The 57,671-nt window shown below is 54.8% G+C and carries 47 protein-coding genes, 1 riboswitch and 1 other annotated feature (1 of these 49 running past the window's edge); of the genes, 35 read left to right on the forward strand and 12 right to left on the reverse strand.

Going from position 1 to position 57,671, the window contains the following annotated elements:
• The 12 genes from holB to FD19_RS07630 form a co-directional block, all read left to right on the forward strand.
• On the forward strand, nt 1-329 hold the 3' end of the coding sequence (gene holB, locus FD19_RS07575; protein ID WP_056969581.1) for a DNA polymerase III subunit delta'. It extends 649 nt beyond the left edge of the window; 329 of the gene's 978 nt are visible here — the last part of the coding sequence; its start codon lies off the left edge, out of view; its stop codon occupies nt 327-329.
• Nucleotides 330-336: 7 nt separating this feature from the next.
• Entirely contained in the window at nt 337-702 is a 366-nt protein-coding gene (locus FD19_RS07580; protein ID WP_054750554.1) for a DNA replication initiation control protein YabA, read from the forward strand.
• 81 nt (nt 703-783) lie between these two features.
• Complete coding sequence (gene rsmI, locus FD19_RS07585) at nt 784-1,647, forward strand: 16S rRNA (cytidine(1402)-2'-O)-methyltransferase (RefSeq protein ID WP_056969583.1); 864 nt, start codon at nt 784-786, stop codon at nt 1,645-1,647.
• Nucleotides 1,648-1,667: 20 nt separating this feature from the next.
• Nucleotides 1,668-2,408 carry an acyl-[acyl-carrier-protein] thioesterase gene (locus tag FD19_RS07590; RefSeq protein WP_054750553.1) on the forward strand — a complete coding sequence of 247 codons (741 nt, stop codon included), beginning with the start codon at nt 1,668-1,670 and terminating at the stop codon, nt 2,406-2,408.
• A gap of 47 nt (nt 2,409-2,455) precedes the next feature.
• Nucleotides 2,456-2,561: riboswitch (THF riboswitch) on the forward strand.
• Nucleotides 2,562-2,689: 128 nt separating this feature from the next.
• Entirely contained in the window at nt 2,690-3,211 is a 522-nt protein-coding gene (locus FD19_RS07595) for a folate family ECF transporter S component (RefSeq protein ID WP_054750552.1), read from the forward strand.
• Between the two features lie 239 nt (nt 3,212-3,450).
• On the forward strand, nt 3,451-4,170 hold the full coding sequence (gene tsaB, locus FD19_RS07600) for a tRNA (adenosine(37)-N6)-threonylcarbamoyltransferase complex dimerization subunit type 1 TsaB (RefSeq protein WP_056969587.1): 720 nt from the start codon (nt 3,451-3,453) through the stop codon (nt 4,168-4,170).
• Nucleotides 4,154-4,723 carry a ribosomal protein S18-alanine N-acetyltransferase gene (gene rimI, locus FD19_RS07605; protein WP_054750551.1) on the forward strand — a complete coding sequence of 190 codons (570 nt, stop codon included), beginning with the start codon at nt 4,154-4,156 and terminating at the stop codon, nt 4,721-4,723. Before tsaB ends, rimI begins: the two co-directional genes overlap by 17 nt.
• Nucleotides 4,720-5,754: a tRNA (adenosine(37)-N6)-threonylcarbamoyltransferase complex transferase subunit TsaD gene (tsaD, locus tag FD19_RS07610; protein ID WP_054750550.1), complete on the forward strand. Its 1,035-nt coding sequence runs from the start codon at nt 4,720-4,722 to the stop codon at nt 5,752-5,754. Before rimI ends, tsaD begins: the two co-directional genes overlap by 4 nt.
• 300 nt (nt 5,755-6,054) lie before the next feature.
• Nucleotides 6,055-7,395: a dihydrolipoyl dehydrogenase family protein gene (locus FD19_RS07615; RefSeq protein WP_056969589.1), complete on the forward strand. Its 1,341-nt coding sequence runs from the start codon at nt 6,055-6,057 to the stop codon at nt 7,393-7,395.
• Nucleotides 7,396-7,673: 278 nt separating this feature from the next.
• Nucleotides 7,674-8,534 carry a helix-turn-helix domain-containing protein gene (locus FD19_RS07620; protein WP_054750549.1) on the forward strand — a complete coding sequence of 287 codons (861 nt, stop codon included), beginning with the start codon at nt 7,674-7,676 and terminating at the stop codon, nt 8,532-8,534.
• Between the two features lie 65 nt (nt 8,535-8,599).
• A complete protein-coding gene (locus tag FD19_RS07625; RefSeq protein WP_056969593.1) occupies nt 8,600-9,427 on the forward strand; it encodes a Cof-type HAD-IIB family hydrolase in 828 nt (275 codons plus the stop codon).
• Nucleotides 9,414-10,211: a Cof-type HAD-IIB family hydrolase gene (locus FD19_RS07630; protein ID WP_054750547.1), complete on the forward strand. Its 798-nt coding sequence runs from the start codon at nt 9,414-9,416 to the stop codon at nt 10,209-10,211. Before FD19_RS07625 ends, FD19_RS07630 begins: the two co-directional genes overlap by 14 nt.
• Before the next feature lie 123 nt (nt 10,212-10,334).
• Here FD19_RS07630 and FD19_RS07635 read toward each other — a convergent pair whose 3' ends face one another.
• Entirely contained in the window at nt 10,335-12,293 is a 1,959-nt protein-coding gene (locus FD19_RS07635; protein WP_056969595.1) for an ABC-F family ATP-binding cassette domain-containing protein, read from the reverse strand.
• Between the two features lie 396 nt (nt 12,294-12,689).
• Between FD19_RS07635 and FD19_RS07640 the strand changes: the two genes are divergently transcribed.
• The 5 genes from FD19_RS07640 to FD19_RS07660 all read left to right on the forward strand — a co-directional run bounded on the left by FD19_RS07640 (nt 12,690) and on the right by FD19_RS07660 (nt 18,348).
• Entirely contained in the window at nt 12,690-13,331 is a 642-nt protein-coding gene (locus tag FD19_RS07640) for a redox-sensing transcriptional repressor Rex (protein WP_054750546.1), read from the forward strand.
• Between the two features lie 181 nt (nt 13,332-13,512).
• On the forward strand, nt 13,513-13,800 hold the full coding sequence (gene groES, locus FD19_RS07645; protein WP_054651334.1) for a co-chaperone GroES: 288 nt from the start codon (nt 13,513-13,515) through the stop codon (nt 13,798-13,800).
• 36 nt (nt 13,801-13,836) lie between these two features.
• Nucleotides 13,837-15,474, forward strand: a complete 1,638-nt coding sequence (gene groL / locus FD19_RS07650; RefSeq protein ID WP_056969597.1) for a chaperonin GroEL — start codon at nt 13,837-13,839, stop codon at nt 15,472-15,474.
• A 271-nt stretch (nt 15,475-15,745) separates the two neighbouring features.
• Nucleotides 15,746-16,315 (forward strand): LOG family protein, encoded by a 570-nt coding sequence (locus FD19_RS07655; protein ID WP_054750545.1) that lies wholly within the window; start codon nt 15,746-15,748, stop codon nt 16,313-16,315.
• Nucleotides 16,316-16,509: 194 nt separating this feature from the next.
• Complete coding sequence (locus FD19_RS07660) at nt 16,510-18,348, forward strand: APC family permease (protein ID WP_054750544.1); 1,839 nt, start codon at nt 16,510-16,512, stop codon at nt 18,346-18,348.
• Nucleotides 18,349-18,835: 487 nt separating this feature from the next.
• Here the strand turns inward: FD19_RS07660 and FD19_RS07665 are convergent, their stop codons facing one another.
• Genes FD19_RS07665 through FD19_RS07675 form a run of 3 tightly spaced genes read right to left on the reverse strand, consistent with a single transcriptional unit; the run spans nt 18,836 to nt 21,949 of the window.
• Entirely contained in the window at nt 18,836-19,564 is a 729-nt protein-coding gene (locus FD19_RS07665) for an ABC transporter ATP-binding protein (RefSeq protein ID WP_056969599.1), read from the reverse strand.
• Nucleotides 19,557-20,381: an ABC transporter permease subunit gene (locus FD19_RS07670; protein WP_056969638.1), complete on the reverse strand. Its 825-nt coding sequence runs from the start codon at nt 20,379-20,381 to the stop codon at nt 19,557-19,559. The genes FD19_RS07665 and FD19_RS07670 overlap by 8 nt, the downstream gene beginning before the upstream one ends.
• A 32-nt stretch (nt 20,382-20,413) precedes the next feature.
• Nucleotides 20,414-21,949, reverse strand: a complete 1,536-nt coding sequence (locus FD19_RS07675) for an AMP-binding protein (RefSeq protein ID WP_056969601.1) — start codon at nt 21,947-21,949, stop codon at nt 20,414-20,416.
• Nucleotides 21,950-22,222: 273 nt separating this feature from the next.
• On the opposite strand from FD19_RS07675, the gene mutS reads away from it, so the two are divergent.
• From mutS to FD19_RS07710, 7 genes are all read left to right on the forward strand, one after another.
• Nucleotides 22,223-24,958: a DNA mismatch repair protein MutS gene (gene mutS, locus FD19_RS07680; protein WP_056969603.1), complete on the forward strand. Its 2,736-nt coding sequence runs from the start codon at nt 22,223-22,225 to the stop codon at nt 24,956-24,958.
• An 81-nt stretch (nt 24,959-25,039) separates the two neighbouring features.
• Nucleotides 25,040-27,040, forward strand: a complete 2,001-nt coding sequence (mutL, locus tag FD19_RS07685; protein WP_056969605.1) for a DNA mismatch repair endonuclease MutL — start codon at nt 25,040-25,042, stop codon at nt 27,038-27,040.
• 320 nt (nt 27,041-27,360) lie between these two features.
• Entirely contained in the window at nt 27,361-27,957 is a 597-nt protein-coding gene (gene ruvA / locus FD19_RS07690; RefSeq protein WP_056969607.1) for a Holliday junction branch migration protein RuvA, read from the forward strand.
• Nucleotides 27,958-27,978: 21 nt separating this feature from the next.
• Nucleotides 27,979-28,995 carry a Holliday junction branch migration DNA helicase RuvB gene (gene ruvB, locus FD19_RS07695; RefSeq protein WP_054750542.1) on the forward strand — a complete coding sequence of 339 codons (1,017 nt, stop codon included), beginning with the start codon at nt 27,979-27,981 and terminating at the stop codon, nt 28,993-28,995.
• Between the two features lie 90 nt (nt 28,996-29,085).
• Nucleotides 29,086-29,496, forward strand: a complete 411-nt coding sequence (yajC, locus tag FD19_RS07700; protein WP_225353515.1) for a preprotein translocase subunit YajC — start codon at nt 29,086-29,088, stop codon at nt 29,494-29,496.
• Between the two features lie 212 nt (nt 29,497-29,708).
• Nucleotides 29,709-31,076, forward strand: coding sequence for an NAD-dependent succinate-semialdehyde dehydrogenase (locus tag FD19_RS07705; RefSeq protein WP_054750541.1), 1,368 nt, complete (start codon nt 29,709-29,711; stop codon nt 31,074-31,076).
• 330 nt (nt 31,077-31,406) lie between these two features.
• On the forward strand, nt 31,407-32,660 hold the full coding sequence (locus tag FD19_RS07710) for a serine hydroxymethyltransferase (protein WP_054750540.1): 1,254 nt from the start codon (nt 31,407-31,409) through the stop codon (nt 32,658-32,660).
• A 333-nt stretch (nt 32,661-32,993) separates the two neighbouring features.
• On the opposite strand, the gene FD19_RS07715 is transcribed toward FD19_RS07710, so the two are convergent.
• Nucleotides 32,994-33,497, reverse strand: a complete 504-nt coding sequence (locus tag FD19_RS07715; RefSeq protein ID WP_054750539.1) for a ComE operon protein 2 — start codon at nt 33,495-33,497, stop codon at nt 32,994-32,996.
• Between the two features lie 183 nt (nt 33,498-33,680).
• Between FD19_RS07715 and folD the strand changes: the two genes are divergently transcribed.
• Nucleotides 33,681-34,565, forward strand: coding sequence for a bifunctional methylenetetrahydrofolate dehydrogenase/methenyltetrahydrofolate cyclohydrolase FolD (gene folD / locus FD19_RS07720; protein ID WP_054750538.1), 885 nt, complete (start codon nt 33,681-33,683; stop codon nt 34,563-34,565).
• A gap of 99 nt (nt 34,566-34,664) precedes the next feature.
• Here the strand turns inward: folD and FD19_RS07725 are convergent, their stop codons facing one another.
• Nucleotides 34,665-35,951 carry an O-acetylhomoserine aminocarboxypropyltransferase/cysteine synthase family protein gene (locus tag FD19_RS07725; RefSeq protein WP_056969608.1) on the reverse strand — a complete coding sequence of 429 codons (1,287 nt, stop codon included), beginning with the start codon at nt 35,949-35,951 and terminating at the stop codon, nt 34,665-34,667.
• Nucleotides 35,952-36,402: 451 nt separating this feature from the next.
• The gene (locus FD19_RS07730; protein WP_054750537.1) at nt 36,403-37,518 is read right to left on the reverse strand and encodes a vitamin B12 independent methionine synthase; all 1,116 of its coding nucleotides are present in this window, start codon (nt 37,516-37,518) and stop codon (nt 36,403-36,405) included.
• A 78-nt stretch (nt 37,519-37,596) separates the two neighbouring features.
• Nucleotides 37,597-37,850 (reverse strand) — a binding site (T-box leader).
• Between the two features lie 359 nt (nt 37,851-38,209).
• Here FD19_RS07730 and FD19_RS07735 point away from each other — a divergent pair.
• From FD19_RS07735 to FD19_RS07750, 4 genes are all read left to right on the forward strand, one after another.
• Nucleotides 38,210-38,878: a metal-dependent transcriptional regulator gene (locus FD19_RS07735; protein WP_054750536.1), complete on the forward strand. Its 669-nt coding sequence runs from the start codon at nt 38,210-38,212 to the stop codon at nt 38,876-38,878.
• 24 nt (nt 38,879-38,902) lie between these two features.
• Nucleotides 38,903-40,381 (forward strand): glucose-6-phosphate dehydrogenase, encoded by a 1,479-nt coding sequence (zwf, locus tag FD19_RS07740; protein WP_054750535.1) that lies wholly within the window; start codon nt 38,903-38,905, stop codon nt 40,379-40,381.
• Between the two features lie 171 nt (nt 40,382-40,552).
• Nucleotides 40,553-41,251, forward strand: coding sequence for a type 1 glutamine amidotransferase domain-containing protein (locus FD19_RS07745; RefSeq protein WP_056969611.1), 699 nt, complete (start codon nt 40,553-40,555; stop codon nt 41,249-41,251).
• Entirely contained in the window at nt 41,244-42,332 is a 1,089-nt protein-coding gene (locus FD19_RS07750; RefSeq protein WP_054750534.1) for an NADH-dependent flavin oxidoreductase, read from the forward strand. Before FD19_RS07745 ends, FD19_RS07750 begins: the two co-directional genes overlap by 8 nt.
• A gap of 68 nt (nt 42,333-42,400) precedes the next feature.
• On the opposite strand, the gene FD19_RS07755 is transcribed toward FD19_RS07750, so the two are convergent.
• The 5 genes from FD19_RS07755 to argF form a co-directional block, all read right to left on the reverse strand.
• The gene (locus FD19_RS07755; protein ID WP_056969613.1) at nt 42,401-43,114 is read right to left on the reverse strand and encodes a GntR family transcriptional regulator; all 714 of its coding nucleotides are present in this window, start codon (nt 43,112-43,114) and stop codon (nt 42,401-42,403) included.
• A gap of 204 nt (nt 43,115-43,318) precedes the next feature.
• Nucleotides 43,319-44,035 carry a deoxyribose-phosphate aldolase gene (gene deoC, locus FD19_RS07760; protein WP_054750533.1) on the reverse strand — a complete coding sequence of 239 codons (717 nt, stop codon included), beginning with the start codon at nt 44,033-44,035 and terminating at the stop codon, nt 43,319-43,321.
• 136 nt (nt 44,036-44,171) lie between these two features.
• Entirely contained in the window at nt 44,172-47,300 is a 3,129-nt protein-coding gene (gene carB / locus FD19_RS07765; RefSeq protein WP_056969615.1) for a carbamoyl-phosphate synthase large subunit, read from the reverse strand.
• Entirely contained in the window at nt 47,284-48,375 is a 1,092-nt protein-coding gene (locus tag FD19_RS07770; protein ID WP_054750532.1) for a carbamoyl phosphate synthase small subunit, read from the reverse strand. The genes carB and FD19_RS07770 overlap by 17 nt, the downstream gene beginning before the upstream one ends.
• A gap of 12 nt (nt 48,376-48,387) precedes the next feature.
• Entirely contained in the window at nt 48,388-49,413 is a 1,026-nt protein-coding gene (argF, locus tag FD19_RS07775) for an ornithine carbamoyltransferase (protein ID WP_054750531.1), read from the reverse strand.
• A 286-nt stretch (nt 49,414-49,699) separates the two neighbouring features.
• On the opposite strand from argF, the gene FD19_RS07780 reads away from it, so the two are divergent.
• The 6 genes from FD19_RS07780 to FD19_RS07805 all read left to right on the forward strand — a co-directional run bounded on the left by FD19_RS07780 (nt 49,700) and on the right by FD19_RS07805 (nt 57,616).
• Entirely contained in the window at nt 49,700-50,914 is a 1,215-nt protein-coding gene (locus FD19_RS07780; protein ID WP_054750530.1) for an argininosuccinate synthase, read from the forward strand.
• Between the two features lie 46 nt (nt 50,915-50,960).
• The gene (gene argH / locus FD19_RS07785) at nt 50,961-52,367 is read left to right on the forward strand and encodes an argininosuccinate lyase (protein ID WP_054750529.1); all 1,407 of its coding nucleotides are present in this window, start codon (nt 50,961-50,963) and stop codon (nt 52,365-52,367) included.
• Nucleotides 52,345-53,829 (forward strand): ABC transporter substrate-binding protein/permease, encoded by a 1,485-nt coding sequence (locus FD19_RS07790; RefSeq protein ID WP_056969617.1) that lies wholly within the window; start codon nt 52,345-52,347, stop codon nt 53,827-53,829. Before argH ends, FD19_RS07790 begins: the two co-directional genes overlap by 23 nt.
• A 213-nt stretch (nt 53,830-54,042) precedes the next feature.
• Complete coding sequence (gene dinB / locus FD19_RS07795; RefSeq protein WP_054750528.1) at nt 54,043-55,155, forward strand: DNA polymerase IV; 1,113 nt, start codon at nt 54,043-54,045, stop codon at nt 55,153-55,155.
• A 127-nt stretch (nt 55,156-55,282) separates the two neighbouring features.
• Nucleotides 55,283-56,254 carry a DHH family phosphoesterase gene (locus FD19_RS07800; RefSeq protein WP_054750527.1) on the forward strand — a complete coding sequence of 324 codons (972 nt, stop codon included), beginning with the start codon at nt 55,283-55,285 and terminating at the stop codon, nt 56,252-56,254.
• A 3-nt stretch (nt 56,255-56,257) separates the two neighbouring features.
• Nucleotides 56,258-57,616, forward strand: coding sequence for a DEAD/DEAH box helicase (locus FD19_RS07805; protein ID WP_056969619.1), 1,359 nt, complete (start codon nt 56,258-56,260; stop codon nt 57,614-57,616).
• Nucleotides 57,617-57,671 lie beyond the last annotated feature (55 nt).

Below are 57,671 nucleotides of genomic sequence, written 5' to 3' on the forward strand. Positions count from 1 at the left end.
TGCAACTGGTGGCACGGTTAGCTGCACACGACGAATTGGCCTTCCCGTTTATACAAACGGATGTGGTTAAAGCGTGCCCGGACCGCGATAGCCAACGCCAGTTTGTGCGCTTGTTGGCTTTAGCCTACTCGGAAGCCATTAATCGTTGTTACGGTGCAGAGGCGGCGGTGTTCAAACAAGATGCCGGTGTTGCCAAGCTTGCTACATTGCCGGGGGCCACAGTCGCCGCTGGCATGCAAATCGTACTGAACGCGGCGGCCCAGATTGAGAGTAACGTTAATTTTCAGGCAAATATGGAACAAATGGTATTACTAATTTTACGGGGGTAAGTCAGCAATGGCGGATCGGGATGTGTTTGAAGAATTTCAGCAAGCGGCGAATACCGCCGCAACGTTGACGCAAAGGCTGGCAGACCTGCGCGAAGACTTTACTGCGGTGATGGAACAAAACGCCGAATTAAAGATTGAAAATGAGCACCTCCGCGACCGACTCCAAGAGCTGACCGAACCGGACGGGACCCCCAAGCAGCCTGCCACAAAGGGTGGCTTATCGAAGTCCAAGCAAAACCTGGAGAAAATCTATAATGAGGGCTATCACGTGTGTTCGTTCCAGTACGGTTCACGGCGGTTGAACGGTGAACCGTGTGCATTTTGCTCCGCGGTAATTTATGCGGACGCTGATAATGAGCGTAGCAATAAGTGATGGCATTAGGCTGTGGGTACGGGCGGTGCGCCGTGACGGTGTGTTTGGGTCCAAGCCCATTTTTGTTAGAAGGAGTCAGTTATGCAGGTGCAAAAAAGCTTTGCGCAACACGATACGGGGACGCTGTTCCTAGTACCTACGCCGATTGGTAACCTCGACGATATGACGGTGCGCGCCATTGATACGTTGCGGTCGGTAGATCTGATTGCGGCCGAAGATACGCGCCATACCGGCCAGTTGTTGAGCCACTTTGACATCGAGACCCGGCAGATCAGTTTTCATGAGCACAATACGCAGCAGCGTATTCCCGAGCTTCTGGAAAAGTTGCGTGCGGGCACCAACATTGCGCAGGTCAGTGATGCGGGCATGCCGTCCATTAGCGACCCGGGGACGGAGCTGGTGGCCGCGGCCACCCAGGCGGGAATTCCCGTGGTGCCGCTCCCCGGGCCGAATGCCGGGTTAACGGCGCTAATTGCTTCGGGATTGGCCCCCCAGCCGTTCACGTTTTACGGCTTTTTACCGCGTAAAGTCACTGAACAGGCTGCCACGTTGACTAATTGGGTACACCACCCAACCACGCTCATTTTTTACGAGGCACCGCACCGGTTGGGCAAAACGCTAACCACAATGGCGCAGGTGTTCGGTGATGAGCGGCAAGCGGTCGTGGCGCGGGAATTAACCAAAAAATTTGAGGAGTTTAACCGGGGCACGCTGGGTGAATTGCAAGCGGTGGCGGCTAATCCGCGCGGTGAGTACGTGATTCTCATCGCTCCTGGTGATGGGCAGCTACCTGTTAGTGCTCCGCAAGCGACCGGCACGGTCACGGAGCAAGTACAAGCCGCGATTGACGGTGGGTTAGCTCCAAACGCCGCCATCAAGCAAGTGGCTAAGCGCCTGGGGCGGACCCGGCAGTCCGTTTATAATGAATTTCATGATATTCACTAGGTAATCAAGGAGGGTATTGTTTGCGTTATTCAGAGGATTATCAGGTACCGTTCTTCATGGGCACTGCCAACGGGGACATTAGCGTTGCCGACGCCGTTAACATTATGATGCTGGTGTCTGAACACCAACTTGACCAATTAGGGGTCGGGGTGGCCGGCTTAGCTAAATATGGTGCGGGCTGGGTGATTACCCAAAATCAGATGACAATTGAGCGGCTGCCCCGCGTGGACGAGCAGTTGCACGTCTGGACGGAGGCCACGTCTTACAACCGGCTATTGTGCTACCGTACTTATGGGCTCGACGATCAGGATGGGCATACGCTAGCCGAAATTCACAGCACCTGGGTAATGTTTGACCTAACCAAGCGTAAGATGATGCCGATCATTGAAGCGGTGGCCGCGCCTACGGGGGCAGTCAAGAGTGCCAAAGTTGAGCGGTTACCGCGGGTAGCTAAATTCGATGCGGCGGATGGTAGTCGGGACTACCGCGTCCGCTACTTTGACATCGATTTTAACGGGCACGTCAATAACGTCCACTACTTTGACTGGATGTGCGACAGCCTGGGTACCGACTGGTTGCGCCATTACCGGCCGACTAGCGTCAACATTAAGTACGAACAGGAAGTGGGGCCAGACGACGTGACGACGGCGGCTTTCCGGCACGTGGTGGATGCCGCGACGCCAACGACGTTGCACCGTATTTCTACCGGCGACCAGGTCAACGCGATTGCGGAAATTACTTGGGCACCCTTGCCAGCTTAGTGGGGACCATGTTACGCTTAGGCAGTAAGTACTCAACTTACAAAAAATAAGGAGTAGGTACATACGCGTTAAGTGCTGGTGGAACGGAATGTGAACACCGGACGAAGCCGCTACCGTGGGGTAGAGCGCGATGTATGCACCGCATTCGTCTTAGATTGGGCTACGTCACACCCATTCCGTACCGTGTCGGTGTGCGGCGAGTTGTATTAGCGTCGCGTGTTGGCCTATTGGTCAATGCAGCGTGGTCTGCCCTTAGGCGTCTCCACAAGGAGATGGCTACAATGCAAATATTTAGTTTTCGTTCGCCACGTTTGAATACGCGGTCGATGGTGTTCTTGGCGCTACTGATGGCGCTGGAATTGGTGCTCGCCCGGTTCTCGATTGGGACCGAGTTTTTGAAAGTCAGCCCGGCGTTCATTGCGACGGCCTTAATGGGCTACTACTTTGGTCCCTGGTGGGCAGCGGGGGCAGCAATCATCCTGGATCAGGTTGGTTTTGTCCTGTTCGGTAGTGGCGCTGACTTTTTAGGTTACACGTTATCGGCAGCGGTGGCTGCCGCAATTTACGGAATCTTGTTTCACGACCATAGTGCCAGCATTTGGCGCGTGGTGGTGGCCACGGTTTTGGTCATTGTGTTAGTCAATGTGGTGATGGGGACTTGGTGGCTGGTGCTGATGGGGTTTGACCTCAAAGTGATCCTGTGGCCCCGGGTCATCAAGAACTTAATTGAGCTACCGATTCAGGCAGTGTTGATTTACGGGGTGCTCAAAGGGGTGACCGCGGTGCGGCCGTCACTCGCATAAAGTTGATTTGTTATTGAGTAAGGAAAGTCTTGTTGGACTTTCCTTTTTTGATGGCGGCCGCGGTGCGTGCGGCTATTGTAGGTACAGTAGTGATCACAGTGGACTGGCCCACCAAGTCTCAGCAGTTTGGCACTAACCGCGCTACTTTGCGTATGTGCCAGCAGGGTTGCCTGCCGCAAGGAAGAGTGGTTGTGTTAAACTAAGTGCAAATATCTTTGTGCAAAGGGGGGAGAAGTAAAATGAAAATTTTAGCGATCGATACGTCGAATAAAGCCATGAGCGTCGCGGTGACTGCTAACAATGAGGTACTTGCCGAGACCACATTGAATCATGCCCGCTCACATAGCGGGCAATTGTTACCCACAATTGAGCAGCTTATGCAGCAGAGTGGCTTGCAGCCCAGTGATCTGGATCGGGTCGTTGTTGCTGCCGGACCTGGCAGTTATACCGGCCTGCGAATTGGGGTAACGACGGCAAAGACCCTGGCGTACACGGAGGATATTCAGCTCGTCGGCGTGTCAAGTCTGGCTGTTTTGGCGGCCAACGTGCATGACACGGAAGCCCTGATTGTGCCCATGATGGACGCGCGGCGCAACAACGTGTTTGCTGGTGGCTACCAGTGGGTTGACGGCCGCTTGCGCAACGTCATTCAGGACCGGCACATTGCGGTGCCCACACTCATTGCTGAGGTGCAAGCACTGCGGCAGCCGGCCATCTTTATTGGCGCGACGCCAACCATGCGGGAAGAAATCCTCGCCCAGCTGGGACATGGCGCCCGTTTTGCAGACGACATTGCGGCGTTGCCACGCGGAAGTCGGTTGGCCCAACTGGGAACGTTATTGCCGCCAGTTGATGTGGACAGCTTTGTACCGCGCTATTTGCGGGTCACCGAAGCCGAACGTAATTGGCTAAAAACGCATGATAATCAAGGATCTGAGCATTATGTGGAAAAGGTTTAAGGTGTGGTTTGACCAGTTGAATACATCAGCACTAGCCTTTAGCGCCCGCACGATCACCGTGAGCGACGTGGAAATTATTTTGCGCCAAATGACGGCGGCCGACATTGGTGCAGCTTTGGATATTGAGCGGGACGTTTACGGGGATACCCCCTGGGATCGGTTTGTCTTTCTGTCTGAACTGCAGAAAGTCCATTCGCGGCTGTACGTGGTGGCCGTAAACATGGCAGGGCGTGTCGTGGCCTTTATCGGTGCGTCATTTCATGGTGCGGATTCGCACATCACAAATCTGGCAGTAGCGTCCGATTGCCAGCGGCACGGCTTGGGCAAAGCCATGTTGCAGGCGATGATGGCCGTGGCGGAGAAGCGTCATGCGGCGCGGATGACCCTGGAGGTACGCACGGATAATGCCAATGCCCAGCAACTGTATCGCAGTCTGGGCTTTCGTGACGGCCGGATCAAACGCAATTACTATGCGTCCACGCACCAAGACGCGTTGGATATGCAACTGGACTTATCACCGGCCTGTGCGGAGATGGAGCAAGGAAAAGTATGAGTAAACACGAACTAATTTTGTCGTTTGAATCTAGCTGTGACGAGACGTCAGTAGCTGTCATTCAAGATGGCAACAAGATATTAAGCAACATTATTGCAACGCAGATCAACAGCCACAAACGCTTTGGCGGGGTCGTACCGGAGGTGGCTAGTCGCCACCACGTAGAGCAAATTACCATGATCATCGATGATGCGTTACGCACCGCGCGGGTCGGTTATGACGACCTTGACGCGGTGGCGGTGACGTATGGTCCCGGACTGGTGGGTTCGCTCTTAGTCGGGGTGACGGCTGCGAAGACAATTGCTTACGCGCACCACTTACCGTTGATCCCGGTCAACCACATGGCCGGACATATCTACGCCGCTGCGTTTGTCACTACTTTGCAGTACCCATTCCTGGCCTTGATGGTGTCGGGTGGCCACACGGAAATCGTCTACGTGGACGCGCCCGGTTCGTTTCACGTGATCGGTGAAACCCGGGACGACGCTGCGGGTGAAGCGTACGACAAAGTCGGCCGCATCCTGGGCATTAACTATCCGGCGGGCAAGGAAATGGATGCGTTGGCCCACAAGGGTCACGATACGTTCAACTTCCCGCGGGCCATGATGCATGAGGACAACTTGGACTTTAGCTTTAGTGGGCTTAAGTCGGCGTTTATCAACACGGTGCACCACGTGGACCAAGTTGGTGACCAGTTGGACCGGGCGGACTTAGCGGCTAGTTTCCAGGCGGCCGTGGTGGACGTACTGGTTGATAAGACGTTGCGTGCGCTGACCACTCACCCCGTGAAGCAGCTGATCGTCGCTGGTGGGGTGGCGGCTAACCAGGGTCTCCGTGAGGCGTTGAACAGCGTGATGGCGGTGCGGTTTCCCGACACCGAGATGGTCTTTCCACCGTTGCGCCTGTGTGGCGATAACGGGGCGATGGTCGGCGCGGCGGCTCACATTGAGTGGGCTAAGGGTGTTACGGCGGGTCCCGATTTGAACGCGGTACCGAACTTAGACTTTGAGCGAGTGGCGCCCCGCGGTTAGAAGGAGATAGCGTCAAGCAACCAACCAGCCAACCCGCTGTGGGCCGGAAAGTTGACCGTAATAGGGTGCAGCGCGTTGCACCATACCCAATCAATGACAATTAAACGTACCAAATAAATAGCGGTATCCCCTAATGCGTACCTGGGCTCATGCTCAGTACCTGCGCAGGTGATGCCGCTTTTTGTGTACAATAATGTTTCATTACCATGGTGGCGCTTGCAATCTGTTAGGTAAGCACTAATAATTAAATAGTAAGTGGCAAGATTGCCACGCGACTTTGCGTTGAAATGGAGGTTGACTATGACCAAGTATGATTATGACGTCGTGATTATCGGTGCCGGTCCTGGTGGCTTGGCGGCCGCATACGGTTTGGCGGCGCAACAGCACGTCCTGGTGGTGGAAAACAATTTGTGGGGCGGAACTTGCCCTAACTTTGGTTGTGATCCGAAGAAGATGCTTTACGGCGTGGTGGAGGCGCAACGTCAGGTGCGGCGTTACCAGGGTAGCGGCCTGGACGGGCAGCCGCGGGTCAACTGGGCACAGATGATGGCCTTCAAGCGTAGCTACACCGACGGCGTGCCGGTTGGGACTGAGCAGGGACTGACGCAGGCCGGAATCGACCATCTGCACGGGACCGCCACTTTCCGTGATGCACATACCCTGGTGGTGGGCGACCGGACGGTTACGACGGACAAAGTCGTGGTGGCAACCGGCGCCCACGCGAACATTACTGACATCCCGGGGCACGAATTGTTGGCGACTAGCACCGATTTTTTGGCGCTCGCTGACCGGCCACAGAGCATCGGTTTCATTGGTGCCGGGTATGTGGCCGTTGAGCTGGCCAATATTGCTGCGGAAGCAGGCGTGACCGTGCACATTTTCCAACACAACCGGCGCCTTTTACGTGCCTTTCCAGAGGAGTACGCTGCGCGCGTAGCTAACCAGCTCCAGGACAAAGGCGTCCAGTGGCACTGGGATACCAGTATCACGAGTGTGCGTGCCGGTGCTGACCAGGGCGTGATTGCCACTACTGACCACGGTGACGATGTGACGTTGGATCTACTGGTTGCGGCAGCTGGCCGGGATGCGAATATTGGCAGTTTGAACTTAGAGGCTGCTGGTATTGAGTACAGCCGCCACGGTGTTAAGATCAACGATCACTTGCAAAGTACCGTAGCAAACGTCTTTGCCATTGGGGACGCCGCCGATAAACAGGTGCCGAAATTAACGCCGACCGCGAGTTTTGAAGGGCGCTACGTCGCGGATTTGATTAACGGTGCCACGGCGCCGATTCAGTACCCACCGGTTCCCCACACCGTTTTTGCGGGTCCGGAGTTAGCTCAAGTTGGTTTGTCACTTTCCGCGGCACAGGCAGATTCCGACCGGTACGCCGTGCTGACTCAGGATGTCGGTAGTTGGTACACGTACCACCGTATTCGCGACGACGATGCCCGCGTCACGACGATTACCAATCGTCAGACGGGTTTGTTGGTCGGTGCGGTGGCCTTGGCGACCAACGCGGAGGAACTCATTAATTACTGCACGAGCATAATTACACGGGGCTTGCCGGCCAGTGCATTAAAGCAGTGGATTCCGGTTTACCCGAGTGTTGCGAGTGACTTGGGTTACTTTTACAGCTGATTAAGCGATGATTTATTCTGTTTGTCCCCCTTACCCAGCGCGGTAAGGGGATTTTTTATCATGCCACGGGCGACCCCAGCGTGTGACTGGTGGCCAACTTCGGTGTCGGCAACGACATTCGGCATTGTGCGGGCTATGGAGCAGGTCCGACGTCGCTGCGTATGATTAAAAGTGCACAAATTTTGTACAGAAGCGGAATTTACCGGGTTGAATGCGCTTGCGTACCCGGCACCGCTTTGGTAACGTTTTGGTGTAGATTGTTGATGGAGGACGCAATTATGAAGATTGTTCACGAGATTGTGCAGACGAACGCAAATTTACCCTTTATGTATTATTTGCACAATGAAGATAGCCGCATTGATGTTGTCCCACATTGGCATCAAGGTATTGAGGTGAACATGTTGGTTGAAGGGATGCCGCTGAAGTTTGTCACGGACGGGGTAACACACCAGTACGTCCCCGGTGATGTGTGGGCGGTCAATTCGCGGGCGGTGCACAGCGCCAGTGGCATCGATCATGGGGGCTGGCGGGAATTCGGCTTTATTATCGATGCGGACTTTATGGCACGGAATTATCCCGACCTTGCTAATTTGGAACTGCAGCTACAGGGATTCGTGGCGGGTACTCCATACCGGGAACTGGTGCACCACATGCAGGAAATGATGGAGTTAACCGATGGCACCAGCGACCCAGCCACCCGCTTTGTGGTGCTGGGGCATTTTTATGCGGTGCTCGGCATCCTCTTTGGGCATTTTGCCCACGCCAAAGTGGCACCCAAGGTCAGTAACAATGCTGGCCTCGTTGACCGCATGATGGGTGCCATTATGCAGCGTTACGCCGAACCCATCACCGGCCGTAGTTTGGCGGCGGAGTTTCATACGTCCTTGACTACCGTAAACTCGCAGTTTAATGACGCCATTCAAATGCCGGTCAGCCGGTACATTCGGCTGGTCCGATTACTCAACGCGCGTAAATTACTGTTATCGACCAACCAGCCGGTGACATTGATTGCCACCGCCTGTGGCTTTAGTAGTGAGAAGACCCTCATGCGTAACTTTAAGCAGTGGAAGGGGGTCACCCCGTCGGTTTATCGGGACCGCTACGCCCGCTACCACCAAAACGAGACCCAACACTTTTAAAAATGTCCCCCAATGTTAACGGTTGCATGGTAAATTGGGTATACAGCCATTACGGAGGGACAAAGATGATTAAACTAATTGCGATTGATGTTGATGATACGCTTCTTGATCCCACATCGAAGTTAAGCGCAGGTAATGCTCAAGCGTTACGGTGGGCCGTACAACAGGGAGTGAAAATTGTTTTGTGCACCGGCCGCCCACTGGTGGGCGTGCAAGACTTTCTGGACGCGATCGGTATTCAGGGCGACGACCAGTACGTGGTGACGTATAACGGTGCGGTGGTCCAAAGTGTGACGGGGCAAATTGTGGTCAGCAATACCCTGACGCGCACCGACTACCTGGACCTGGCCGCGTTTGCTGATGAGCACCGGACCCACTACAATGCGCTCGATCTTGGTGGGCGGATATTTACCGGCAATACGGATGTGGGCGCCGTGACCGTGTTACAGGCCTGGGAAAATCATGCCGGCTTGTCAGTGGTGAACCCACAGGAAGTTGCCGAGGATACCGTCATCCCCAAGTTTCTCTTCGTCGGTCAGGCCGCACACCTGGATCAGATCGTGACACCGTTCAAGGAGCGTTTTGGTGACCGCTTTGCCACCGTGCGGTCGACCCCGATCTTTTTTGAGGCGTTACAACCAGGTGTGGATAAAGGGACCGCGTTAGCAGCACTTTGTGCACACCTTGGCTTCCAACCCAGTGAGGTGATGGGCATTGGGGATGAGTTTAACGACCTGCCAATGTTCGACTTTGTGGGGACGGCTGTCGCCATGGGTAATGGCCGGGCACAAGTGCGGGCCGCAGCCGATTGGGTCACAGCTGATAACGCGCATGATGGTGTGGCCGTGGCGGTGAACAAGTATCTCGGGGGCGCAACGAATGACGGCAATTAAATTAGTGGCAGTGGATATGGATGGGACGTTTCTCAATGACGCCAAGGACTACGACCGGGCCCACTTTGCCCGCATCCACCACGAGTTAGACAAACAGGGTATCCGCTTCGTGGTGGCTAGTGGCAACCAGTATTACCAACTACGGTCATTCTTCCCGGATTACCCAGACACCGTGTATGTGGCCGAGAACGGTGCGTACATCCGCGATGACCACACGGAGTACGCTGTGAACAGTTATTCTCCGGCTGTGGCGGCCACCATTCTGGCACGGTTAGCCACAATTCCAGACATCCACGTGGAAGTTAGTGGAGCTCGTAGTGCGTACGCATTGGTTGATGATGATCCTGACTGGATCGCGCAGATGCGCTTTTACTGTCCGCGTATGCAACTGGTGCCCAGCTTTGACGAATTGCAGGACCAGTTGCTCAAAATCAGCGTGACCTGCGTGCCCGACCAAACGCAGGCGCTGGTTGACCGGTTGCGGCACTTGCTCGCCGGGTTGGCGGTACCGACATCGAGCGGGCACGGCGACATCGACATCATTCAGCCCGGGGTGCATAAAGCGGCGGGGTTACGGCGGCTTGGCCAGGTGCTGGGCATTGACCTGGCACAGATGTGTGCGTTTGGCGACGGCGGCAACGACGTCGAAATGATTGCTGAAGTTGGCCTGGGCGTCGCGATGGCGAACGCAACCGCACCGGTGCAGCGGGTGGCCGCGGCTACGATCAGTGATGATAATAACGCTCAGGGAGTATTAACCTTTCTGGATGGGTTGTTGCAGTGAGTTGTAGCGGAGATCCAGATAAATCACGACCAAAAAGGCAGGTCATGGCGACCTGCCTTTTTGGTGCTAATGTAGTGAAAGTGAATGGAACATTTTACGGCGGGGCTCTTGGTCATTAGCACCTTATTGCTCACTGTCCTCCAGCGCAATGCCGGCTGCTTCCCATTCCGCCTCGGCGTCGGTTAACTTGGCGTCGATCGCATCGACATCCTTTTGCATGTCCTGCAGTTTGACCGCGGCCGTAGCGTTTTCCGGGAGGGCCATTTCGTCGAGAATCGCTTGTTTTTGGGCCTCCAGGTCTTCAATCGTTTTCTCGGCAGCATCGACGCGTCGCTGCAATTTGCGCTGCGCCTTCTGGTCGGCTTTAGCTGCGGCGTAGTCCGCCGCCCCCTGGCTATTGGTGGTTTGCTTCTGCGTGGTCGTGGTACCAAAGACACCTGTGTTGTTGGCTTGCTCGGGGTTGGTGGCCTCCTGTTGCTTTTCCTGGTAGTAATCCCAGTTACCTAACACGATTTCACTGCCGGCCGGACTGAGTACCACTAGGCGGTCCGCCAGGCTGTTGATAAAGTAGCGGTCATGGCTGACGAAGAGTACCGTCCCGTTAAAATCTTCCAGGGCTTGTTCCAGGACCTCTTTGCTGTTGATATCCAAGTGATTGGTCGGTTCGTCCAAGATGAGGAAGTTATCGTGATCCATGGCGAGCTTAGTCATCAACAGGCGCGCTTTTTGCCCCCCTGATAGTGAGGCAACCGTCTTCTCCACGTCGCCGGCGCCCAACAAGAACGCCGCGAGCGCCGAGCGAATATCTTTTTCTGGCGTGGTGGGGTGTTCCTGCCACACTTCTTCCAGGACCGTGTTTTTCGGGTTCAACGAGGCTTGGTCTTGATCGTAGTAACCTGGTTGCACGTTGGCACCGAGTACGGCGTCGCCCTGCAGGAAGGGGATGCGGCCCAGAATACTCTTGAGTAATGTGGATTTGCCCACCCCGTTGGGCCCGACAATGCCGATACGCTCCCCCTTGTTGACGGTAAAGTCGATGGGGCCGGCCATGGGCTCATCGGGTGCGTAGCCAATGGTGGCGTTACGCACCTTGAGGACCTCATTACCGCTACTTTTAGCAGCAGTAAAGTGGAAGTGCGCGGACTGCTCGCCACTTGGCCGCTTCAAACGGTCCATTTTTTCGAGCTGCTTGCGCCGACTTTGCGCCTGCTTAGTGGAGCTGGCGCGCACGATGTTTTTGTCGACGAATTCCTGGAGTTTAGCAATTTCTTCTTGCTGTTTGTTGTAAGCCTTCCACGCTTGGTCCAGGTTGGCGGCCCGCTGCTGCCGATACTGGGAGTAGTTGCCGGTGTAGTGCGTGGCACCCCGCGGACTGAGCTCGTAGACTTCGTTGATTGTGTGGTCGAGGAAGTACTGGTCATGGCTGACAATCAAAATGGCGCCCTTATAGCCGCGCAGGTATCCTTCCAACCATCCCAGCGTGTCGATGTCCAAATGGTTGGTAGGTTCATCCAGGATGATTAGGTCGTGGCGTGACAGCAGCATTTTTGCCAACGCTAGACGGCTACGTTCACCGCCGGAGAGGGTGCTGATTTGGTCGTGGTAGCGTTCGGGGGCAAAGTTGAACCCCGCTAAAACGTTCCGAATTTCGGCTTCGTAGCCGTAACCATTTTGCTCACGGAAGTCGTTGCTGAGTTGGTCATACTGCTTGAGGGTGGCTGCGTAGGTCGCGTCATCCTTGGCCGTGGCCGGGTCGGCAATCTTGGCTTCTAGCGCGTGCATTTGTTGTTCCATGGCGCGCAGTTCCTTGAAACCATCCAGCATTTCGGCATAAATTTCCTTGCTGGAATCGAGTCCGGAATTTTGGGCCAGGTAACCAATGCTGAGGTTCTTGCGCGTGGTGACCGCTCCGTAGTCCGGTGTGGCAATGCCGGCAATAATTTCGAGTAGCGTGGTCTTGCCGATCCCGTTAGGACCAACCAGGCCGACGCGGCTGTTGTCCTGAATTTGAAGGTTGACGTTTGTAAAGAGGTCGATGCCGTCGAAACTGCGGCCAACTCCCTGTGCCTGCAATAAAATCATGTTTATCTCCTTGCGTGGTGTCGTGGGTGCTGGCACCAGTGTCTCCGTAAAAATAGTTACTTCCAATATAGCATAATCTAGCGGGCTGTTGTCTGGTCACCGTGCCACCAGTGGGCATGGTGCGCTGGGCCAACGTTGCGCTGATAGTGAGCGCAGTGGTTCGTATTGGCCTGGTGATTAACGTGATAAGTTAAACAAAGTGGCTGTAAACTTTCGTTTGGCGATTCGTACAACTGTGAATAGATAAAGGCGGTCGCGGGGCTAATGGTGGTGACGGGTGGGCTAGCAGCAGTATGAATAACCAACAAAAGTCAGGTAATGTTCATGAAAACGCTTGTATTTAGTTGTTAAAGCAGTTAACATGAGCATAGGAAATTACGTATGGGGGGTTAAGGCATGGCTACAGGCAAGATTCCACACGCAACCGCGAAACGGTTGCCGATTTACTATCGTTATCTGAATATCTTGGCGGATGAAGGCGTTGAGCGGATATCGTCACGCGACTTTGCGGAGCGAATCAATATTGATGCCACCACCATTCGCCGGGACTTTGCGTACTTTGGTCAGCTGGGGACGCGTGGCTTTGGTTATAACGTGCAAAGTTTACTGCGGTTCTTCCGGAAGGCTCTGTATCAAGATCACTTGACGCACGTTGCCCTGATTGGGGTCGGTAACCTCGGCCGTGCCTTATTGAAGTACAACTTTCAGCAGACCAACAACATTCGTATTAGTGCGGCGTTTGATACCGACCCGGCCATTACTGGTACCATCCAGAACGGGGTGCCAGTGTATTCCATGACGGACCTGGAGCAACAGATCAAGGACCAACAAATTAAAATCGCCATTTTGGCCACCCCCGTCAGTGCTGCGCAGGAAATTACGGACGCGCTCGTGGAGGCCGGTGTTGAGGGCCTGATGAACTTTTCCGCTACCCGCGTCAACGTGCCCGACACGGTGGACGTTAAGTACATCGACCTGGCCAACGAATTGCAGTCGCTCATCTTCTTTGTCGCGAACCGCGAAGAGCGCACTAACTAAATATTTGTCAATGAGTGCCCCACCAGCAAAACGGTTGCTGGTGGGGTTTTGTGGCCACACTACAGAAAAAGTTAGCACTCCCTGTTGCATTTTGCTAACAACATGGTATAGTAAGAATTGTGTTAGCACTTAGTGTAAACGAGTGCTAAAAATCAATCAAAAAATTCTTGGAGGGATTATCTTGCTGAAACCATTAGGAGATCGTGTTGTCGTTCAGGTCGAGGAAGAAAAGGAACAAACCGTTGGTGGGATTGTTCTTGCTAACAACGCGAAGGAAAAGCCAACGACTGGTAAGGTAATTGCTGTCGGTGCCGGCGCGACGACACCAGAAGGTAAGCGGCTACCAATGTCCGTTAAGGAAGGCGACGTGATCATGTATGACAAGTACGCCGGCTCCCAAGTGAAGTTTGATGGCGAGGATTACCTGATTCTGCACGACAAAGATATCATGGCAATCGTTGAAGATTAATTCGTGACCAACTAATTACTGAGGTGAATAACAAACATGGCTAAAGACATTAAATTCTCTGAAGATGCACGGGCAGCAATGCTTCGTGGTGTAGATAAGTTAGCAAATACCGTTAAGACCACCATTGGGCCTAAGGGTCGTAACGTGGTTTTGGATAAGGAATATGGTGCACCCGAAATTACTAATGACGGTGTCACGATTGCCAAGTCTATTGACCTGGAAGACCGTTACGAAAACATGGGTGCCAAGTTGGTGGCCGAAGTTGCTTCCAAGACTAACGACATCGCCGGTGATGGTACGACTACTGCTACGGTTTTGGCACAGGCCATCATCCGTGAAGGCATGAAGAACGTCACTGCTGGTGCCAACCCTGTTGGTATCCGCAAAGGTATCGAAGAAGCCACTGACGCTGCTGTTGATGCCCTGCACAAAAACTCCCACAAGGTTTCCAACAAGGACGAAGTTGCGCAAGTTGGTGCCGTTTCTTCCGCGAGTGAAGAAGTTGGTAAGTTGATCGCCGACGCAATGGAAAAGGTTGGTCACGACGGTGTCATCACCATCGAAGAAGGTAAGGGGATCAAGACCGAGCTGTCCGTTGTTGAAGGGATGCAGTTCGACCGTGGCTACCTATCCCAGTACATGGTTACTGACAACGACAAGATGGAAGCCGACTTGGACAACCCGTACATCCTGATTACTGACAAGAAGATCAGTAACATCCAGGACATCCTGCCACTACTGCAGCAAATCGTTCAGCAAGGTAAGTCCCTCCTCATTATTGCCGATGATGTTGACGGCGAAGCACTGCCAACACTGGTACTGAACAAGATTCGTGGTACCTTCAACGTGGTTGCCGTTAAGGCCCCTGGTTTTGGTGACCGGCGTAAGGCCCAGCTGCAGGATATTGCCGTACTGACTGGTGCCCAGGTCATTAGTTCTGACATTGGTATGGAACTGAAGGACACGACCCTGGAACAGTTAGGTCAGGCTGGCAAGGTGACGGTAACTAAGGATGATACGACGATTGTTGAAGGCGCTGGTACTAAGGACGCCATCGACGAGCGGGTTGCTACCATCAAGTCTCAGATTGCGGACACGACCAGCGACTTTGACCGTGAGAAGTTGCAGGAACGTCTGGCTAAGTTAGCTGGTGGTGTGGCTGTCATCAATGTTGGTGCCGCTACTGAAACCGAATTGAAGGAACGTAAGTACCGGATCGAAGACGCTTTGAACGCGACCCGTGCCGCCGTTGAGGAAGGTTACGTGGCCGGTGGTGGTACTGCTTTGGCTAACGCCATCCCGGCAGTTGCTGCCTTGAAGGAAAGCGGCGACGTCCAGACTGGTATCAACATTGTGCAGCGGGCCCTGGAAGAACCAGTGCGTCAGATTGCCGAGAACGCTGGCCTTGACGGTTCCGTCATTGTTGAGCACCTGAAGAGCCAGAAGGTCGGTGTTGGTTTCAACGCTGCTACTGGTGCTTGGGAAGACTTGGCTAAGAGCGGGATCATCGACCCAACTAAGGTTACCCGTTCCGCACTTCAGAACGCCGCTTCCGTTGCCGCATTGATGTTAACGACTGAAGCCGTTGTGGCTGATATTCCGGACAAGAACGCTAATAACAACGCCGCAGCTGGTGCCGGTGCAGCCGGTGCCGGCATGGGCGGTATGATGTAATCCATTTCCAACACGATTGACGAAGGGCGGCCACCGCGTGGCCGCCCTTTTGTTGTGTAGCCGCGGTCTGCGGCTCGGGTGTCCTGCCAATAGCTGGGGTGGGACCGTAGTCATCGCAACCTGCACCACCACTAGATTGGTTACGGAAATGGGTGTTGGTGTTGCACCCACACTAAGTATACGTTGACATATCGTGCGAAATTGAATTGCGGGGCTAAACCCGCTATAATTGAAGCTCACGGTATGAGTTTATTGAACGGAGATGATGGTTGTGAAGTTATCAGTCTTTTGCGGCTCGCGCTACGGCGTTAAAAAGAGTTATGAACAGGTGGCCCACGCATTGGGGTGGTATCTAGGCAGCCACCACATTGAGTTGGTATACGGCGGATCCGTATCTGGCATCATGGGTACCATTAGTGGTGCCACCCTAGCAGCGGGCGGCGACGTCACGGGTATCTATCCCGATGGCCTCTTTGATTCCGAGCTGCCCCGCCGTAACACCACCCACGCGATTCGGACCAGCACCATCGATGAGCGCAAAAAGCTGTTGATTGAGGAGCCCGACGCGTTCTTAGTCTTTCCTGGCGGCTTTGGCACGCTGGAAGAAATTTCGCAGGCCATCTCCTGGATGACCATCGGCCTGGTGGAAATCAAACCGATTGGGATCTTCAACATGGATAAGTTCTATGATCCGTTAGTGGCCCAACTCCAGGTATTTGTGGATCAGGGCTTTGCCACTGACATCATGTCCCACATTCACGTTTCCGATAATTTTGAAGAACTTGTTCAATCGCTGGACGCCGACCGGCAGGCGTTGGATGCGGCGGTTGCAGTCAAATAATTTTTACCAAAGAGGTGGCATTTGCCGCCTCTTTTGCGTATTGTAAGGATAGAGACACCAAATTTTGGTGCCAATGCGGTTTGTTAGTGGTATATTAATGCTTATGTCGTGCCCGGTAGGCCGGGTACAGTTGGGGGGCAGGCGACCAGATACGTTGCCGTGCCCTGCATTTCTGAATAGGAGTACATAAAGCGATGCATTCACTGAAACGGTTCTTCATCGGACGACCACTGAAGTCGTCCGAAGAAGGCGGGCAGAAGCTGGGTAAGTTAAAAGCACTGGCAATGCTGAGTTCTGATGCGCTGTCGTCAGTGGCGTATGGTACCGAGCAAATTGTGCTGGTGCTGACCACTTTGTCGGCGGCGGCGATTTGGTATTCGTTACCAATTGCGGCGTTCGTCCTGGTGCTATTACTCAGTTTGACCCTGTCGTATCGTCAAATTATTCACGCTTATCCCGGTGGGGGTGGCGCCTACGTGGTGTCCAGCCAAAACCTGGGCCGTAACGCGGGGCTGCTCGCCGGCGGGTCACTGTTGATTGACTACATGTTGACGGTGGCGGTTTCGGTCTCGTCAGGGGCTGAAGCCATTACGTCAGCGATCCCGGCTTTGTATGGTCATGAAGTCACCATCTCACTGGTCATCATCTTCATATTAATGGTAATGAACCTGCGCGGGATGAGCGAGTCGGCGTCCTTCCTGATGGTACCGGTCTACTTATTCGTGGTGTCCATTGTCATCATGATTCTCTGGGGCTTGTACCGCATTGTCAACGGCTCGATTCCGTACGCCGCGCACGCAGCGGTGGGTTCCGTCGTACCAGGTATTACGGCGGCATTAATATTTCGGGCGTTTAGTAGTGGTTCTAGTTCCTTAACTGGGGTGGAAGCCATCAGTAACGCGGTACCGTTCTTCAAGAAACCCCGGGCTAAAAACGCGGCCGGAACGTTAGCCATCATGGCAACGATTCTGGGGTTCTTCTTTGCTGGTATTACGTTTCTCAACTACTGGTACGGCATTGTGCCGGAAGCCAAAGTGACGGTGCTGTCACAGGTGGCCGGCCACACCTTTGGTAACGGTAGCATTATGTACTACGTGATTCAGTTTGCAACGGCCCTGATTTTGGCGGTGGCCGCTAACACTGGTTTTTCGGCCTTCCCCGTCTTGGCCTTTAACCTGGCCAAGGACAAGTACATGCCGCACATGTACATGGACCGTGGGGACCGGCTCGGCTTTTCCAACGGGATCATTACCCTGGCGGTGGGGTCGGCCATCCTGATTGCGATTTTCCATGGTAGCACTGAGCGGCTGATTCCCTTGTACGCGGTTGGCGTGTTCATTCCGTTTACGTTGAGCCAAAGTGGCATGATTCGTCACTGGCTCAAGCGCCGGGGCACGGAAAAGGGCTTGTTTGGTAAAACCCTGGCTAACTTCTCGGGGGCGTTGATTTCCTTTGCTATTCTGGTCATTCTGTTTGTTTACCGTTTGCCAGATATTTGGCCATTTTTCATCATCATGCCGGCGTTGTTGTTCTTGTTTTACAAGATCAAGCACCACTATACAAACGTGGCGGAGCAATTGCGGCTGGAGCGTGACAACGCCAAGCTCCACGAATACAGTGGGAGCACGGTTATCGTGCTGGTTGGTAACGTGACTCGTGTGACGCGGGGGGCGCTCAATTATGCCCAGACGATTGGCGATTACGTAATTGCGATGCACGTGTCGATGGATGAAAACCCGACGAAGGAACACGAGACGCAGACGGAATTCCGGGCAGACTTCCCGGACGTACGCTTTGTGGACGTGCACTCGAGTTATCGGTCAGTACAGGGGCCGGTGATTCGGTTCGTGGATACGATTGCGCGCAACGCCGCCAAGCGTAACTTTACGACGACGGTCCTGATTCCGCAGTTTGTGCCGCGGAAGGGATGGCAGAATATTCTGCACAACCAGACGAACGTCCGGCTCCGGGCGGCGTTCGCGCGGCGTGAGAATATTATCATGGCGACTTACAGTTACCATTTAAAGAAATAATGCGCGCATTAAAAGTGGTAGTATCAGGTACGCCCGCTGAAAGGACCGGTTATGGCCCTTTTGGTGGGCGTACCTTATGCGTTAGTCAGCCCGCGTTTACACATTTGGGCGCCGTCAAGCTGGACGTCAACACTTTTATTGTGGGCGTGGTAACCAATTTAGCCGCTGTACGGGTACAAAAATTTGTTAGCAACAGTTGTGCGTAAGCGCGCCCCGTTGGTTGCCTGGCCTATGACGGTTGGGTCTGGCCACCAGGGAAAAAAAGCTAATTTTAAACAAGATGTATTGGCTATTTTACCGGGATTAGTGCTGAGGGTGCTAACTTGGTATGTAGGTACGTTGCTGTACAAGTAGGGTAGTTCCAGTCTCGGTTCGTGCTACACGGTTCGGAATTACTCGTCAAAAAAGCGCCCCAGTAGTGACACGATGACAATCGTGTGTCACTGTTGGGGCGCTTTGTATTGGTATTCAAAGGGGCTACCGTGCCTTACTGGTCCACGTGCCCGTCAAGAATTACGTTCATGATCTCACTGGCCATGGGTGCAATGGCATCGTCAGTACGCGGATAGGCCACGTTGTTGGTACCAGACCAAGCGATTTCGTGGTTCTTGACCACGTAAATCTTGGTGGCCATGCGCACCGCTTCGTTGACGTCATGGGTGACCAAAATAGTGGTCATCTGCCGTTCCTGCCACAATTTGAGGATGAGTTCCTGCATCTTGCGTCGGGTGAGCGCATCGAGGGCGCCAAGCGGTTCGTCCAGCAGCAAGAGTTGTGGATTGGCCATCAGCGCCCGGGCCAGGGCGACACGTTGGCGTTGCCCACCAGATAGCGAGGCGGGATAGGCGTCTGTAAATTCGTCGAGTTCGACCTCGTGCAATAAACGCTGAGCTTCGGCTCGGCGTTGCTTGTTGTTGGTGCGACCAAAGGTGAGGTTGTCCTGCACGGACATCCATGGAAGTAGCCGGTCGTCCTGAAACATGACGCGGCTGTTACCATTGAGACCATCAATGGTGTGCCCCGCCTGGGCAATCACGCCGTCACTGGCTGCTTCTAGGCCCGCAATTAACCGGAGCAGGGTGCTTTTACCACCACCACTCTGGCCAACTAGGGCGACAAACTCGCCAGCCCGAATATCGAGATTGATGTCCCGCAGAACGTGAGCATCACCGTAATACTTGTTGACGTGTTGAATTGTTAATAGGTTATCAGCCATTGTGTGCGGCCCCCCCGGCTTGCTGCCATTGCAGCATTGAATTTTCAAGTGACTTGGCGGTCAGGTCGGATGCCTTGCCCAACAGTGCGTAAATGACGATACACATCAAGATGGTCGACATGTCCATAAAGTTTTGCGCGTTGGTCGACATGTAGCCAATACCGGAGCTGGCAGCCAACGTTTCGGCCACAATCAGTGTCGTCCACATGACCCCGAGAGCGTAGCGGACGCCCATTAGGATGGTAGGTAGGGCTCCTGGGAGCAAGATCTTGAAGAACAGTTGCGTCTTACTGAGTTGGTAGGACCGGCCCATCTCGATGAGTTTGGGGTCCACGCTGCGCAGACCGTGGTACGTATTAATGTAAATGGGAAACAATACCCCGATGGCTACTAGGAAAATTTTGGATGATTCGCCCACGCCGAACCACAGGATGACGAGCGGGATCAAGGCCAAGTGGGGGATGTTGCGTAGCATTTGCACCGAAGAATCCAACAGCAAGTTCATGGTCTTGGATAAGCCGGTGCAGAGTGCCAGGATGAAACCGATGATACCACCGATAATAAAGCCGGTTAGGGCCCGGTATAAACTAATCGCTAGGTTTTTCTCCAGGGTGCCAGCTTGCAGGCTTTTCACCGTAGTTTGGACGACACCCCAGGGACTGGGTAAGATTTTGGCGTCAATCCAGCCGACACTCGAGCCCAACTGCCAAAGTAGGATAAGCAGTACCGGGATGGTCCAGGGTAATAGTCGCTGGCGGAGGCCTTTACCCCACCCGGTATGGGTATTGGTTGTCCGGTTCACGCTGATATTTTGCATTTCCATAAATTAAACACTCCTTACCGTGCGCGTTAGTGTGCAGTTGCCGCCATGAGGGCGCGCTTGACGCGGGTATGCTGAATCTTCCCGGTGGGTCCGGCGGCTAGTGAGTCCACGTACACGAAGCGGCTAGGCACCTTGAATTTTGATAGCCGGCTAGTGGCAAAGGTGCGCAATTGTTCGGTCGATGTATCCTCGCCAGTAAAGCCAGGATTGAGTACCACGGCGGCGGTGACCGCTTCACCGTAAATGTCGTCGGGCAAGCCGACAACTGCGACCTGGTTAACGGCTGGGTGTTGAGTGAGCACGTTCTCGATTTCTGCGGGGCTGATCTTATTGCCACCGTGGTTAATGAGTTCCTTTTTGCGGCCCACGATGAACAGATAACCTTCATCGTTGAGATAACCCACATCGCCCGTGTGGAACCAGCCGTGCCGGAAGTCCGCCTGGTACTTGGGGTCAAGGTAACTGGTAATAACATGGTCGCCATGGAGGGCAATCTCGCCGGTGACCCCGGCTGGCTGCGGCGCATCGTTGTCGTCCAGAATCACCAAATCAGTGTCCGTGGGGCGCCCCACCGAGCCCACTTGCGGGTGAGCCAGCGGGTTGACCGTAATCTGGCTGGCCGCCTCCGTCATCCCGTAACCCTGAATAATTGGGACGTGGAAGTAATCCTCAAAGTCCTGCTGGATGTGCGGCAATAATGGCGCACTGGCCGACCGGATGAACCGGAGAGTCGGTACGGCTGGCTGTTGTGCCGGTCGTGTTTTGAGAAGGATGGCGATGATTGCCGGGGCGCCTGATAACCACGTAATGCGTTCATCTTGCACCCAACGCCAGAAGCGGTGGGCACTAAACTTTTGCGCGACGACCAGCTTACCGCCGGAAATCGTCGTCGCCAACACGGAGATGACCTGAGCGTTGATGTGAAATAGTGGTAACACCACGAGTGTGCGGTCCAGCGCTGTCAGTTGCTGGGAGGTGGCGACGTCCTGAGCGGCGGCAAAGAGCTGGCCGTGTGTTAATACGACCGCTTTGGGATCGCCCGTCGTGCCACTGGTATACATGAGCACACCCACGGGGCTCGGATTATGTTGAGCAAAGTCGTGCAGCAGGGTGTTAGTAGGCACCGGTTGGTGACTGATGGCCAATACCGGCGTTGCGGCGGTGCTGTCATCGATGCTAGTACTGAGTTGCACGTGCGCACGCGTCGCTAACTCGGCGCTATTTTCAGCGTGATCTGGTCCCAGGATGAGCGCGCCATAGTGGTGGCGTCCGATTAAAGTGGCGAGTTCCGGGAGTGGCATGGTCGGGTTGACCGTGTAGGCCACTGCGTGTAGCGCTAGGGTTGCATATAGCGCGATGATGTTGTTGGCACCATTGGGCAAACTGATGAGGACGATGTCACCCGCATGGACGCCGGCGTGTTGAAGTGCTGCCACGAGGGCGTCACGTTGGCTGCGCACGTCGGTCCCGGTTAGCCAAGTGTTGGTGGCCAGATCCTTGATCATATGGTTGTGGGCGTGGTTGGTTAGTTGTTGTTCGATAGTTTTAGTGAGTTGGGTCATAGAGACCTCCCCGTTTGAAAATGATTAATCTTTACTGCTACATTTTTCATTATATGGTTAAAATGGCTTCAATACAGATATTATGCTGGTGAAATGTGTCAAAAGTATGAAACTCACGCAAAAAACTTATGCGGACCGGCAGTGATGTCTTGAATGAAGACGGTAGGCCCACTTGCTAAACAGCCCCCATGACGACGGGCTACGTAGCTTTGTTTTCAGCTAGTGGTCTGCTAAAATTGGGGTGATTGGAAGTTGGAACGGAGAGTCAAAATTATGTCGAAAACAACCACTACTACCCCGATGATGCAGCAATACCTCGCAATTAAGGCGCAGTATCCTGACGCCTTTTTGTTTTACCGCATCGGGGATTTTTATGAAATGTTCTATGATGATGCCATCAAGGGCTCGCAGATTTTGGAACTGACCCTGACGGCTCGTAATAAGAGTGCCGATAACCCTATTCCTATGTGTGGGGTGCCCCACCACGCGGTGGAAAATTACCTCAACGTGATGATTGACCACGGGTACAAAGTTGCCATTTGTGAGCAAATGGAGGACCCGAAAAAAGCCGTGGGCATGGTCAAGCGTGAAGTAATCCAGTTGGTGACGCCCGGCACAACCATGAACGTGACACCCGGCGCAGCGAAGCAAAATAACTATCTGACCGCCGTCTTACCGGTGGACGATGGATTTGGCTTTGCGTATACCGACCTGTCAACTGGTGAGATGAAGGTGACGCACCTAAATAGTTTGGCGGACGTCACCAACGAGTTGGACGCGTTGAGTAGCCTCGAAGTTGTCGTGCCCGGGCAACTCGATGATGACGTGGCGGACAAGCTCAAGGTGAATGACCGCATTTTGTCGCAGCAAGCCATCAGTGACCAGCCGAGTGCGGAGGTCAGCTTTGTGATCCAGGACCTGCAGGATCAAACTGAAGCCCGCGTCGTCAGCATGTTAATGCAGTACCTGCTCAACACGCAAAAGCGCAGTCTGGCCCACATTCAGCGTGCAGTCCCGTACACACCCTCGGCCTTCCTGGAGATGGATAGTGATGCTCGGCGCAACCTGGACATTCTCAGTAACAGCCGGACCGGCAAAAAGGCGGATAGTTTGCTTTGGCTACTGGATAAAACCAAGACGGCCATGGGTGGACGGATGTTGCGGAACTGGTTAGAGCGGCCGTTGCTTGATTACCGTGCCATTACGCACCGGCAGCAACAGGTGCAAGCCTTCCTGGACCACTTCTTTGAGCGCACCGAACTGGCTGACAACCTCAACCAGGTGTACGACCTCGAGCGACTAGCCGGGCGCGTGGCGTTCGGCAACGTGAACGGGCGCGACTTGCAGCAATTGGCCACTAGTCTGGACCAGCTCCCCGCCATTTTGGATACCTTGGACCGCATCGGTGATGACAGCTTGGACGACTACCGGCATCTCGATACGGTGGGGGATGTGGCCGACTTGATCCACGCTAGTATCGTGGATGAGCCACCGATTTCCGTGAAGGACGGGGGCATCATCAAGGATGGTTACAACGCCCAGCTGGATGCCTACCGGGCGACGCTGAAAAACAGCAAGCAGTGGCTAGCTGAGTACGAGACCCAGGAACGCGCAGCGACGGGGATCCACAACCTCAAGGTCCGGTACACGACCGTCTTTGGCTACTTCATTGAGGTGACCAAGTCGAACTTAGACAAAGTGCCAACGGACCGTTACGACCGGAAACAGACGCTGACGAACGCGGAACGTTTCACCACGCCCGAACTGAAGGCCAAGGAGGATACCATCCTTGAGGCGGAAAGCAATTCCACCTCACTGGAGTACGATGTCTTCACGCAGATTCGCGAACAAATTAAGGACAACATCACGCGGCTTCAGGCGCTGGCTGCCAAAGTTGCTGGTCTGGACGTGTTGCAAAGTTACGCTCAGGTGGCCGAGGACCAACACTTTGTGCGTCCGACGATGACCGCTCTGGGCCATGACATCGATATCGTGAACGGCCGGCACCCAGTGGTAGAAAAGGTGATGGGCGCCACGGAGTACATTCCCAACAACGTCAACATGGATGCCAACACGGACATGCTGCTGATTACCGGGCCGAACATGTCGGGGAAGAGTACCTACATGCGGCAACTGGCCCTGATTGTGATCATGGCGCAAGCCGGGGGCTTCGTGCCGGCCGACCGTGCCACTTTGCCGGTCTTTGACAAAATCTTCACCCGCATCGGGGCTGCAGATGACTTGGCCAACGGTCAAAGTACCTTCATGGTCGAAATGTTGGAGGCTAACGCGGCGTTGAGCCACGCGACGAGTCGCAGCCTGATTCTCTTTGATGAAATTGGGCGTGGTACCGCCACCTATGATGGGATGGCATTGGCACAGGCGATTATCGAGTATCTGCACGACCACGTGCACGCCAAGACGCTGTTCTCTACGCACTATCATGAACTCACGGCGTTGGCGGATCACCTGGACCGGTTGCGCAACGTACACGTTGGGGCCACGTTGGACCACGGGAACCTAGTGTTCCTGCACAAAATGATGGCGGGTCCGGCTGACAAGTCTTACGGAATCCACGTTGCCAAGCTGGCTGGTTTGCCAGATGAGTTGTTACGGCGCGCTGACCAGGTGTTGCGGCACTTGGAAGAACAGGGTGGCACGCTTGATGTGTCGGACGCGCCTAGTCGGACCGCCGTGGCCGCGAACAGTTCGTCGGCCGGCACACCGGTGGCAGCAGCCCCGGCTAGTGCGGCGGAATCAGCCCCCGCTACGGCGGAGACTGCTGCGGACAAACCGCATGCTGACAGCGATGACGGTACCTCGACCGATACCGGCGCGCAGCCAGCCGATGAGCAGCTGGAACTGTTTGCGCCCACGACGGCCGTCCCGGAATTAAGTACCGTGGACCACAAAGTATTGCAGCAACTCAAGCAGTTTGATTTGTTGCAAGCTACGCCCATGGCCGCGATGAATTTGTTGTATCAACTTAAACAAGAACTCAAGCATTAGTTAACATTGCTTGCGTTGTTAGTGCCGTAACGTCCTAGTGCGTTGGCACATATCGTCTTTGTCAGTATGGGGGTGACCACGATGAGTCAAATTCATGAATTACCAGAGGCACTGGCCAACCAGATTGCCGCCGGGGAAGTGGTCGAACGTCCCGCTTCGGTCATTAAGGAATTAGTGGAAAACAGCATTGATGCTGGTGCTAGCCAAATCGACATTCGGGTGGCCGATGCCGGATTGCGGCTCATGGAGGTTGCGGACAACGGGGCCGGCATCGAGCCTGACGATGTACCCGCCGCGTTCAAGCGTCACGCTACCAGTAAGATTGCGACCACGCGGGACCTGTTTGCGATTCATTCGCTGGGTTTTCGCGGTGAGGCTTTAGCCAGTATCGCTGCGGTTGCGGACGTGACCATCGAAACGGCGACGAGTGAGGGCGTCGGCACCACCGCTCACCTCACTGGTGGCCAAATTGTGGATGCCCACCAGCAGGCCTTCCGGCAGGGTACGACCATCGCGGTGCACAACCTCTTTTACAACACTCCGGCCCGCCTGAAGTACGTAAAATCCCAGGCAACCGAGTTGAGTCACATTACCGATATTGTGAACCGGTTAGCGCTCGGGCACCCCGATATTGCCATGACGTTGCGCAGTGGCGATAAGCTTTTATTGCGCACGGCTGGTAATGGTGATTTGCAACAGACCATCGCGGGTATTTATGGGGTGGCGACTGCCAAGGCGATGCTGGCGTTCAGCGGTGAAGACCTGGACTTTAAGGTGTCCGGCTACGTGAGTTTACCGGACACGACCCGGGCCACGCGGACGCACATGACGTTACTATTAAACGGTCGCTACTTTAAGAACTTTAATTTAGCCAAGGCTGTAATTGCCGGGTATGGCTCCAAGCTAATGGTGGGCCGGTATCCGTTGGCAGTGGTGAACATTACCATTGATCCGCAGTTGGTAGACGTGAACGTGCACCCCACCAAGCAGGAACTGCGCATTAGTAAGGAGCCGGCGCTAGCCAAGTTGATCGAACAAACGATTTATGCGCGGATGGCCGACCAAAACCTGATTCCGGATGCGTTGCACAACTTACCACACCGGCGGGGATCCCAAGGGGAGCAACAAGCGCTCAACTTTGAAGGTGCGCCGCGTGTGCACGAGACGGTCACTCCGATTGAAGCGACTGACCGGTCTGTGCGCCAAGCAATGCAGGCAGGAACCTCATCGGCTGCGGCACCGGACCCGGCAGCAGCGCCAACACCAGACGCGGCCAGTGCCAATGATTACGGGTTGGACATTGAGGAGCTTCCTCAGGACAGCATCATGAAGCATCCCGAACGACTGGCGGCGTGGGATCAACGGTACGCCCACATTGCGCCTGACGAGATGGCGGCGGTTGATCAGGAAGATGCGTTGGCGGTAGCGGGCACCGCCGCCCCGGCTGCGGCTGCGGATCAACCACAGGAGCGGTTTCCCCACTTGCATTACCTGGCGCAGATGCACGGCACGTTTATTTTGGCCGAGACGCCGGACGGTTTTTACCTGGTGGACCAGCACGCCGCCCAGGAACGGGTCAACTACGAGAAGTACCGCGTGGAAATTGGCCAGGTGGATCAGGGACAGCAGAATTTGTTGGTACCCATCGTGCTGGACTATCCAGCTAGCGATGCCGCGTTGATTCGTGACCGGATGGACGTCCTGCACAGTGTTGGCGTTAATCTGGAGGACTTTGGTCAAAACAGCTTTGTGGTGCACAGTCACCCGACGTGGTTTGCGGCTGGTCAGGAAGAGGACACGCTACGTGAAATGATCGATTGGGTGCTGCGCGACGGTCACCTGACTGTCGCCAAATTCCGCGAGGCGGCGGCCATCATGATGAGTTGCAAGCGTGCCATTAAGGCCAACCACCATTTGGACGCCCAGCAGGGGCAGGCGTTGCTCGACAAACTGGAACAGGCGGAAAACCCGTTTAATTGTCCGCACGGCCGGCCAGTGGTGGTCGAGTTCTCGAACAAAGACCTAAACCGGATGTTCAAGCGAATTCAGGACAGCCACGAAAGTAATCCGGTTGATTTATAACGCAGAGGCCCGGGCAAACCGCCCGGGCCTTGCTTATACAGCTGGTGGTTTGGTCACGGTCAGTTGAGAGTGCACATCCGTGGGCTGCAAAGCGCGCAACCACGGGGAAAGGTACGTAGCACTGGTTATGTGGGTTCCCATCTGCAGGAGCTAGACCGTCCATGCAAACCAGCCTGGCAAGCAATGGTGTTGGCAACACCCTGCACCAACCAAGTCGACCGGTAACTAAACGGCTCAGGGCGGGAGACCAAGCGGGGTGGATATGCTATAATCGAAGCCGAACACTTGTGCGTACGGCACAACTAAAGGAGTAGTCCGATATGTATGAATTTTTGCGCGGCACCATTGTGGCCGTGACCCCGGCGTACATCGTGGTTGATGTCGGTGGCGTGGGTTACCACGTCCTGATGGGGAACCCATTCACATTTAATGAAGGACAAACGGCCACCGTTTACGTGCAACAGATCATTCGCGATAACGACCAAACGCTGTATGGCTTTGCTAGTCAGCGGGACAAGCAACTGTTCAACCAGTTGTTGTCCGTCACCGGTATTGGGCCCAAGAGTGCCCTGGCCATTCAAGCCAATGCGCATGGGGATGCCCTGGCCAGCGCCATCGCTAATAATGATGTGGCGTTCCTGACTAAGTTTCCGGGGGTCGGCAAGAAGACCGCGTCCCAAATTGTCTTGGATCTGCAAGGCAAAGTGGCCGCCCCGGTTAATGGTGGCCAGCCTGCACTGGACTTGACTGCCAGTGCTGATGACGATTTGAGCCCGGCACTGCGCGATGCTCTGGCTGCTTTAACCGCGTTGGGTTATACGGATGCTCAGGTTAAGAAGGTGCGTCGTGTACTAGTTGACATGCCCGATAGTTCGACGCAAGCGTACTTACAAGCAGGATTAAAAGCCTTACTATAATCACGTCAAGGAGGTGTGTTCATGCCAGATGAAAGTGATCGGTTACTTGACCAGGATGCTACCGCGGAGGACGCGGACAGCGAATTGTCGCTGCGTCCCCAGACCTTAGCCCAATACATTGGGCAACGGCAAGTCAAGCAACAGCTAGAAGTTTACATTCAGGCTGCCAAAATGCGTGAAGAGTCCTTGGACCACGTGCTGTTGTATGGGCCGCCTGGGTTAGGTAAAACTACCCTGGCCCTCGTAATTGCCAACGAGTTGGGGGTGCATGTGCGGACCACCAGCGGACCGGCGATTGAAAAGCCTGGTGATTTAGCCGCCCTCCTGAACGAGTTGGAAGCGGGGGACGTGCTTTTTATCGACGAAATTCACCGCCTGCCCAAAGTGGTGGAGGAAATGTTGTACTCCGCCATGGAGGATTTCTTCATTGATATCGTGGTGGGCCAAGGCGCCGATGTGCACCCGATTCACTTCCCATTGCCACCATTCACGCTGATTGGAGCGACGACGCGGGCCGGGGCACTCTCGGCCCCGCTGCGGGACCGCTTCGGTATCACCGCACACATGGCCTATTACAATACGGACGAATTGAGCCAAATCGTCCGGCGGTCTGCGCAAATCTTCCAGCTACGAATTGCCGCAGATGGGGTTCACGAAATTGCCTTGCGGTCGCGGGGCACCCCCCGGATCGCGAACCGCTTGCTGAAGCGTATCCGCGACTTTGCTGACGTCGCCGGCGTGCAGGAGGTGGGCGCAGACTTGGTCGATGAGGCCCTGACGGCGCTACAGGTTGATCGGAAAGGGCTGGATGCTACCGACCGGAAAATCTTGCGGTTAATGGTCGAGCAGTATCACGGTGGCCCGGTGGGGTTGAATACCATTGCGGCCAATATCGGTGAGGAAAGTACGACCATCGAGGAAGTATACGAACCATACCTATTGCAGGTCGGATTTATTCAGCGCACACCTAAGGGGCGGACGGTCACGCGTGCTGGGTATGCGCACCTGGGGGTTCCGTATCCCAATAATCAAGGATGACACGGGCCGCGGTTTGTAGTACGCTCGGTTTCAAAAGTGGACGTGATTTGGTATAGTGGTATTAACAAATAAAAATGAGGTGTATGGCCAGTGATTTTTGGTGCAAGTACGGGCATGGGTCCCGTAACGATTATTTTAATTATCCTGATGGTAGTGCTGATGTACTTTTCCATGGTACGTGGGCCCAAGAAGCAGCAGCAACAGCGTCAGCAGATGTTCAACGGCCTGAAGAAGGGCGACAGCGTTGTGACGGTTGGTGGTCTGTACGGTGTGATTGATTCTATGGACCAAGAACACGGCCAGATCGTGCTGGATTGCAACGGCGTATACTTGACCTTTGCTACTCAGGCCATTTCGCGGGTCGAGAAGCACGCGGATGCAGCTAAAGCAACTACGCCAGCTGGTGCTGACAGTGCAGCTGCGGACACCGCTGATGCAGCGGTTAGCGACGCGGCCGACAGCAGTGCCGCCGCTAGCGAAACGAACGACGAAGCTAAATAAAGTAGATTAATATATACTATTTAAACAGGGGTGCCGGTTGTTAAGCCGGCACCCCTGTTTTGCTCCAGACACAATGTTTAGGGTTAGTGTGCATCCATAATTAAAACAATATGAGCGGATGCACGTTGATTGAAATTTTTTGTGCATGCGCTTGCAGTTGGGTTACAATGACAATGTGCACTAACAAAAAATTAGCAAAGGGGATTTAATTTATGGCCTATCAAACAATTAATCCGTACACGAACAAGTTGGTTCGCACCTATCCGAATGCCAGTGACGCTGATTTGGAAGCAGCACTGACGGCGGGTTACGCCCGGTACCAACAATTTCGGAATGAAGCTCCGGCCACACGGTCGGCCGCTTTGCACCAGGTTGCGACCCTGATGCGTCAAGAAAAGCACGAGTTAGCCAAAGTGTTGACGATCGATATGGGTAAGTTGATTGGTGAGGCGGAAGCTGAAGTAGCCCTTTGCGCTGACATTGCCGATTACTTTGCTGATCATGGTGCGGACATGCTGGCAGATACACCGCTGACTACGAATGCAGGCGCGGCCTACTACGCCAAGCAAGCCGTAGGGGTACTGGTCATGGTGGAGCCATGGAACTTCCCGTACTACCAGTTGATGCGTGTCTTTGCCCCGAACTTCATGGTCGGTAACACCATGATTTTGAAGCACTCTTCCATCACGCCCGGAAGTGCGGAGGCGTTTGTCGACGTTCTCAAGCGTGCTGGCGTGCCCGATGGTAGCTTCACCAACCTGTTTATTAACTACGATCAGGTTGGCAAAGCCATTGCCGATCCACGGGTTGCTGGTGTGGCGCTGACAGGTTCTGAGCGTGGCGGTGCGAGCGTGGCGCAGGAAGCGGGTGCTCACCTGAAAAAGTCGACCCTGGAACTGGGCGGTAATGATGCCTTCATCATTTTACCTGACGCTGACTGGGATGTGGTCAAGCAAGCCGCACCGCAGGCCCGCCTGATGAATGCCGGCCAGATTTGCACGGCGTCCAAGCGGTTCATCGTGGTGGGTGACCGTTATGATGACTTTGTGGACTTCATGACGCAAGCATTTGCCAAGGTGCAGCCGGGCGATCCGTTGGACCCTGCTACCACGTTAGCACCGCTGTCTTCTGCTAAGGCCAAGGCTAAGTTGCAGGAGCAAGTGGACAGCGCCGTTGCTGGTGGTGCGCACGTAGCGTACGGCAACACGCCAATCGACAGCGAGGGTGCTTTCTTCCAGCCTACGGTCTTGACGGACATTGATCACGACAACCCAACGTTCAACCAGGAACTGTTCGGGCCAGTGGCTTCAATCTACCACGTGGACACTGAAGAAGAAGCCATCGCGTTGGCTAACGACTCCAGCTATGGTCTGGGGAGTTCGGTCTTCAGTCAGGACGCTGAGCGGGCTGACCGGGTCGCACGGCAGCTCGAAGCCGGGATGACCTTCATCAACCGGGCATGGTTGTCACTGCCGGAACTGCCATTTGGTGGTGTGAAGAACTCCGGTTACGGTCGTGAACTGTACCAGCTGGGCCTCAACGCCTTTGTCAACGAGCACCTGGTTTTGGCACAGCAGTAGTAACCGTTTGGTCAAGAAATCTGATTTTGTGAGCCAGTCAATTGACGTGATGACGTTCAGCGCTAGTTGCGTGTGTTGAAACGGGCGCCTGACGTCAAAATAGGGACCAGTAACGATTTCCGTTATGGAATTGTTACTGGTCCTTGTTTGTCTCTCAAGGAGGTAGCCATTACGATATAAGTCCAGCACATTTTTTGCACGTGGTACCTGCAAGTGGGTGTGCCTGACGGTGCCGATCAATGTACGTAGTTTTTTCGTGGTGCGCATGCTATGATAATGGCACCGATAGTTTGTTGTCATAACGTCGTCGAGATGAGGAGGACACCGCTCATGACTCACAGTTACGAACAGGCCGACCCAGCGGTTTGGCAAGCAATTCATCAGGAAGAGGCTCGGCAGCAGCACAACATCGAGCTGATTGCGTCAGAAAACATCGTTAGTCCAGGCGTGCGTGCAGCGCAAGGTAGCGTGCTGACCAATAAGTATTCGGAGGGCTATCCGGGGCACCGTTACTACGGTGGTAACGAGTATATCGACGTGACGGAGCAGCTGGCCATTGACCGGGCCAAAGCTTTATTTGGCGCCGAGGCAGCCAACGTGCAACCGCACTCGGGTTCGCAAGCCAACATGGCAGCGTACCGGGCGCTACTGAAAGATGGCGACACGGTGCTGGCCATGGACTTGGCCGCCGGTGGGCACCTGTCTCATGGTGCGCCCATCAGTTTTTCGGGGCAGGAGTACCACTTCGAACACTATGGCGTGGATGCGCACGGCTGGTTGGATTACGACGCTATCAGTGCCGAGGCTCAAGCAGTGCGGCCACGCCTGATTGTGGCTGGTGCCTCTGCGTACAGCCGCATCATCGACTTTGCCCGTTTCCGCGCGATTGCTGACAGCGTCGGGGCGTTACTGATGGTGGATATGGCGCACATTGCGGGTCTCGTCGCTGGTGGGGTGCACCCGAATCCGGTACCGTACGCTGACGTGGTGACCACAACGACGCACAAGACCTTGCGGGGCCCACGTGGTGGCCTCATTTTGTGCAAACAGCAGTACCTCAAGGCCATCAACAAAGCGTTGTTTCCTGGTATTCAGGGTGGGCCACTGGACCACGTAATCGCGGCCAAAGCCGTGGCGTTGGGTGAAGCCCAGCAGCCCGCCTTCAAGGAGTACGCCCAGCAGGTAGTGCGTAACATGCAGGCCATGAATCGGGGCCTAGTGGCGGGTGATTCCCAACTGCAACTAGTCTCGGGTGGTAGTGACAATCACCTGGTACTGGTAGACGTCCGCCCGTACGGGCTGACCGGACGTGAGGTCCAGAACTTGCTCGACGGGGCCATGATCACGACCAACAGTAACCAGTTGCCTGACGAAACCAACGGGCCGTTTAAGACCAGCGGGATTCGTTTGGGTACGGCGGCTATCACCACGCGCGGTTTTACTGAGGACGAGTGTTACCAGGTGGGGCAACTAATCGTGCAGGCAATCGCTGGTCGCGATGACCCGCGGGTACTCGCTACGGTCAAGCGGACGGTGCGCGCGTTAACGGATGCCCACCCGGTGGATAGTACGATCGTAGAGTAATTTGACGGTAATTAATGGCGTACTTACTGGTAGTAGGTGCGCCATTTGCATGGGTGTGGTGATGGTACCAAAAATCCCCCGGTTGGCGTGGCCAATCCGAGGGGGTAGGTAACTTGCGGAAAAATCAGTGTGGTTGTAATTGTTCGGCTAGTGCCATCAGGGTGACGCTAGTTGCCGCCCGCAATCATAACTTGGGCACGGTAGAACGTCATTAAGGCTCAGTCCGCACCAACTTCGCTAGTAGTACACGTCTCTGCGAGTGCGTACCAACTGCCAGACACCGCTGATGATAAGTACCCCACCGCTTAATACGGTGCACATTTTGGCCGTAGCTTAAGCAGTTGCGTTTCCAGAATCTGTGGTACCAATGTATTCGGCAAAATTGGCCCGCTCCAAGTCTTCGGGACTCAGTTTGACCTGACGGACGATGGTGTGCATGCGTTTGAGTAGTTGCATAGCGTACTCGTCGTTGTGGTAATTGCGTTCGTAGACAATTTCCTTGATGCCGGCCTGTAACAGCATCTTGGTGCACTGCAGGCACGGGAAATCGGTGACGTAGACCGTGGCGCCGTCAGTGGACACGCCGAATTTGGCACACTGCAAAATGGCGTTCATTTCGGCATGAATGGTGCGAACGCAGTGACCATCAACTAGGTAGCAACCTTTGTCCGTACAGTGATCATCGCCGGCCACGGAGCCGTTGTAGCCGCCAGCAATGATACGCTTGTCGCGCACCAACGTGGCCCCCACCGACAGACGGTTACAGGTACTCCGTGACGCGAGTAACACTGCCTGAATCATAAAGTAGTGGTCCCAATCGAGTCGTTCTTTAGCCATGGTTGCCTCCCAGTGTGATTGTGAATTTTATCTTGGCTCTATGGTATCACCAAACAATGTGGGTGATACGTGCAAATTTGGGCCGGCGAAGTAATAATGCGATTAAAGTACTGGCGGCTGGCTAGCGGGTGGTTCTGGCCATACGGTATACTAATAGAAGCAATTAATTAAGGGGTGTCGATCATGACGAAAATATTAGCAGCTAAACCGGTGACCGCAGCGTTGGTGACGGAGATGCAGACGCAGGCAGCCAGTTTGACTAACCAATTAGGGCGCAAGCCCAAGTTGGTGGTCGTGGCCGCGGGTGATGATCCCGCCAGTGCCATCTACATTCGCAATAAGCAGCGCCGGGCCAACACGGTCGGCATTGACGCCGTGACGGAACACCTCCCAGTGACGGCTCGGACCGCGGACGTGCTCGCGGTAGTGCGGCGGTTGAACGCGGACCCCACGGTTGACGGTATGATCGTCCAGTTGCCGTTACCGTCCGGTGTGGATACAGAAGCCATTCGTAACGCGGTTGACCCCGAGAAAGATGTGGACGGGTTTACCGACGTTAACTTGGGGCGCTTGTGGAGCACGCCTAAGGACCGGCCCATCACCACTTTACGTCCGTGCACGCCACGGGGCATCATGAAGTTACTGGCCTTCTACAACGTGTCGGTGGCGGGCAAACGCGCCGTCATTTTAGGGCGTAGCAACATCGTGGGTAAGCCCATGGCGGCGCTGTTATTGCACGCCAACGCGACGGTGACGATTGCCCATTCGCGGACGACCAACGTGCAGGCAATTTTGGGTGATGCGGACATCATCGTGGCCGCAACCGGTTCAGCCGGACTGGTCACGGATGCCGACGTCAAACCAGGGGCCGTGATTATTGATGTGGGGATGAACCGCGTGGCAACTAGTGACGGACAAACCAAACTGGTTGGGGATGTCGACTTTGATAGTGTGCAGCACCTTGCCAGCGCAATCACCCCGGTACCGGGTGGGGTGGGGCCCATGACGGTCAACATGTTGATTTACCAAACGCTAGAAGCCGCGCAACGCCGGGCAGACCGTCAGTAATATAATTATCATCGGCAAAACAACGCGCCACCATCCGTACCTCAAGGTACGAGTGGTGGCGCGTTGTTTCATGGCTGATGTTTTTGGGTTGGTGTAATTCTAGTCCACGGCGTCGAGGGCTTGGCTCAAATCGGCGATGAGGTCGTCGACGTTTTCAATCCCGACGGAGATCCGAATCAGGTCCGGCGTAATGCCGGCGGTGGCCAACTGTTCGTCGTTTAGCTGGGCGTGCGTGGTGGACTTGGGGTGGATAATCAGTGATTTAGCGTCACCAACGTTAGCCAGCAGGCTGAACAACTCAACGTGGTTGATCAACTGGACGGCACCCTGCTCACCGGCTTTGAGGCCAAAAGTGAAGATGGAACCCGTCCCACGGGGGAAGTACTTCGTTGCCAAGGCCTTGTAGGGTGAATCATCGGTTTCTGGATATGAGACCCACGCCACCTTGGGGTGTTGCTGCAAGAACGCGACTACTTTGCGGGCGTTGGCGACGTGCCGTTCGATGCGCAGGGATAACGTTTCTAGCCCCTGGAGTAAGTACCAAGCAGATTGCGGTGCCAGGGTGGCCCCGGTGTCCCGTAGGTGTTCAGCCCGAATCTTGGTCGTGAACGCACTGCCTTTGAGATCGGCCCAAACCAGGCCGTCGTAAGCTGCGGCTGGGGTGGTAAACCCAGGATACCGGCCGGAAGCCGCGTAGTCGAAGTCGCCCTTTTCCACGACCAGACCACCCAAGGTTGCCCCGTGGCCCCCGATAAACTTGGTGGCGGAGTGCACAACCACGTCCACACCGTAGTCAAACGGGCGGATCAGGTATGGGGTGGCAAAGGTGGAGTCGACGATGGTCAGAATACCGTGCTCGTGAGCAATCTTAACGACGGCTGCGAAGTCAACGATGTTAATGGCTGGATTGCCAAGGGATTCAAAGAAGATGACTTTGGTGTTGTCCTGAATGGCATCGGCAAAGTTCTGGGGGTCATCCGGATCCACAAAGGTGGTCTCAATGCCCAGATGTTTTAGGGTACCGCTAAAGAGCTCGTAGGTACCGCCATAGATGGTGCTGGCACTGACGATGTGGTCCCCGGCCCCCGCCACGTTCAAGACGGCAGCGGTGATAGCCGCCGCGCCAGAAGCCAGGGAGATGGCGCTCGTGCCGCTCTCGAGTGCTGCAATGCGCGCTTCTAGTGCCGCGTTGGTGGGGTTAGTGAGGCGGCCGTAAATGTTGCCGGGTTCACGGAGGCCAAAGCGGTCTGCCGCCTCTTTAGCGTCTTTGAATACAAAGGCCGCCGTTTGGTAAATGGGCGTCACGCGGGCTCCGGTAGCCGGATCAGGTTCTTCCTGACCGGCGTGTAGTTGTAACGTTTCAAAGTGGTAGTTATGGTTGGTCATAGCGCAACTTCCTTTCAAGGGTACTTGTTGGTATGCAGAACGGCGCGAATTACTGCAGTTAATCCGCACCCAGATGTCTGGTTTAGTGGTTGCCGCATGGTCAGCCTACGTTTGTGGCCGTAACTGAACACGGGGTGGGGCCCAGACGTCAAAAAAGTCGCCCCGGGATACGGACAACCATCATGGTTGTCGGCATCCCGGGACGACTTTAATCGTGTTACCACCCGTTTTCTGATTAGTATCACTACTAACCACTCATCCGGTACGCGGCGCAAAGCCGCAGACCGTGACGCGATAACGGGCGTTCCCGGGTCGGGCTGGCCATAGCTCACCCAACATTGTTACGGTAGACCATCTTCGGTACCTTGACGTGACCGGCTCGCAGCTACCCCGGCTCTCTGTGCACGACAATGGCACTTACTCATCTACTTCAACATCAATATGCGTATTGTTATTTACCCCAAACATCCTCGGCGATGCTGTGAATCAGCTTCAGCTTGGCCCATTCATCGTCGGGGGTCAGCACGTTACCTTCCTCGGTGGAAGAGAAACCACACTGGGTGGACAGCGCCAGGTTTGCTAGTGGCACGAGTTGCGCCGCCTGGTTAATGCGGCGCTTCACGTCTTCTGGGTTCTCCAGTTTAGGAAACTTGCTGGTGACCAGACCCAGAACGATTTCGACATTGCGCCGTCCGTTCCAGATTTGGGCAAGTGGCGCAAAGTCGCCGTCGCGTTCGCTGTCGTATTCAAGGAAGAAAGCATCATACGGTAACTGGGCCAGGTAGGGTGCGACCGGGGCGTAGCTACCTTCAAACAGGTAGGTGGACTTGAAGTTGCCCCGGCAAATATGGGTGGACACCTTCAGGTCGTCAGGCAGGTCATCCAGCAACTTCGTGATGACGTACACTGCGTCTTCGGCTAACTGCGCGTAGTGGGTGAACTCAGTGGGGTCGTCCTGGGCCGCGTTCAGGCGGGCAATCAGGAAGGCCCAGGTGGTGTCATCGAGCTGGATGTACCGGGCACCCCGTTGGTAGAATTGTAGTAAAGTTTCGTGGTAAGCCTTAGCGAGGTCGTCGAGGAACTGGCCCCAGGTCGCGTAAAACTTGTGCCAGTTATCACTGCGGTTGTCGCGGAACCACATCGTTGGTGACGGAATGGTTACTTTGGGTTCGACACCGGCTGGGAGGGTGGACTTGAGGAAGTCAAAGTCCGCGTAGAACGGGTGGTTCGGGTTAGCAGCAATGGGCCCGGCAAGGCGTACGTTGTCGGTACGCGTCTTACTGCCCTTAAATTTATAGGATTCGTTGTAGTCGTACTTTTCGGCACCGTTGAGGTTCCAGAGGAAGTCCAGGTGCCACCATGAGCGGTTGAATTCACCATCGGTAATGCCGTGCAGGCCTGCGGCAACTTCGTGCTTAACGAGGTCCTCAATGGCATCGTGTTTGATGTCAGTGAGCTGTTGTTCCGAAATTTTGCCCGCCGCAAAGTCGGCGTGGGCCTGCTTAAGGGTCGCTGGACGCAAGTAACTGCCAACCTGATCGAACTTATAGTGTAATTTTGTACTCATGGTGAAATTCCTCCCTGGTATTATGATTAACGGTCAATAGTGGGGGTAAACAAAAAGGTCGCCCCAGAATCCATTGGATTCCGGGACGACCTGGTCGTGTTACCACCCGTGTTCTGAGTCGTGTCACCACGGCCCACTTAGTAAGTACGGTATCCGCCATAGGAATACGATACTCGCGTGCGTTAACGGGCACGAAACCGGGGCTGGTTTGTATATGCTCGCCAGCCGGCAGACTCCAGGACCATCTTCACCGGCGTACCGCGACCAACTCGCACCAACCATTGGCTCTCTGCACGCGACGTACCGGTTACTCATCCCTTCAACGTCTATCAATTGGCATTATCATACGGCCGGTTTTGGCGAATGTCAAGAATGATTTGAAAATTGATGGGTGAGGGTGCGAAAGTGCTGCGGTGTGGTCGTCTCCGCAGTCCTACACGCTCGTCAGACGGATTTTGCCCACAACACTCCGCAGCTGCGGCGTCATTACTAATGCCAACGTGCTTGCCTGTCAGCGCTGATTTCTACATTGCCCTTAACAAATCAGCGTATCAACCAGACAAATCATTGTTGGTATGGAAGCTAAGGTACTTGCTACAGCACACGGTGTGAAAAAATACTGACTAGCCGTGTTTTTTTCTTACAATTCGTGCATAATAAAAATATGGACAAAAATGGAGATAGACGGGGCATGACGCCGAACAAAGAAGATTATTTGAAGATCATCCTGGAACTAGGTGGCGATCAGCACAAAGTGGCCAACAAGCAGGTCGGCGCCGCTATTGGCGTTGCGGCTGCTTCCGTGACGGAGATGGTGGATAAACTTGAAGCTGACCACTTAGTGACCCATACGCCGTATCATGGCATTCAATTGACTGCCAGTGGTACACTAGCAGCGGCCAAATTGGTGCGCAATCACCGCCTGTGGGAAGTTTTCCTGATGACCCAGTTATTGTATCCTTATGACGCGCTCCATGGTGAAGCAGAGCTATTGGAACACGCCACCACTGATGACATGGCTAACCGGCTGGACTACTTTTTGAAGCGTCCCAAGACCTGTCCTCACGGCGGGGTAATTCCCGATGCGAACGGGCATTTCCGGCACCAGAGCACCACGCCGCTGGCATCCTTACAACCAGGTGGCAAAGCGACAATTGAGCGGGTGATGGATGAAGCCAAGTTGCTCGATTTTCTCAGCGTGATTGATATTAAGCTGGGCGACGAAGTGCTCGCGGTGGATAATAGTAATGGTGCCATTACCATGTGGGTATCCCGTACCGGTAAGGTCGTCATGGTGAAGGCTGAGTTTGCCCAGGGCATCTTTATTACTAGCCCAGAGATTATTGCAGCTAACAGGTAATTCGATTAGAGAAAGGCATGCATAATGACTCAAGAACAAGCAAGTGTTATTACAATTTTTGGTGGCTCAGGGGATTTGGCGCGGCGCAAGTTGTATCCGGCACTGTTCCAGCTGTACCGTCACGGAATTTTGCGTGACCACTTTGCCGTCATTGGCACTGCGCGGCGGCCGTGGAGTAATGAATATTACCGCGACATCATTGCGACCAGCCTCGAGGGTGAGGCCGGAGCGGTCTCGGATGCGGTGCACGCCTTTGCTAGTCATTTCTACTACCAGAGTCACGATGTTACCGACGCCGACCACTACGTCACGCTACGTAAACTGTCGTCCGAGTTGGACGACCGGTATCAAGTTGGGGGTAACCGCCTATTTTACATGGCCATGGCACCGCGGTTCTTTGGTATTATTGCCAGTCACATTCGCTCCGAGCACCTGTTGTCCGCTAACGGGTATAACCGGCTGGTGATCGAGAAACCGTTTGGTCGCGATTTTGCCAGCGCCAAGGAATTGAACGATTCAATCAACGCGGCGTTTGATGAAGACCAAATTTACCGCATTGACCACTACTTAGGCAAAGAAATGGTGCAATCGCTCATGGCGGTGCGCTTTGCGAACCCGATGTTCAAAGCCGTTTGGAACCACGACTACATCGACAACGTGCAAATTACGTTGGCGGAAGCTGTCGGGGTCGAAGAACGCGCTGGGTACTACGAAACAGCCGGGGCGTTGCGTGACATGGTGCAAAACCACATCATGCAGCTCATTGCCTACGTGGCAATGCCGGAACCAGAGTCGTTGACGCCGAACGCGGTTCACCAAGCTAAGCGCAGTATTTTGGAATCGCTCAAACCCTTGACCCCAGAGGATGCGGCGGAGAACTTTGTTCGTGGGCAGTACGTAGGTGATACTCCAGACCAGCCTGATTACGTTCAGGAAGAAGGTGTGGCAGCCGATTCCAAAACCGAAACGTTTGTGGCGGGGCGGATCGAGTTGACTGACTCGGCGTGGACCGGGGTGCCGTTCTACGTCCGTACTGGCAAGCACATGACCCGCAAGTCCACGCAGATTACGGTGAACTTCAAGCCCACTAAGCAGAACATTTTTGCGCCCGTGGGCTGTAATGAGCTGGCGGCCAACTCCTTGACCATCTTTGTGGAACCCGAGGAGGGCTACCGTTTGGTAATCAACGGCAAGCAATTGGGCCAGGACTTTCACATTGGCCAGTTTCCACTAAACTTCCGGCACGATGCGAACGCCATTGCCAATGCGCCCGAAGCCTATGAGCACCTGTTGCAGGATGCGCTGGCGGGTAACCAGACTAACTTCACCCGGTGGCACGAACTGAAGGCGACCTGGCAGTACGTTGATAAGATTCGGCAGGCATGGGATGCCAGTGATGTCATGCCTACGTACAAGTCGGGTTCGATGGGTCCGGATGCCGCGGCTGCCCTGCTGGCCAAGTATGGTGACCACTGGAGTTGGGACGGTTCGGCCAACGACTAGCTAATATTGAGTAGAATGAGTCAAGGTGTACCGGCAGTTGTCGGTGCACCTTTTTGCATACTGGCAGTGCGCGACAGCCAGCCGGTAGCGTGTTATTCACTTGACATACTTTTAGTAAGTATGCATACTGAAATATGTATTAACAATTAGTATAAGAAGGGGACCTGAATAATGACTAAGGCGTTAATTGTGGTGACCAATACCGCACGCTTTGCTGGTATGAACCGTGCTACGGGTGTGTGGCTTAGTGAAGCGACGCATTTTCATGAGGTGATGGCTAATCATGGCATCGCGGTGGATTACGTTAGCCCAACCGGTGGATATGTGCCGTTGGATCCGGGATCATTAGCGCCCGATGCTATGGATGCCACCAACTGGCGGTTCTATGGCGATGCTCAGTACCGTGAGCGGCGGTTGGCGCACTCATTGCGTCCCGATCAGGTTAATGCCGATGATTACGACATTATCTACTATGCCGGTGGCCACGGGGTGATGTGGGATTTTCCTGACAGCACGGCGGTAGCGGCAATTGCGCAATCAATCTATCAACGGGGTGGCTTGGTCACTGCCGTTTGTCACGGAGTGGTTGGCTTACTGGCCATGCAGGATGCCGAGGGGCAACCATTCATCGCCGGTCGCCACGTTACCGGCTTTACGAACGAAGAGGAAAAAATCAACCAGTTAACTGACGCCGTACCGTTTTTAGCTGAGGACGCCCTGAAGAGGGCCGGTGCCAACTACAGCAAGGCGGCTGCATATACGGAGAACGTGGTGGTTGATGGGCGCCTGATCACGGGCCAAAATCCGCAGTCCGCTCGTGGTGTGGGTAAAGCAACAATTCAGGTGTTACAGGAGGCAAACAATGACTAAGTTTGACGAGCAACTAAAGTTTAAGTCTGGGGTGACCCTGCGCAACCGTATCGTAATGTCACCGATGACCACGCAACAGAGTTTTTATAACGGGACCGTCACGCGTGACGAGATTCAATATTACGCTAACCGTGCTAGTGGCCTGGGCGCGGTTATTACTGGTGCAGCCAACGTCCAGGATGGCGGCAAGGGCTGGCCGGGGGAGTTGTCAATTGCCCATGATGACATGATTCCAGAATTGGGTGCCCTGGCGCGGGCCATTCAGGCCAAAGGTGCGAAGGCCTTCGTCCAGATCTTCCACGCCGGGCGGATGACCAACCGGGCGACCTTGTCCGGGGAACAGACCGTGTCCGCTAGCGCCGTCGCGGCGCCACGTCCCGGGGCGGAGACGCCACGGGCAATGACTGTTGACGAAATTCACGCCACCGTTGTTGCCTTCGGTGAGGCCACCCGGCGAGCCATCCAGGCCGGCTTTGATGGGGTTGAACTACACGGTGCGAATACGTACTTGATCCAGCAATTCTTCTCCCAGCACTCTAACCGACGGACGGACGATTACGGTGGTGATCGACAGCGGCGATACCGGTTCATTCGTGAGTTGCTCGACAGTGTCTTTGCGGCGGTCGATAAGTACGCTGACCGGCCGTTCCTGGTCGGCTACCGGGTATCGCCAGAAGAATTTGAAACTCCCGGTATCCGCTTTGACGATACGTTGTGGCTATTGGCCCAGCTCCGTGAGACCCGGCTTGATTATATCCACCTGTCACAAAACGACTATAATCGGGTCGCGCGGGCAGATGACTACCAAGATCAGTCAATTTTGGCATACGTCCACGAAGCATTGCAGGGCAAACTCCCACTCATTGGGGTTGGTGGTGTCCGCACACGACAGGACGTGACGAACGTGCTCCAGAATGCGGAAGTTGTCGCGGTGGGTCAGCAGTTGCTTTTTGACCCAACATGGGCGGTTAAATTGGCTCAGGATGCGGACGACGCAATGCTGTCAGTACCATTCAAAGAAGCGGTGAAATTCGTACCGCTAAATAAACCACTGCACGACTTTGTAGCGGCACGTTACTAACAAGCAATGTGGATGCACGTATAATAAAAAAGGGCCGCTTCCTTCGTGGAAGCGGCCTTTTTGGGTCTTCAGGAACGATTAATGTTAAAGGTAAAGTAGTTGTTGTCCCCACGGTACTGTGCGATGGAATATTCTAATGTGTGGCCGTCGCTAACCTGACCCCGGGTGTGGAAATAAAACGTCGGGGCACCGGGTGCCACCTGTAACAGGGCGGCAGTTTCGTTATCGGCGGCTACCACCTCCAGTTTACGGTTAACGCTAGTAATGGCTAGGTGGCGGCGCTCTAGCTCAGCGTATAGGGATTGGTGGGCAAAGTCGACCTGATCTAGTCCGGGCAATGGTGCTACGGGCAGGTAGGTCGTCACTAGGACGACGGGTTCATCATCGGCAAAGCGTAGCCGCACCAGTTGGTAAACCGTGGTGCCGGCATCCAGGTGGAGAGCTTGCTGAATCTCTTCCGTGGCAGGTTCCTGACAAAATGAGAGCACGTCGGTCCGGCCACAACGGCCGTTAGCGGCGATTTCTTGATTGTAACTTTGGATGACGTGGGTAAATTGTTGTGCAATTTTGCTTTGCCGTACCAGCGTACCCCGGCGTTGCCTGCGCTCCAGCAGACCTTGGTTGACGAGCAACTGGATGGCTTGGCGCATGGTGGGGCGACTAACGCCGAAACTGGCAGCGAGGTCAACTTCCTTGGGGATAATTGTCCCCTCCGGGTAGGTACCTTCCTCGATGCGGGTGCGCAGGGTTTGAGCAATTAATTGGTATTTTGGCTGTGTCATCAACGCACCTCCTCGGTCATCAGTGTAGCACAGTGGCTAGTGGGCGATGAGGAAGTGATGTGCATTTGGGGGCTAGTCCGTGCCTGTGGCTTATGTGAACTATGGCGCAGCCATCTCCTTCTGCCGGAGCCCCACCGCCTGCGCAAATCAGGGTGATCAGCAGAAAGTTGCTACATCAACCAACGCACACCAGCACGAATCCGTTTAGCGGTTGATGGCAATGCTGTCCACGTGGTCGTCCGCCATCCGCCGCCGTAAAGCCTCGATGATCTTGACGCCGGAACTTGTGCCGATGCGGTCCGCTCCCGCCTCAATCATGGCCAGAAAGTCGTCGGAGTTGCGGATACCACCCGCTGCCTTCACGTGGACAGCGTCGCCAACCGTCTGCTTCATCAACCGGACATCAGCCACGGTTGCGCCACCGGTACCAAAGCCAGTCGACGTCTTGATGAAGTCTGGCCGGACCCGCTTGGCGATGGTCGCTGCCCGCACAATTTCTTCCTTAGTCAAGTAGCAGTTTTCAAAGATGACTTTGCACGGCACGTTCCGTTCGTGGCAAGCAGCAACCATTTGGGTCATTTCGTCCTCAATGTAATCGTCGTTGCCGTCCTTGAGTTCGGTGATGTTGAGGACGTAGTCAATTTCGTTGGCGCCGTGATCCATGGCGTCTTTGGCTTCAAAAACCTTCGCGGCGATGCTGGTCTGGCCCAGTGGGAAGGCAATGGCCGCGCCCGTGTCAATGTCAGTGCCCTGTAACTGCTCGGCGCACAGAGCGGACTGTACCTGGTTGATGGCTACCATCTTGAAGTGGTATTTCTTCGCCTCGTTGCACAACTTGATCATGTCAGCGCGGGTGGCGTCGGCGTGCAGGTTAGTATGGTCAATTAAACGGGCAAAGTCGTCAAGTGAATATGCTGTCATAATAAAATGCTCCTTTAAAATATGTCATTACATATTATAGAATAGAGCGCTTCCACCGCCATGTCAACCGTGTTGATGCAACGGAAACGGGCACCATCATTTTCCGCCCAGGAAGGATGATGGTGCCCGTTAGTGATTATACCTGGACTGGGACTTGGGTTTGGATCCAGGCGTGGAGCGTATCTAGTGCGGTCAGCAGGGGCCGCTGTTGCGTCAGGGTGGTCGCCCGAAGTTGCACCGCTGTTTGGTCGGTGACTGGGGCGGTGCTGACCACCAGCACCGTACCGGGTGGCAGAGCTACGTCCGGACGCACCACGGCTCGGGCCGTGATGTCATGACGGGCGAGGACGGTGGCAGTCCGCAGATCGGCAGCTAATTGGTAGTGTAGTTGGGCCAACTCTTGAGCAAGGGGGATCAGCTCTGCATCTTGCCGGGGGTCACCATTCAAAACAATGGTGCCGTGGTCGGGCACCACGACTTTGGCTCCGGCAAAGGCGCGGGCGATGGCCGCCGGCAGGGTAGTGGCGCTGCCCATGACCTCACCGGTGGACTTCATTTCCGGACCCACCAGGGGATCGACCCCTGGCAACTTGGTGAACGAGAAGACGGGTGCTTTGACGTGAATACCGGTAGTCGGTGTGACCAGGCCAGTACTGTAACCCAGTGCTGGTAGGTGGTCGCCCAACATTGCGTGGGTCGCCAATTGCGTCATTGGTACGTGCGTAACTTTGGAAATAAACGGCACGGTCCGCGACGCCCGCGGGTTGACCTCGATCACGTACGGTACGTTGTCATGAATGACGAACTGCACGTTCATGATGCCGACAGTACTCAGTGCATGCGCCAACGCGACGGCGTCATGCACCATCGCGGCTTGAACGGTGGGGCTGAGTGACTGTGGCGGGTAGACGGCCATCGAGTCGCCCGAATGTACCCCCGCGCGCTCAATGTGTTGCATAATACCCGGAATGACAACGGTCGTCCCGTCACTGATGAGGTCCAGTTCTGCTTCTTGCCCTTGCAGGTAGGAATCGATCAGCACGGGGTGGTGGTTAGAAATTTTCACGGCGCGATCGATGTAGTCGCGCAACTCTGGTTCGGAGTACACCACCTCCATACCCCGACCACCGAGGACGTATGACGGCCGAATGAGTACGGGGTAGCCCAAGCTGTTGGCGGCCGCAATGGCGTCCGTAGTGGTGAGTGCGGTCTTGCCGGCCGGCTGGGGTAACCCGAGTGTTTGAATCACCTGGTTGAACTCCTCGCGGTCCTCGGCCCGGTTCAGGTCCGTCAAGGTCGTACCGAGAATGTGCACGCCCGCATCGTGGAGCGCTTGGGCCAGATTGATGGCGGTTTGGCCACCAAACTGCACCACGACCCCAATGGGGTGCTCCAGGTCGATCACGTTCATTACGTCCTCAAAGGTGAGGGGTTCAAAGTAGAGTTTATCCGAGACGGAAAAGTCAGTCGACACCGTCTCGGGGTTGGAGTTGATGATGATGGCGGCGTACCCAGCTTGGCGAATAGTCTCCGCGGCGTGGACCGTGGCGTAATCAAACTCTACGCCCTGGCCGATACGAATCGGGCCGGAACCTAAAACTAGCACGGCGGGTTTGGACAGCGGCTGGGACTCGTTGTACTGATCATACGTAGAGTAAAAATATGGTGTCTTGGAAGCAAACTCAGCTGCGACCGTGTCGACCATTTTGTAGACGGGTGTGACGTGTTGTTGAACGCGGTCGGTGTGCACCTGGGCCGCTGATTGTTGGGTTAGTTGGGCAATTGTCTGGTCCGCCAGGCCGTTTTGCTTGGCCGTGGTCAACAGGTCGCTAGTGACGGGTCCGGCGCTCAACGCCCGCTCGATTTCAACGATATGGAGCAACTTGTCCAGGAAAAACGCGTCGATGCCGGTGCGGTCGTGGAGCTGGGCAATGGTGCAGCCGCGCCGGAGCAGTTCCGCCAGCATGAATAACCGGTCGTCACGGGCGGGCATTAGGGCATCAAGCAAAGCTGTAGTGGTGTGGTGACTAAACCGCATGTCGTACAAGCCGGTGACCCCGATTTCGAGGGACCGCACGGCTTTGTTTAAGGCTTCTTCGATGTTGCGCCCAATGGCCATGACCTCACCGGTAGCCTTCATTTGGGTGCCCAAGGTCCGGTCGGCGCTGGCGAACTTATCGAATGGCCACCGCGGAATTTTCACCACCGCGTAATCCAGTGCCGGTTCAAACTCGGCCGTAGTGGTACCAGTCACGGGGTTCATGATTTCGTCGAGGTGGAGGCCCACCGCAATTTTGGCGGCCATTTTGGCAATGGGGTAGCCTGTGGCTTTGGAAGCCAACGCGGAGGAACGGGACACCCGGGGGTTGACCTCGATGATGTCGTAGTTAAAGCTGTGGGGATCCAAGGCCATCTGGACGTTACAGCCACCCTCGATGTGTAGCGCCCGAATGATTTTCAGGGCCGCGTCGCGCAGCATCTGGTATTCACGATCAGACAACGTTTGGGTGGGGGCGACCACAATGGAGTCACCGGTATGAATGCCCACCGGATCAACGTTTTCCATTGAACACACCACCAGCGCGTTGTCCGCGGCATCGCGCATGACTTCAAATTCGATTTCTTTGTAACCGGCAATTGATTGCTCAATCAGCACTTGGGTCACCGGACTGAGTTCCAGGCCGGTGGTCGCAATGTGCGTCAGTTCGGTAGCGTCGTGGGCAATGCCCCCACCCGTACCACCCATGGTGTAGGCGGGGCGGACAATGACCGGGTAGCCGTTGGCATTGGCAAAGGCGACGGCGGCCTGCACGGTGGTTACCGTTTGTGAGGCGGGCACGGGTTCGCCCAGCCGTCCCATCAGTTCTTTGAATAATTCTCGATCTTCGGCCGTGGCGATAGCCGTCATCTTGGTACCCAAGAGCTCAATCCCCAATTCATCCAGGATGCCATCGTGCACCAGTTCGCGGGCTAGGTTGAGTCCTGTTTGGCCGCCGAGTGTGGGCAAAATGGCGTCTGGGTGTTCCTTGTGGAGGATTGCCTTGACGCTAGGTAGGGTCAGCGGTTCGATGTAGACTTTGTCCGCCATTGCTTCATCCGTCATGATGGTGGCCGGGTTCGAATTGACTAACACCACGTCGTAACCTTCTTCACGTAGGGAGATGGCCGCCTGGGAACCAGAGTAGTCGAACTCCGCCGCCTGACCGATGATGATCGGGCCAGAACCAATAATCAAAATTTTGTGAATATCATTGCGCTTGGGCATGGAGCGCCTCCTTTGCTTCGTGTTGTGACCTGATCATGGCAATAAAATCGTCGAATAAGTAGCCATAATCGTGCGGGCCGGGGGTCGCGTCCGGGTGAAACTGGACGGAGAACGCCGCGTGATCTCGTAACTTAAGGCCCTCGATGGTGTGGTCGGTGATCTCCACGTGGGTGACCGTGAGGTTGGTGTGGGCCAAAGATTGCGGATCAACGGCGTACCCGTGGTTTTGCGCGGTAAAGGCCGTGGTTCCGTGGGCCAGATCCCGTACGGCGTGGTTGAAACCGCGGTGGCCGAATTTGAGCTTAAACGTTCGCGCCCCGTTGGCCAGCGCAAAGAGCTGATGGCCAAGACAAATAGCCATTAGTGGTAACCGTGCTTGTAAGGCGCGGATGGTGGGTAACACGGCAGTTTGCGCGGTTGGGTCGCCAGGTCCATTCGAGAGCAGAATCCCGTCGACGCCACTCGCCAGAATGGTGGCCGCGTTGGTAGTTGGGGGAAAGACGACCGTCTGAACGCCGCGGTCCTGCAAAGCGCGCAAGATGGACCGTTTGAGGCCAAAATCGAGCACGCCAATGCGGTATGGGTGCACTGCTTGGCTGGTGGTAATCGTGGGCACGGTTGAGGGTGGCGTCACGGGTAGCGGTTGCTGGAGTTGTTCGATGGTGGTCGGTGTCACCTGATCGACAATAGTGGCATTCATTACCCCAGCTTCGCGCAACTCGCGGGTTATGGCCCGCGTATCCACGTCAGTGATGCCGGGTAGATCGTTAGTTGCTGCCCAGTCCGCCAGGCTGCAGTCGCAGCGCCAGTTGCTGGGGCGACGAGCCACCTCGTGGACGACGATGGCACTGGCTTGAGGGCCGTGGGCTTCGTTGTCGTGGAGGTTGATCCCGTAGTTGCCGATCAGTGGGTAGGTGAAGGTCAAAATTTGGTGGTGGTAGGACGCATCCGTGATGGCTTCTTGGTACCCGGTCATCCCGGTCGTAAACACAATTTCACCAGTAACGGGTTGTGTACCCCCAAACGCTGTGCCAGGATACACGGACCCGTTAGCGAGAACCAGAAAACGTTGCATGTTGGTGACCTCCTATTGTGGTTCGATGACGGTGGGGATGAACGGATTGCCAAGGGTTGCCGCCATGACCGCCTTAATGGTGTGGAGTCGATTGGCCGCCTGCTGGAATTGGTGAGCAAAGGGGGCGTTGAATACCTCATCGGTGATTTCTAGCTCGTCCAAACCAAACTCTTCGTGAATCTGTTGACCCATCGTGGTGTTGAGATCGTGGAACGCTGGCAGGTCATGGAGCACAATGACGTTTGGGTTGTGCGTGGCGGTGACCGCGTCCATGTTCAGTTGGTAAGGTTGTAAGAGTTTAATGCGTTGCGCCCAGGCGTCCTCTTCACCCATTGACGCCCACACGTCGGTATAGAGCACATCACTACCTGCCAGCCCGGTTACTAGGTCATCGGTGATCAGGATGTCACTACCGGACTGCGCCGCAAACTGTTGGGCGATGGTCTGAACGTGCGCAGCGGGTTGCAGCGCCTGGGGTCCCACTAGGTGGATGTTGGCCCCCAGCATGGCGGCGGTAACCAATAAGGAGTTGGCCACGTTGTTGCGCGCGTCACCCAGGTAGGTCAGTGTGATCCCCTTGACGTGGCCACACAGTTCGTCAATGGTCATAAAGTCAGCGAGCATCTGCGTGGGGTGCCAGTCATCAGTCAAACCGTTCCACACGGGAATACCGGAATACTGGGCGAGGGCGGCCACGGTACTTTGGGCAAAGCCGCGGTACTCAATGCCGTCGTACATGCTCCCCAGCACCTTAGCGGTGTCAGCCAGGGATTCCTTATTACCTAATTGAATGTCGTGCGCGCCCAGAAATTCGGGGTGGGCGCCGAGGTCGGTGGCGGCTACTGTGAACGCCGAACGTGTCCGGGTTGAGGTTTTGGCAAAGAGAAGGGCCACGTTTTTACCGGTCAAGTAATGGTGTTCAATGTTATGGGCCTTGAGGTCCTTCAGGTGTTCGGCAAATTTAATGAGGGTATAAAATTCAGCCCCGGTAAAATCCTTCTCAGCTAACAATGACCGCTGATGAAATTGATTGTACATATGGATCACTCCTTGATTTGGTTTCAGTGCGTACGCCTGACACTGGCGTGCAGTCGTCAGGCTAATTAACACATGTGCGCATGTTTATGCGCTAAATATTCATATGGCTAGTATACATTTATTTGCATAAAGTGCAATAGAAACGCATAAAAAAGGCCAAAAAGGGCAAAAAATGTATTTTAGGTGTTTATTTTGTGAATATGGCGTGCTATGATACATGCATCAGCTAATCCTGACACACATATAAACGTATATTTACACACAAAGACAAAGGCAGGTATTACTCATGAAGAAAATTGTGTTGGCATATTCTGGTGGTTTGGATACATCCGTCGCGATTCCGTGGCTGAAGGATAAGGGGTACGAGGTCATTGCCGTGAACTTAAACGTTGGTGAAATGGATAAGGACATCGACTTTATTAAGGCGAAGGCCTTACAAGTTGGTGCCGTTGCCAGTTACGCCATTGATGGGATGGCCGAATTTGCCGATGAGTATGTGGCGCCGGTCATCAAGGCCAACGCATTGTATGAGGGAGAATATCCGCTGGTGTCTGCCTTGTCGCGGCCTTTGATCATTAAAAAGTTAGTCGATATTGCTCACGAAACTGGCGCCACGGCCATTGCACATGGTTCGACCGGGAAGGGTAATGATCAGGTACGTTTTGAAGCCGCCATTCATGCGTTGGACCCCGACATGGCAATCGAAGCACCCATTCGGGATTTTCACTGGTCTCGTGAAGAGGAAATCGACTACGCCAAAGCCCACAACGTGCCGGTTCCAATCGATTTGGATTCGCCGTACTCCATCGACCAAAACTTGTGGGGGCGTGCGAACGAGTGTGGCATTCTGGAAAATCCGTGGAACCAGGCGCCAGCTGATGCCTACGCCTTGACGGTGGCCCCGGAGGATGCGCCCAACGAAGCGGAGTACTTGGACCTAACCTTTGCCCACGGGTTACCAGTTGCCATCAACGGTGAAGAATTACCATTATTTAAGTTGATTTTGCAACTAAATAAGGTTGCGGGGGCGCATGGAATCGGCCGCATCGACCACATTGAAAACCGTCTGGTGGGCATTAAGTCCCGTGAAATTTACGAAGCACCGGCTGCAGCGGTTATCATGACCGCCCACAAGGACTTGGAGGACCTGACGTTTGAACGGGACCTGGCTCACTTTAAGCCGATTGTTGAACAGCAACTGACGAACATGATTTACAACGGGTTGTGGTTCTCACCACTATGTGATGCCCTGAATGCCTTTATCGATAATTCGCAGCAGGTGGTGAACGGCGTGGTCAAGATGAAGCTGTACAAGGGTGCCGCCGTAGCGGTGGCCCGTAAGTCGGCCAACTCGCTGTATGACGAGGACCTGGCGACATACACGTCGGCTGACTCCTTTGATCAAGCAGCCGCCGCTGGTTTCATCAAGTTGTGGAGCCTACCAACCACGGTGTACAGCCAGGTCAACGGCAAAACCGCCAAGAAACCGCAGGAAGCGTAATGGCATAGCGTGCACGCACAGACATTATTGAAGGGAAGGACCAGAAATGGCCGTTAAGAAAATGTGGGGTGGCCGGTTTAACGCCGTGAGCCCTGAGTTTGCACAGGAATTTGGTGCGTCTATCGACTTTGATCAGGCTATGGCCGCTGAGGATATTGAGGGTTCCATCGCCCACGTCACCATGCTGGGGGATACGGGTATCCTCAGTCAGGACGAGGCGGCAACCATTAAGCACGGCCTTCAGGAACTCAGCGAGGAACTAACCCAAGGCGGACTGGAACTGACCGTGGCCAACGAAGATATCCACATGAACATCGAGGCACTCCTCACGGCTAAAATTGGTCCGTTAGCCGGCAAGTTGCACACCGCGCGGTCGCGGAATGACCAAGTTGCGACTGATTTCCATTTGTGGGTCCAGCACCGGCTGCCAGAAGTAATTGCCAGTTTGAAGAAGCTCCAGGTGGTGTTAGTGCACCAAGCCGAGCAACACGTGGAGACCATTCTTCCGGGCACGACACACTTGCAGCACGCCCAGCCGATTTCCCTGGGACATTATTTTATGGCTTACTTCAATATGTTGCAGCGTGACGTGGAGCGCTTTGACTTCAATCAACAGCACACCAGCATTTCACCATTAGGCGCGGCAGCGTTAGCCGGGACAACTTTTCCCATTGACCGGCAAGAAACGGCGGAGTTGTTGGGCTTTCAGCACGTTTATACCAATTCGTTAGATGCGGTGTCCGACCGCGACTTTGCCATTGAGTACCTCGCCAACGCGAGCATGTTGATGATGCACCTATCGCGGCTGTGTGAAGAGCTGGTGCTTTGGAGTAGCTATGAATATCAATATGTAGAGATGGACGACGCTTACGCGACCGGATCATCGATCATGCCGCAGAAGAAGAATCCGGACTACGCCGAGCTGATCCGGGGCAAAGTTGGTCGCGTGTACGGTGACCTGACGGGGTTGCTGACGGTGATGAAGGGGTTGCCGCTGGCTTACAACAAGGACATGCAGGAGGACAAGGAGGGTGTGTTCGACGCTACCACCACCATCATGGGTTCACTGCACGTGATGACCGGGATGTTGACCACTCTCCACATTAAAGCGGACCGTATGGGCGACGCGGTCAAAGCTGACTTTAGTAACGCTACCGAGCTGGCCGATTACTTGGCAGCTAAGGGGCTACCCTTCCGCCAGGCGCACGCCATCGTTGGGCAACTGGTACTCATGGGTATTCAGACCAACACACCCTTGCAAGACATGCCCCTCGCCACATTGCAGGCGGCCAGCCCGTTAATCACCGCTGATGTGTACCACGACCTCGATCCGGTCATGGCCGTGGAACGACGGCAGTCACTTGGTGGTACTGGTTTTGATTCTGTGCGACAACAAGTGGCGACTGGTAAACAGCTATTGGGGGATGCGTATGCAGGGACAACCGTGGATTAAAGGCAAAGGCTGGCTGTGGGCCGCCATCATTACGCTGTGTGTGGTGGTGGACGCGTGGATGGCGCCCGTGCACAACCTACACGCAGCGACGGCGGACGCAACTTGGGCCAAGATTAAACGGACAGGGGTCATGCGGGTCGGGTTATCGCCCGATTATGCCCCCTACGAATTTCATTCCACCATTGGCGGTAAGGACCACATCATTGGCTTTGACGTGACCATGGATAAACTGCTTGCGCAGCGCTTGGGTGTGAAGTTGAAGCTGGTGGAGATGAGTAACGATGCGTTATTGTCGGCGTTGGAGTCGGGTAAAGTTGACTTGGTGGTTTCGGGCATCACGCCAACCGCTGAGCGGGAGAAAAAGGTCGACTTTACGGACGTTTATTTCAATGACCCCAACGTGGTACTGGTGCAGAAGCAGGATCGCAACAAGTATCGCTCACTCAATGACTTTCACGGGGCCAAGATTGGGGCCCAAATCACCACCATCCAGGAGGGCCAAGCAAAAAAGTATCTGCATGGTGCCACGGTCACGTCACTGAAAAAGGTGACGGATGAGGCCGCGCAGTTGAGTCAGGGTAAACTGGATGGCATCGTGGTGCCTACCACCACGGCCAAGTCGTACGAGATGCAGTCCGACAAGTTCGCCACTGCGCCGGTTAAAATTCCTGGTGGTGGGGGTGAGTCGGCCATCGTGTTGCCGAAAAATTCACCCGTACTGAAAGCCAAGTTGAACCGCATTTTGCACCGCGAGGTCATTGGCAAACCAATCACCAAGTGGCGGAATGCGGCCATGAAGCAAATGGTGCAAAAGAAATCATTTTACCAGCAGTACGCGCCATACTTTGTCAAGGGGACGGAATACACCTTGGCACTCGCGGTAATTGGCGTAACGGTCGGCTTTGTTTTGGGTACCTTACTGGCCATGATGAAACGGTCACGGGTATGGATCATCAAAGCCATTGGTAATATTTACGTAGAGTTTGTGCGCGGTACGCCTTTGCTGATCCAGGTATTTATCGTGTATTTTGGCACCCAAATTATTGGGTTGAACGTATCGGGGTTTGTTTCGGGGGCCATTGCGATGTTTCTCAACTCCGGGGCTTACGTGGCCGAAATTATTCGGTCGGGGTTAAACGCGGTCCCGGTTGGGCAAGGCGAAGCGGCACGCTCCCTAGGGTTATCGCGGCAGCTAACGATGCAACTAGTGGTTTTGCCCCAGGCGCTGCGGACCATTCTGCCGGCACTGGGCAACGAGTTTGTGTCCGTCATTAAGGAAGGGTCCGTGGTCTCGGTGATTGGGGTCGGCGAATTGACCTTCCAGACTTCGGTGGTGCAAGGCGCGTCGTTTGAGGCGTTCCTACCGCTGATCGTGACGGCATGTATTTACTTCGTCCTGACGTTTGGTTTGACGCAGGTTTTGCACGTGGGCGAGCGGCATTTCAACCGTGAACGCGCCTAAAGCGTGCGTGATGTTGGCATAGTTTGGCATAGTATCGAATGAGCGTCGTTAGCGGCGCTTTTTTTGTGTTTAGGCGCCCATGGTAGTTTGCTCGAGCAGGTATGCCGATACGGGACAAGCCCTTGACTGGTGCTAGTATTGCCCAGGAACAGCGGGCGGTAATTGCCAGTGTCGGGGACATGTGCGAAAATATGTTCGGTAAGGGAGGTGTGCATGTTGGCGCCATTATTTCGGTTACAAATACCCAACGATACGAGTCGCAAAATTATTCACGTCGACATGGACGCCTTCTACGCGTCCATCGAAATGCGTGATGATCCGTCTTTGCGTAGCCGTGCACTGGTGATTGCCCATGACCCCCGGCAAACAGGGGGCAAAGGGGTCATCACCACGGCCAATTATGTGGCGCGCCAGTATGGGGTCAACTCGGCCATGCCCGCCATTGAAGCGGTGCGTAAAGTACCACGCCGTTTGTTGGTGTTTAAGGACCCCGACTTTGAAAAATACCGGGCGGTGTCCGACCAGATCCATGCTATTTTCCACCAGGTCACCGACCGGATCGAACCCATTGCCCTCGACGAAGCTTACCTCGACGTGACGGATAACCATCGCTTTCCGACAACCATCGCCTTGGCCTTGTGGTTGCAGCAGACCATTGAGCGTGAAACGCGGCTTACATGCGCTATTGGCGTGTCGTACAATCGGTTTTTAGCCAAGATGGCGTCGGAATTCAATAAGCCCGGTGGGCGGACGGTCGTTACTCCGGGAATGGCGCAAGCCTTTTTGGCCCCGCAACCGATTGGGAAGTTCCGCGGTGTTGGCAAGAAGACGTTGCCGCGGTTGGAGGCATTGGGTATTGAGAACGGCGCTGATTTGTTGGCAGCGGATCCCGGTATGTTGCAGCGGGAGTTAGGTAAAGCTGGCTTCATGTTGGCACTGCACGCTCGGGGTATTGATAACCACCCCATCGAGGTCAAAGAGCGGAAGTCCATCGGCAAGGAGCGGACCTACAACCCACCGTTACAAAGTGCGGCGGCGGTACGCCAGGAGTTGACGATGCTGGCAGCTAAGGTGAGTGCCACGCTACGCCAGAAGCAACGGCACGGAACGACGGTTGTGTTGAAAGTGCGCGACGTCGATTTCAATACGCAGACACGGCGCACCACCCGTGAACGTTACTTCGTGGAGGCTGACGACATCCTAGCGGCAGCCTGGACACTTTATAATGAAGAAACTGACACCAGCGCGTCATTGCGATTAGTGGGGATTACCGTGACGGGCCTGGCACCGTTGTCGTTTGAAAATGTTGATTTACCGTTGCATTAGTGGTGAGTGATTTATGGCTACTGGTATAACTAGTGAGTCGGAAACCGCCCATAATTCGCTAAACGAGCGGCGTCACGGCGGGCATGGTATAATCATAGGTGGTGAATTTACGAGTACGGAGGCAATCATGATTCAAGAAGATATTGTTGCGGCCATTGCGGCTGCAGACCACGTTATTATCCATCGCCACCAGCGGCCTGATCCGGACGCTTTTGGTTCCCAGTGTGGGTTGGCGGCCATTATCAAGGCTAGCTTTCCCGACAAGCGGGTCCAGGTGACGGGGGCTGACAGTCCCAGTTTGGCGTGGTTGGCAACCATGGACCATGTCGAGGATGCCGATTACCAGAACGCACTGGTGATCGTGGTCGACACTGCGGATACGCCGCGCATCGATGACGACCGCTTTAACCAGGGCAAGCAGCTGATCAAAATTGATCATCATCCCAATGACGATCCCTATGGTGACTTGGCCTGGGTGGCACCAGACGCCTCCAGTACGAGTGAGTTATTGGTGGACCTAGTCACGCACGGTGACGGGCAACTCAAGTTGGACAATACCGCGGCCCGCTTGCTATACGCCGGCATTGTTGGGGACACTGGCCGGTTTATGTACAACAACACCACCGCCCACACGTTGCGGGACGTAGCATTATTGTATGGCTTCGACTTTGACCCATCCGCGGTGAACCAAAAGATGAATGAAGTCACGCTAGGCCAAGCCAGGTTACAGGGATTAGCCATTGATGAGCAGCACATGCGCATCAGTGCGCATGGCGCCGCCGTGGTGGTCATCAGTCAGGCCGACCTGCAGCACCTGGGTATTGCTGCGGATCAGTATCAGGCTGCCGTTGGTTCTGCCGGCCGCTTGAACGAAGTCCGGGCTTGGGCCATGTGTACTGAACAACCCGAAGGTAACTACCGCGTTAGTCTGCGCTCCAAGGGTGCCGTGATCAACGACATCGCGCGGGCCCACAATGGGGGTGGCCACCCACTGGCTAGTGGGGCCAAAGCCGCCGACCGGGCCGAAATTGACCAGATTTATGACGAACTGGATGCCTTGCTGGCGGCAACGCCCAAGGCACCATCAGAAAGTGAGTAATGCATGGAAAACAAATTTCAACAATACGCAATCAAAGATGATTTGATTGCCGCACTGAACCGGGATGGTTTTGTGCAACCAACGCCGATTCAGGAGCAAGTGATTCCGAAGGCGTTGCGGGGTAAGTCCATTGTGGGTCAATCCCAGACCGGGTCTGGCAAGACGTTGGCGTTCTTGTTGCCTATCCTCAACAACATTGATTCCGATGAAGATACCCTACAGGCTGTGATCACGGCGCCAAGTCGGGAGCTGGCTAACCAGATTTACAAGACGGCCACGGACCTACTGGCGGACGACAGTCCAGTACGGGTCGGCCGGTTTGTCGGTGGGACCGACAAGCAGAAGCAGTTGCGTAAACTCGAACACCACGCGGTGCACCTCGCAATCGGGACGCCTGGCCGGATTTTGGACCTCTTGCGTAGCGGCGCGTTGACCGGCTTTACGGTCAAGACGTTCGTTGTGGACGAAGCCGACATGACCTTGGACATGGGCTTTTTGAACGTGGTGGACCAGATTGCGGGTACCTTCCCGGAACACCTCCAGATGATGGTGTTCTCGGCGACGATTCCGCAAAAGCTACAGCCATTCCTGAAAAAATATATGCACAATCCATTGATGATCGAGTTGAAGCCCAAGACGGTAATTGCCGATTCTGTGTCCAACTGGGTGATCAGTACTAAGGGTCAGGATCCCAACCGGATCATTTACCAGTTGCTCACAATTGGCGAACCATACTTGGTCCTGATCTTTGCCAACACCAAGGAGCGGGTGGACGAAATTCACGCGTTCTTGAAGGCGCAAGGAATCAAGGCCGCCAAGATCCATGGTGGCGTTGAACCCCGCGAGCGGCGGCGGGTGATGAAGGCCGTTGCCCAGCAGAAGTACCAGTTTGTGGTAGCAACGGACTTGGCCGCCCGTGGTATTGATATTGAGGGTGTGTCCCACGTCATCAACGCCGAAATTCCGACCGACAATGAATTCTTCATTCACCGCGTTGGCCGGACTGGACGTAACGGGATGAGCGGGATTGCGATCACGCTGTACAAACCGGGTGAAGAACACAAGTTGGCCGAACTGGAACACATGGGCATCCACTTTGAACCCAAAGCCATCGTCCGGGGTGAAATCGTCCCCGGGCGTGAGTGGAACCGGCGCGCTACCCGCACCAAGAAGAACGAACGGCTCTCTGGCAACATCTACGGCATGCTCAAGAAGGAGCAGAAGAAGCATATGCCTGGCTACAAGAAGAAGGTGCGCAAGGCGGCTGAGAAGGAAGCGTGGTTCAACAACCGGGTAGAGAAGCGTAACGCTCGGCGGAACGCTAAACGTAAGAATAAGGCCAAGGGTTTGGACAAGGCATAGTAGCCAGCGTTGACACGCCCCCATAGCGTCACTATAATGAAACAGTTAGGATATG

The organism is Lacticaseibacillus thailandensis DSM 22698 = JCM 13996 (assembly GCF_001436135.1).
Classification (GTDB): domain Bacteria; phylum Bacillota; class Bacilli; order Lactobacillales; family Lactobacillaceae; genus Lacticaseibacillus; species Lacticaseibacillus thailandensis.

What these genes read in the sequence shown, in the direction of transcription:
- FD19_RS07580 (WP_054750554.1), top strand. Translation starts at nt 337, where the DNA reads ATGGCGGATCGGGATGTGTTTGAAGAATTTCAGCAAGCGGCGAATACC.
- rsmI (WP_056969583.1), top strand. Translation starts at nt 784, where the DNA reads ATGCAGGTGCAAAAAAGCTTTGCGCAACACGATACGGGGACGCTGTTC.
- FD19_RS07595 (WP_054750552.1), top strand. Translation starts at nt 2,690, where the DNA reads ATGCAAATATTTAGTTTTCGTTCGCCACGTTTGAATACGCGGTCGATG.
- tsaB (WP_056969587.1), top strand. Translation starts at nt 3,451, where the DNA reads ATGAAAATTTTAGCGATCGATACGTCGAATAAAGCCATGAGCGTCGCG.
- rimI (WP_054750551.1), top strand. Translation starts at nt 4,154, where the DNA reads ATGTGGAAAAGGTTTAAGGTGTGGTTTGACCAGTTGAATACATCAGCA.
- tsaD (WP_054750550.1), top strand. Translation starts at nt 4,720, where the DNA reads ATGAGTAAACACGAACTAATTTTGTCGTTTGAATCTAGCTGTGACGAG.
- FD19_RS07615 (WP_056969589.1), top strand. Translation starts at nt 6,055, where the DNA reads ATGACCAAGTATGATTATGACGTCGTGATTATCGGTGCCGGTCCTGGT.
- FD19_RS07620 (WP_054750549.1), top strand. Translation starts at nt 7,674, where the DNA reads ATGAAGATTGTTCACGAGATTGTGCAGACGAACGCAAATTTACCCTTT.
- FD19_RS07625 (WP_056969593.1), top strand. Translation starts at nt 8,600, where the DNA reads ATGATTAAACTAATTGCGATTGATGTTGATGATACGCTTCTTGATCCC.
- FD19_RS07630 (WP_054750547.1), top strand. Translation starts at nt 9,414, where the DNA reads ATGACGGCAATTAAATTAGTGGCAGTGGATATGGATGGGACGTTTCTC.
- FD19_RS07635 (WP_056969595.1), bottom strand. Translation starts at nt 12,293, where the DNA reads ATGATTTTATTGCAGGCACAGGGAGTTGGCCGCAGTTTCGACGGCATC.
- FD19_RS07640 (WP_054750546.1), top strand. Translation starts at nt 12,690, where the DNA reads ATGGCTACAGGCAAGATTCCACACGCAACCGCGAAACGGTTGCCGATT.
- groL (WP_056969597.1), top strand. Translation starts at nt 13,837, where the DNA reads ATGGCTAAAGACATTAAATTCTCTGAAGATGCACGGGCAGCAATGCTT.
- FD19_RS07660 (WP_054750544.1), top strand. Translation starts at nt 16,510, where the DNA reads ATGCATTCACTGAAACGGTTCTTCATCGGACGACCACTGAAGTCGTCC.
- FD19_RS07665 (WP_056969599.1), bottom strand. Translation starts at nt 19,564, where the DNA reads ATGGCTGATAACCTATTAACAATTCAACACGTCAACAAGTATTACGGT.
- FD19_RS07670 (WP_056969638.1), bottom strand. Translation starts at nt 20,381, where the DNA reads ATGCAAAATATCAGCGTGAACCGGACAACCAATACCCATACCGGGTGG.
- FD19_RS07675 (WP_056969601.1), bottom strand. Translation starts at nt 21,949, where the DNA reads ATGACCCAACTCACTAAAACTATCGAACAACAACTAACCAACCACGCC.
- mutS (WP_056969603.1), top strand. Translation starts at nt 22,223, where the DNA reads ATGTCGAAAACAACCACTACTACCCCGATGATGCAGCAATACCTCGCA.
- mutL (WP_056969605.1), top strand. Translation starts at nt 25,040, where the DNA reads ATGAGTCAAATTCATGAATTACCAGAGGCACTGGCCAACCAGATTGCC.
- ruvA (WP_056969607.1), top strand. Translation starts at nt 27,361, where the DNA reads ATGTATGAATTTTTGCGCGGCACCATTGTGGCCGTGACCCCGGCGTAC.
- ruvB (WP_054750542.1), top strand. Translation starts at nt 27,979, where the DNA reads ATGCCAGATGAAAGTGATCGGTTACTTGACCAGGATGCTACCGCGGAG.
- FD19_RS07705 (WP_054750541.1), top strand. Translation starts at nt 29,709, where the DNA reads ATGGCCTATCAAACAATTAATCCGTACACGAACAAGTTGGTTCGCACC.
- FD19_RS07710 (WP_054750540.1), top strand. Translation starts at nt 31,407, where the DNA reads ATGACTCACAGTTACGAACAGGCCGACCCAGCGGTTTGGCAAGCAATT.
- FD19_RS07715 (WP_054750539.1), bottom strand. Translation starts at nt 33,497, where the DNA reads ATGGCTAAAGAACGACTCGATTGGGACCACTACTTTATGATTCAGGCA.
- folD (WP_054750538.1), top strand. Translation starts at nt 33,681, where the DNA reads ATGACGAAAATATTAGCAGCTAAACCGGTGACCGCAGCGTTGGTGACG.
- FD19_RS07725 (WP_056969608.1), bottom strand. Translation starts at nt 35,951, where the DNA reads ATGACCAACCATAACTACCACTTTGAAACGTTACAACTACACGCCGGT.
- FD19_RS07730 (WP_054750537.1), bottom strand. Translation starts at nt 37,518, where the DNA reads ATGAGTACAAAATTACACTATAAGTTCGATCAGGTTGGCAGTTACTTG.
- FD19_RS07735 (WP_054750536.1), top strand. Translation starts at nt 38,210, where the DNA reads ATGACGCCGAACAAAGAAGATTATTTGAAGATCATCCTGGAACTAGGT.
- zwf (WP_054750535.1), top strand. Translation starts at nt 38,903, where the DNA reads ATGACTCAAGAACAAGCAAGTGTTATTACAATTTTTGGTGGCTCAGGG.
- FD19_RS07745 (WP_056969611.1), top strand. Translation starts at nt 40,553, where the DNA reads ATGACTAAGGCGTTAATTGTGGTGACCAATACCGCACGCTTTGCTGGT.
- FD19_RS07750 (WP_054750534.1), top strand. Translation starts at nt 41,244, where the DNA reads ATGACTAAGTTTGACGAGCAACTAAAGTTTAAGTCTGGGGTGACCCTG.
- FD19_RS07755 (WP_056969613.1), bottom strand. Translation starts at nt 43,114, where the DNA reads ATGACACAGCCAAAATACCAATTAATTGCTCAAACCCTGCGCACCCGC.
- deoC (WP_054750533.1), bottom strand. Translation starts at nt 44,035, where the DNA reads ATGACAGCATATTCACTTGACGACTTTGCCCGTTTAATTGACCATACT.
- carB (WP_056969615.1), bottom strand. Translation starts at nt 47,300, where the DNA reads ATGCCCAAGCGCAATGATATTCACAAAATTTTGATTATTGGTTCTGGC.
- FD19_RS07770 (WP_054750532.1), bottom strand. Translation starts at nt 48,375, where the DNA reads ATGCAACGTTTTCTGGTTCTCGCTAACGGGTCCGTGTATCCTGGCACA.
- argF (WP_054750531.1), bottom strand. Translation starts at nt 49,413, where the DNA reads ATGTACAATCAATTTCATCAGCGGTCATTGTTAGCTGAGAAGGATTTT.
- FD19_RS07780 (WP_054750530.1), top strand. Translation starts at nt 49,700, where the DNA reads ATGAAGAAAATTGTGTTGGCATATTCTGGTGGTTTGGATACATCCGTC.
- argH (WP_054750529.1), top strand. Translation starts at nt 50,961, where the DNA reads ATGGCCGTTAAGAAAATGTGGGGTGGCCGGTTTAACGCCGTGAGCCCT.
- FD19_RS07790 (WP_056969617.1), top strand. Translation starts at nt 52,345, where the DNA reads ATGCAGGGACAACCGTGGATTAAAGGCAAAGGCTGGCTGTGGGCCGCC.
- dinB (WP_054750528.1), top strand. Translation starts at nt 54,043, where the DNA reads ATGTTGGCGCCATTATTTCGGTTACAAATACCCAACGATACGAGTCGC.
- FD19_RS07800 (WP_054750527.1), top strand. Translation starts at nt 55,283, where the DNA reads ATGATTCAAGAAGATATTGTTGCGGCCATTGCGGCTGCAGACCACGTT.
- FD19_RS07805 (WP_056969619.1), top strand. Translation starts at nt 56,258, where the DNA reads ATGGAAAACAAATTTCAACAATACGCAATCAAAGATGATTTGATTGCC.